At 71.5% G+C, this 57129-nt stretch carries 49 protein-coding genes, 1 pseudogene and 1 riboswitch (2 of these 51 only partly in view); of the genes and pseudogenes, 13 read left to right on the top strand and 37 right to left on the bottom strand.

Going from position 1 to position 57129, the window contains the following annotated elements; translation table 11 throughout:
- Positions 1-786 carry the 3' portion of a LuxR C-terminal-related transcriptional regulator gene (locus Q8A52_RS34190; protein WP_316758561.1) on the top strand. The gene continues 255 nt to the left of window position 1, outside the view, so only the last 786 of its 1041 coding nucleotides appear in the window; the start codon falls outside the window, past its left edge; it ends in the stop codon at positions 784-786.
- 3 nt (positions 787-789) lie between these two features.
- On the opposite strand, the gene Q8A52_RS34185 is transcribed toward Q8A52_RS34190, so the two are convergent.
- The 10 genes from Q8A52_RS34185 to Q8A52_RS34140 all read right to left on the bottom strand — a co-directional run bounded on the left by Q8A52_RS34185 (position 790) and on the right by Q8A52_RS34140 (position 16109).
- Positions 790-1635: a 4'-phosphopantetheinyl transferase family protein gene (locus Q8A52_RS34185; RefSeq protein ID WP_316758560.1), complete on the bottom strand. Its 846-nt coding sequence runs from the start codon at positions 1633-1635 to the stop codon at positions 790-792.
- Entirely contained in the window at positions 1632-1901 is a 270-nt protein-coding gene (locus Q8A52_RS34180) for an acyl carrier protein (RefSeq protein ID WP_316758559.1), read from the bottom strand. The genes Q8A52_RS34185 and Q8A52_RS34180 overlap by 4 nt, the downstream gene beginning before the upstream one ends.
- Positions 1898-3832, bottom strand: coding sequence for an HAD-IIIC family phosphatase (locus tag Q8A52_RS34175; protein WP_316758558.1), 1935 nt, complete (start codon positions 3830-3832; stop codon positions 1898-1900). The genes Q8A52_RS34180 and Q8A52_RS34175 overlap by 4 nt, the downstream gene beginning before the upstream one ends.
- Positions 3833-3835: 3 nt before the next feature.
- Positions 3836-4852 (bottom strand): 3-oxoacyl-ACP synthase III family protein, encoded by a 1017-nt coding sequence (locus tag Q8A52_RS34170; RefSeq protein ID WP_316758556.1) that lies wholly within the window; start codon positions 4850-4852, stop codon positions 3836-3838.
- 115 nt (positions 4853-4967) lie between these two features.
- On the bottom strand, positions 4968-8018 hold the full coding sequence (locus Q8A52_RS34165) for a type I polyketide synthase (protein ID WP_316758554.1): 3051 nt from the start codon (positions 8016-8018) through the stop codon (positions 4968-4970).
- Positions 8018-8329, bottom strand: a complete 312-nt coding sequence (locus Q8A52_RS34160) for an acyl carrier protein (RefSeq protein ID WP_316758552.1) — start codon at positions 8327-8329, stop codon at positions 8018-8020. Before Q8A52_RS34160 ends, Q8A52_RS34165 begins: the two co-directional genes overlap by 1 nt.
- A 56-nt stretch (positions 8330-8385) precedes the next feature.
- Positions 8386-10116 (bottom strand): acyl-CoA dehydrogenase, encoded by a 1731-nt coding sequence (locus Q8A52_RS34155; RefSeq protein ID WP_316758550.1) that lies wholly within the window; start codon positions 10114-10116, stop codon positions 8386-8388.
- Entirely contained in the window at positions 10110-11918 is a 1809-nt protein-coding gene (locus tag Q8A52_RS34150) for a fatty acyl-AMP ligase (protein ID WP_316758548.1), read from the bottom strand. Before Q8A52_RS34150 ends, Q8A52_RS34155 begins: the two co-directional genes overlap by 7 nt.
- Positions 11919-12654: 736 nt before the next feature.
- Positions 12655-13995 carry a class I SAM-dependent RNA methyltransferase gene (locus Q8A52_RS34145; protein ID WP_316758546.1) on the bottom strand — a complete coding sequence of 447 codons (1341 nt, stop codon included), beginning with the start codon at positions 13993-13995 and terminating at the stop codon, positions 12655-12657.
- Positions 13996-14060: 65 nt separating this feature from the next.
- Complete coding sequence (locus Q8A52_RS34140; protein ID WP_316758544.1) at positions 14061-16109, bottom strand: APC family permease; 2049 nt, start codon at positions 16107-16109, stop codon at positions 14061-14063.
- 599 nt (positions 16110-16708) lie between these two features.
- Here Q8A52_RS34140 and Q8A52_RS34135 point away from each other — a divergent pair.
- On the top strand, positions 16709-17380 hold the full coding sequence (locus tag Q8A52_RS34135; RefSeq protein WP_316758542.1) for a potassium channel family protein: 672 nt from the start codon (positions 16709-16711) through the stop codon (positions 17378-17380).
- Positions 17380-18051 carry a potassium channel family protein gene (locus tag Q8A52_RS34130; protein WP_316758540.1) on the top strand — a complete coding sequence of 224 codons (672 nt, stop codon included), beginning with the start codon at positions 17380-17382 and terminating at the stop codon, positions 18049-18051. Before Q8A52_RS34135 ends, Q8A52_RS34130 begins: the two co-directional genes overlap by 1 nt.
- Positions 18052-18131: 80 nt before the next feature.
- Here Q8A52_RS34130 and Q8A52_RS34125 read toward each other — a convergent pair whose 3' ends face one another.
- The 8 genes and pseudogenes from Q8A52_RS34125 to Q8A52_RS34090 all read right to left on the bottom strand — a co-directional run bounded on the left by Q8A52_RS34125 (position 18132) and on the right by Q8A52_RS34090 (position 25371).
- A complete protein-coding gene (locus Q8A52_RS34125; protein ID WP_316758539.1) occupies positions 18132-18893 on the bottom strand; it encodes a DUF3159 domain-containing protein in 762 nt (253 codons plus the stop codon).
- 3 nt (positions 18894-18896) lie between these two features.
- The gene (locus tag Q8A52_RS34120) at positions 18897-19295 is read right to left on the bottom strand and encodes an OB-fold nucleic acid binding domain-containing protein (RefSeq protein ID WP_316758537.1); all 399 of its coding nucleotides are present in this window, start codon (positions 19293-19295) and stop codon (positions 18897-18899) included.
- A gap of 248 nt (positions 19296-19543) precedes the next feature.
- Positions 19544-20230 (bottom strand): response regulator, encoded by a 687-nt coding sequence (locus Q8A52_RS34115; protein ID WP_316758535.1) that lies wholly within the window; start codon positions 20228-20230, stop codon positions 19544-19546.
- The gene (locus tag Q8A52_RS34110) at positions 20227-22770 is read right to left on the bottom strand and encodes a sensor histidine kinase (protein ID WP_316758533.1); all 2544 of its coding nucleotides are present in this window, start codon (positions 22768-22770) and stop codon (positions 20227-20229) included. Before Q8A52_RS34110 ends, Q8A52_RS34115 begins: the two co-directional genes overlap by 4 nt.
- A gap of 154 nt (positions 22771-22924) precedes the next feature.
- Positions 22925-23221: pseudogene (locus tag Q8A52_RS34105) on the bottom strand (ATP-binding cassette domain-containing protein); the annotation flags it as partial.
- A gap of 254 nt (positions 23222-23475) precedes the next feature.
- Positions 23476-24237, bottom strand: a complete 762-nt coding sequence (locus Q8A52_RS34100) for a DUF3710 domain-containing protein (RefSeq protein WP_316758531.1) — start codon at positions 24235-24237, stop codon at positions 23476-23478.
- Between the two features lies 1 nt (position 24238).
- The gene (dut, locus tag Q8A52_RS34095) at positions 24239-24790 is read right to left on the bottom strand and encodes a dUTP diphosphatase (RefSeq protein WP_316758529.1); all 552 of its coding nucleotides are present in this window, start codon (positions 24788-24790) and stop codon (positions 24239-24241) included.
- Positions 24787-25371: a PaaI family thioesterase gene (locus Q8A52_RS34090; RefSeq protein WP_316758528.1), complete on the bottom strand. Its 585-nt coding sequence runs from the start codon at positions 25369-25371 to the stop codon at positions 24787-24789. Before Q8A52_RS34090 ends, dut begins: the two co-directional genes overlap by 4 nt.
- Before the next feature lie 58 nt (positions 25372-25429).
- Between Q8A52_RS34090 and Q8A52_RS34085 the strand changes: the two genes are divergently transcribed.
- Positions 25430-25897 (top strand): DUF3093 domain-containing protein, encoded by a 468-nt coding sequence (locus Q8A52_RS34085; protein ID WP_316758526.1) that lies wholly within the window; start codon positions 25430-25432, stop codon positions 25895-25897.
- 65 nt (positions 25898-25962) lie between these two features.
- Here Q8A52_RS34085 and Q8A52_RS34080 read toward each other — a convergent pair whose 3' ends face one another.
- The 4 genes from Q8A52_RS34080 to Q8A52_RS34065 form a co-directional block, all read right to left on the bottom strand.
- Positions 25963-26883, bottom strand: a complete 921-nt coding sequence (locus tag Q8A52_RS34080; protein WP_316758524.1) for a hypothetical protein — start codon at positions 26881-26883, stop codon at positions 25963-25965.
- A 13-nt stretch (positions 26884-26896) separates the two neighbouring features.
- A complete protein-coding gene (locus Q8A52_RS34075) occupies positions 26897-27193 on the bottom strand; it encodes a DUF4193 domain-containing protein (protein ID WP_005481602.1) in 297 nt (98 codons plus the stop codon).
- 402 nt (positions 27194-27595) lie between these two features.
- Positions 27596-28843 carry a sensor histidine kinase gene (locus Q8A52_RS34070; RefSeq protein WP_316758522.1) on the bottom strand — a complete coding sequence of 416 codons (1248 nt, stop codon included), beginning with the start codon at positions 28841-28843 and terminating at the stop codon, positions 27596-27598.
- A gap of 6 nt (positions 28844-28849) precedes the next feature.
- Positions 28850-29503 carry a response regulator transcription factor gene (locus tag Q8A52_RS34065; RefSeq protein ID WP_055494404.1) on the bottom strand — a complete coding sequence of 218 codons (654 nt, stop codon included), beginning with the start codon at positions 29501-29503 and terminating at the stop codon, positions 28850-28852.
- 415 nt (positions 29504-29918) lie between these two features.
- On the opposite strand from Q8A52_RS34065, the gene Q8A52_RS34060 reads away from it, so the two are divergent.
- On the top strand, positions 29919-30083 hold the full coding sequence (locus Q8A52_RS34060; RefSeq protein ID WP_316758518.1) for a hypothetical protein: 165 nt from the start codon (positions 29919-29921) through the stop codon (positions 30081-30083).
- Positions 30084-30311: 228 nt separating this feature from the next.
- On the opposite strand, the gene Q8A52_RS34055 is transcribed toward Q8A52_RS34060, so the two are convergent.
- Complete coding sequence (locus Q8A52_RS34055; protein ID WP_316758516.1) at positions 30312-31127, bottom strand: inositol monophosphatase family protein; 816 nt, start codon at positions 31125-31127, stop codon at positions 30312-30314.
- Between the two features lie 8 nt (positions 31128-31135).
- Complete coding sequence (locus Q8A52_RS34050) at positions 31136-32263, bottom strand: ferrochelatase (protein WP_316758514.1); 1128 nt, start codon at positions 32261-32263, stop codon at positions 31136-31138.
- A 130-nt stretch (positions 32264-32393) separates the two neighbouring features.
- On the opposite strand from Q8A52_RS34050, the gene Q8A52_RS34045 reads away from it, so the two are divergent.
- From Q8A52_RS34045 to sepH, 3 genes are all read left to right on the top strand, one after another.
- Complete coding sequence (locus Q8A52_RS34045; RefSeq protein WP_316758512.1) at positions 32394-33632, top strand: MFS transporter; 1239 nt, start codon at positions 32394-32396, stop codon at positions 33630-33632.
- On the top strand, positions 33592-34920 hold the full coding sequence (locus tag Q8A52_RS34040) for a D-arabinono-1,4-lactone oxidase (protein ID WP_316758510.1): 1329 nt from the start codon (positions 33592-33594) through the stop codon (positions 34918-34920). Before Q8A52_RS34045 ends, Q8A52_RS34040 begins: the two co-directional genes overlap by 41 nt.
- A gap of 430 nt (positions 34921-35350) precedes the next feature.
- Entirely contained in the window at positions 35351-36385 is a 1035-nt protein-coding gene (sepH, locus tag Q8A52_RS34035) for a septation protein SepH (protein WP_316758508.1), read from the top strand.
- A gap of 105 nt (positions 36386-36490) precedes the next feature.
- Here sepH and Q8A52_RS34030 read toward each other — a convergent pair whose 3' ends face one another.
- A complete protein-coding gene (locus Q8A52_RS34030; RefSeq protein WP_316758506.1) occupies positions 36491-37342 on the bottom strand; it encodes a sulfurtransferase in 852 nt (283 codons plus the stop codon).
- A 320-nt stretch (positions 37343-37662) separates the two neighbouring features.
- On the opposite strand from Q8A52_RS34030, the gene Q8A52_RS34025 reads away from it, so the two are divergent.
- A complete protein-coding gene (locus tag Q8A52_RS34025; protein WP_316758504.1) occupies positions 37663-38463 on the top strand; it encodes a VOC family protein in 801 nt (266 codons plus the stop codon).
- 16 nt (positions 38464-38479) lie between these two features.
- Here Q8A52_RS34025 and Q8A52_RS34020 read toward each other — a convergent pair whose 3' ends face one another.
- The 5 genes from Q8A52_RS34020 to Q8A52_RS34000 form a co-directional block, all read right to left on the bottom strand.
- Entirely contained in the window at positions 38480-39130 is a 651-nt protein-coding gene (locus Q8A52_RS34020) for a thymidine kinase (RefSeq protein WP_316758502.1), read from the bottom strand.
- A 70-nt stretch (positions 39131-39200) separates the two neighbouring features.
- A complete protein-coding gene (locus Q8A52_RS34015) occupies positions 39201-40391 on the bottom strand; it encodes an alkaline phosphatase family protein (protein WP_316758500.1) in 1191 nt (396 codons plus the stop codon).
- Positions 40391-40987 (bottom strand): DUF5998 family protein, encoded by a 597-nt coding sequence (locus tag Q8A52_RS34010; protein WP_316758498.1) that lies wholly within the window; start codon positions 40985-40987, stop codon positions 40391-40393. The genes Q8A52_RS34015 and Q8A52_RS34010 overlap by 1 nt, the downstream gene beginning before the upstream one ends.
- A 1-nt stretch (position 40988) precedes the next feature.
- Positions 40989-41402 (bottom strand): hypothetical protein, encoded by a 414-nt coding sequence (locus Q8A52_RS34005; protein WP_316758496.1) that lies wholly within the window; start codon positions 41400-41402, stop codon positions 40989-40991.
- A gap of 18 nt (positions 41403-41420) precedes the next feature.
- A complete protein-coding gene (locus Q8A52_RS34000; RefSeq protein WP_316758494.1) occupies positions 41421-44249 on the bottom strand; it encodes a bifunctional acetate--CoA ligase family protein/GNAT family N-acetyltransferase in 2829 nt (942 codons plus the stop codon).
- 179 nt (positions 44250-44428) lie between these two features.
- Between Q8A52_RS34000 and Q8A52_RS33995 the strand changes: the two genes are divergently transcribed.
- Entirely contained in the window at positions 44429-44710 is a 282-nt protein-coding gene (locus tag Q8A52_RS33995; RefSeq protein ID WP_079309245.1) for an HPr family phosphocarrier protein, read from the top strand.
- Between the two features lie 146 nt (positions 44711-44856).
- Here the strand turns inward: Q8A52_RS33995 and Q8A52_RS33990 are convergent, their stop codons facing one another.
- From Q8A52_RS33990 to Q8A52_RS33975, 4 genes are all read right to left on the bottom strand, one after another.
- Positions 44857-45552, bottom strand: coding sequence for a GntR family transcriptional regulator (locus Q8A52_RS33990; RefSeq protein ID WP_316758489.1), 696 nt, complete (start codon positions 45550-45552; stop codon positions 44857-44859).
- A 188-nt stretch (positions 45553-45740) separates the two neighbouring features.
- On the bottom strand, positions 45741-46496 hold the full coding sequence (locus tag Q8A52_RS33985) for a M23 family metallopeptidase (RefSeq protein ID WP_316758487.1): 756 nt from the start codon (positions 46494-46496) through the stop codon (positions 45741-45743).
- Between the two features lie 12 nt (positions 46497-46508).
- Positions 46509-46673, bottom strand: a riboswitch (cyclic di-AMP (ydaO/yuaA leader).
- A 202-nt stretch (positions 46674-46875) separates the two neighbouring features.
- Entirely contained in the window at positions 46876-48264 is a 1389-nt protein-coding gene (locus tag Q8A52_RS33980) for a M16 family metallopeptidase (RefSeq protein ID WP_316758485.1), read from the bottom strand.
- On the bottom strand, positions 48261-49676 hold the full coding sequence (locus tag Q8A52_RS33975; RefSeq protein ID WP_316758483.1) for a M16 family metallopeptidase: 1416 nt from the start codon (positions 49674-49676) through the stop codon (positions 48261-48263). Before Q8A52_RS33975 ends, Q8A52_RS33980 begins: the two co-directional genes overlap by 4 nt.
- Positions 49677-50017: 341 nt before the next feature.
- Between Q8A52_RS33975 and Q8A52_RS33970 the strand changes: the two genes are divergently transcribed.
- The gene (locus Q8A52_RS33970) at positions 50018-52477 is read left to right on the top strand and encodes a DNA gyrase/topoisomerase IV subunit A (RefSeq protein ID WP_316758481.1); all 2460 of its coding nucleotides are present in this window, start codon (positions 50018-50020) and stop codon (positions 52475-52477) included.
- 21 nt (positions 52478-52498) lie between these two features.
- Here the strand turns inward: Q8A52_RS33970 and Q8A52_RS33965 are convergent, their stop codons facing one another.
- Complete coding sequence (locus Q8A52_RS33965) at positions 52499-53554, bottom strand: CobW family GTP-binding protein (protein ID WP_316758479.1); 1056 nt, start codon at positions 53552-53554, stop codon at positions 52499-52501.
- On the opposite strand from Q8A52_RS33965, the gene Q8A52_RS33960 reads away from it, so the two are divergent.
- Positions 53468-54382, top strand: a complete 915-nt coding sequence (locus Q8A52_RS33960) for a DUF6082 family protein (RefSeq protein WP_316758477.1) — start codon at positions 53468-53470, stop codon at positions 54380-54382. The genes Q8A52_RS33965 and Q8A52_RS33960 overlap by 87 nt on opposite strands.
- A 50-nt stretch (positions 54383-54432) precedes the next feature.
- Here Q8A52_RS33960 and Q8A52_RS33955 read toward each other — a convergent pair whose 3' ends face one another.
- Positions 54433-54669, bottom strand: a complete 237-nt coding sequence (locus Q8A52_RS33955) for a hypothetical protein (RefSeq protein ID WP_316758475.1) — start codon at positions 54667-54669, stop codon at positions 54433-54435.
- 259 nt (positions 54670-54928) lie between these two features.
- Positions 54929-56095: a citrate synthase/methylcitrate synthase gene (locus tag Q8A52_RS33950; RefSeq protein ID WP_316758473.1), complete on the bottom strand. Its 1167-nt coding sequence runs from the start codon at positions 56093-56095 to the stop codon at positions 54929-54931.
- A gap of 99 nt (positions 56096-56194) precedes the next feature.
- Here Q8A52_RS33950 and Q8A52_RS33945 point away from each other — a divergent pair, with 99 nt between their 5' ends.
- Positions 56195-57129: the 5' portion of a citrate synthase gene (locus tag Q8A52_RS33945; protein WP_316758471.1), read on the top strand. The gene runs 325 nt beyond the window's last position; only the first 935 of its 1260 coding nucleotides appear in the window; it begins with the start codon at positions 56195-56197; its stop codon lies beyond the right edge, outside the window.

The raw sequence follows: 57129 nt of genomic DNA, 5'->3' as shown, positions 1-57129 counted from the left end.
CAGATCCGCGACCTCCAGCAGGCCGTCACCGACGTGCGCAGCCGCCTGATGTCGCTGACCCCCGTCTACTTCGAGGGCCGTCGGCTGCGCAACCGGCTGGAGGCCTTCGACGTCATCACCGACCAGACCACCGTGCAGTCCATGCTCGACCACCTCAGCGCGCACTGCCGCCACGAGGTGGCGTCCGTCGCCCCGGGTGGCGCCCGCCCCGGCCCGCAGCTGCAGGCGGCCCGCAAGTCCTCCCTGGGCATGCGTGAGCGCGGCGTCGACGTCCGCACCATCTACCAGCACACCGCGCGCAGCGACCTCGCCACGCGCGCGTACGTGCGCGACGTGACGGCGGCCGGCGTGGAGGTGCGCACCGCCGATCAGGTCATCGACCGGATCCTCATCTACGACCGGGAGACGGTCTTCCTGCCCACGCACGAGCAGCAGGACGAAGAGTCGACCGGTGGCGCCATCGTCGTACGGGAGCCCACGCTGGTGGCCTTCGTCTGCAGCGTCTTCGAGCACCTGTGGGACGGCGCGACACCGTTCGTCCCGGACACCTCGCGCGCGCCGTCCATCGCCGACGACCTCAAGCAGTCGATCCTGCGCCTGATGGCCAAGGGCTACAAGGACGAGATGGTCGCGCGGCGGCTGGGCATGTCGGTGCGCACCTGCCGTCGTCACATCTCGGAGATCACCGAGGAGCTGGAGGCCACCAGCCGCTTCCAGGCCGGGTACAACGTGGCCATGTCCGGCATGCTGGGGCAGCGCGCCGGACGTGAGACGGACTCCGGCTGACGCTCATGTCTCGCCCAGCGCCTCCTCGATGGTCTCCACGCAGTCCTCGTCGAGCATGGTCGTGATGTCCGTGCCGCCCGGCGGCCCGAACCCGGCGTCGTACACGGCGGCGCTGACGCAGTAGCCGCTGGCCAGTGGGAACGTACGGAAGGCCCATTCGGCCCCGGTGCCCGCGCTGCCGTCAGGCCGCTGGACCCGCACCGGCTTGCCGTCGGGTCCGAAGCCGAACTCGGTGAACCGGAACTGCATGCCCTGCCCGATCGCCTTGCTGTACGCCTCCTTCAGCGTCCACAGCCGCACCAGGGACGGGTTGCGCTGCTCCTCCGGCAGCGCGGCCAGCGTCACCATCTCGTACGGGGTGCACACATGCCGCCCGAGACCGCCGCCGTACATCTGCCGGTCGGCGCGCTCGGCGTCCACGCCGATCAGGCCCCGTGTGGTCAGCCCGACGACCAGCAGGTCGTCGGTGTGGCTCAGGCTGATGTCGATCTGGTCGCAACCGCGCAGATACGGCCGTCCGGTGGGCCCGTACGCCAGCTCCAGGGCGTCCGGGTCACCGCGCAGCGCGGCGGCCGCGGCGGACTTGAGCAGCACCCGGGAGGCCGCGTACCGGTCGCGCACATCGGCGTGGGCGAGACCGAGATAGCGCGACCAGTCGCGGCCGAGCAGCCGGCGCAGCCCGTCGCCACTGGGCAACCGGGGCTGCAGAACGGAGCGGTGGGCGTAGAGCAGGGCGGTCCCGCACGCCTTCAGGTCCTCCCGGACCCGGTCCCACGCGGCGTCGTCGACCCCCACCTCGACGGGTGCGCCGAGCGGCGGCCCGAGCGTGGAATTGCCGGGGACGGTCATGCCTGTGCCTCCACACTGTTCTGTTGCTGCACTTGCCGTACGACGACGGCGTGGATCTCGGCGAGCGTGCGGGCCTGCAGAACGGGGGACAACGACAGCCGCCGGCCGGTCTCCTCCTCCACCAGCGTGACCAGCCTCAGCAAGTACAGCGAGTCCCAGCGGGGAAGATCCACCAGGCTCAGGCGAGCCTCGTCCACGCCTGTATCGAGACCCAGTTCGTCCCGGAGCAGTGCGAGGAACCCGTCGAGGGTGTCGACCGCGCTCATGTGTGCTTCCTCCCGTCGGGGCCGGTGGTCAGCGGCCCGGTGATCCGCACGTGCTCCGGTGGCGCCGGCAGCCGTCGCAGGTCGTGCCGGAACTGCAGCGCCCCGTCCCGCTCTCCGGCGGGCGTGAAGCCGAGTGAGGGGTAGAAGTCCCGGGCCCGGTGGTTCTTCGGGGTGGGCCGGAACGCGGCGAGCACGGCGCGGTGCCCCAGGTCGCGGGCGTGCGCCAGCACGGCGGCCAGCAGGGCCTGTTCGACCCCGCGGGCCAGCACCCGGCAGCTGAGCCAGGCGTTGTCCACGCGCAGCGCGTCCCCCTCACGGGTAGCCAGGAGCGCGCCGGTCAGACCGTTCTCCCCGAACCGGTCGGCGGTGCGCGCCGCCAGCACCAGCTGGTCCGGATCCGCTACGGCCGCGGCCACCCCGGACGGGGTGAGGCGCACGCCGGTGAGGTTGAACTGGTTGGTGCGCTGGGTGAGTTGGGCAAGTCGTTCGAGCTCGTGGGCCCATGGCACCGAGAGGTCGACGGTGACGTCGAGCCCGCGCAGGAAGTCCTCGTGCGAGCCGGACTCGGCGCGCAGCGCGGCGCGGGCGCCCGCGGCACGGTAGTGCCCGGCGCGGGCCCCGTCCTCGGCGGTCACGGCGAGCGTGTCGAACCAACCGTCGGCGAGCAGCCGTTGCAGATGCAGCGCGGGCTCGTCGTCGAGCGGCACCACGGCGGCGCGCACCCCGGAATGGCGCACCTCGGCGCGCTCGGCGGGCGAGTCGTCGGCGAACACGAGCGCGTCGTCGCCGATACCGAAGGCCTCCGCCACGGCGACGAGGTGCCCGCTCTTGGGCTCCCAGTCGGCGTGCACGGCCATGAAATCCCGTTCGCGCAGCACGAGATCGGGGTGTGTACGCAGCGCGTCCAGCACGGCGCCGCGCTCGTTCTTGCTGCTCACGGCCAGCAGCACACCTTGCGCGGCGAGCTGTCGCACGGCCCGCTGGAACGCGCCGAACGCCTCGCCGCGCAGGGTCCCCGCGGCGGCGATGCCGTCGGCCCCGTCGTCACCGAGCACCCCGTCCCACAGTGTGTGATCGAGATCGAGCACCAGGCATTTGCGCGTACGGCCCGTCAACGCCCGGGTCAGATGGGCCACTTCACGCGCGTAGGCGTCGAGCAGCCCGGCGCCGATGCGGGCTCCGGCGTACTGCGCCAGGCGCGCGTCGGCGACCGGACCCGAGGCGGCGAGCAGCGGGTCGAGGTCGACCACGACGACGCCCCGCTCCTCGGCCCCGAGCCGCAGCACTCGGACGTTGAACTCCCGCCACACCATCCCGAGCCGGGCCCGGGACCGGTGGTCGACGAGCTGATGGGTGCGCTCGCGCGGCAGCGGCAGGGTGTTGAGCACGAGGGTCGCCGCGCCGGTCCCCGCCCGGTGCCGCACGAGGCCCTCCAGGCGCGCCGCCACCTCGTCCGCGGCCCGTTCGACGTCGTCGGGGCCCCACACTGCGGGCACCTCGGCGAAGACGGTGGTGTCGTCGAGCAGGCAGAGCGCGAGATCGGCGTCGAGGCCCTGGAAGGCGCCCATCGGGTCGGTGAGGTCCCGCAGATAGGCGCCGTGGTCGCCGACGACCGGGTGCAACAGGAGCCCGTGCCGGGCAAGTTCGCCGGTCAGCGGCTCGACGACGTCCGCGACCGTGGACTGGCCCGTGACCGCCACGGTCACCTGCGCAAGATGTGGGTGCCGGGCGAGGACGGCGTCCCGGTCGGCCCGGCCGAGCAGCCGTCCGGCCCGCCGCGCCCAGCCCGGCGGCGGCTCCGGGTCGTCGGCCAGCTCGGCGAGGAGCGGCGCTATCTGGTCGTACGCCGTCTCCAGCCGTCCCCGCGCGGCGAGGTCCCGCAGCCGTTCCAGCGGCTCGCCCCGCGTCGTCGTGCGCACCGGTACCGCCATCTCCTACACCTTCTCCAGGCCGAGCCCGGTTTTGATCCACTTACTGGACTCCACGGCGATCGCGAGCGCACGGCCGCCGGTGGGCAGGTCCGGGAGGAGCCGCGCGAGCTGCAGCAGGACCAGGGCGTTGCCGGTGTTGCCGGTCTCGGCGACGCAGGACACCTCCGTGGCACCGGGCACACCGAGATGCTCGGCGATCCGCTCGGTCATCCGGCCCGACAGCTGGGGCGGCAGCAGGAAGTCCAGGTCGTCGGGGGTCCATTCGAGCTGGTCGAGGAGTTCCCAGAGGATCTCCCGGGCCATGGTCGGCACGGACTCCTCGATGGCCTTGTAGTCCTCGACGACCATGGGGCGCTCGCTGTGCCGGTCGCTGATCCCGTACCAGTCGACGGTCTGGCCCGGCGGGCGGCCCAGCCCCGTGAAGCGGTTGAGGACGCCCTTGATCTCGACCCGCTCGGCCACCGGCTCGGCGGTCAGCACCGCCGCGCCCGCGCCGTCACCGAACAGCACGTAGTTGACGAGCTCCTCGGTGGGCATGCGGGCCACTTCGCGGTGCACGTCGAGGTGGCGGTGCGTGACGTCGCCGCCGATCACGAGCCCGGCCCGGGCGCCGCCGGCGATCAGAGTGCGGCCCAGGTCGAGCGCCTGCACGGCGCCCGCGCAGCCGGACTGGATCTGGAAGGCGGGTAGATACATCAGGCCGAGCCGGTCGGCGACCTCGCTCGCCGTGGTCGGCAGCAGCGTGTCGGGGGTGGCGGTGGCCAGCAGGACGAACTCGATGTCGACCGGGTCGAGGCCGGCGGCGTCGATGGCCGCTCCGCCGGCCTGTGCGCACAGGTCGGCGAGGGTGTGCCGGACCCGTCCCGTCTCCAGGTCCCAGCCGAAGTGCCGAGTGCGCGTGCCGACGAAGATGTCGACCCACTCCTCGCTGACCCCGAGGGCCCTGCCGAGCCTCGCGTTGTCGACGGGCGGGCCGGGCAGTGCGCTTCCAGCCGCCGCGAGATAGGCCGTGGCGCTCACGCGCACGCTCCTTCCGGGTGACGGCCGAGAGAAACGGCCTCGTCGAGTTCAGCGCCGCGGGGGGCCTCGGATGTCACGCTCGCGCGCTCCCGGGCACGCCGGGCCGCGGTGGTGCTCACGCTCGCACCCCTTCCGTCAGGTGCCCGCCGAGGAACTGGGCAAGGGTGCCCACCGACCGCAGGGCGGGCAGGAGTTGCTGTACGGAGACCTCGCCGAGGTGCGGCAGCCGGGCCTCGATACGGTCCTTGAGCTGCATGATCATCACCGAGTCGAAGCCGAGGTCCTCGTAGAAGCGGGCCGTGTGCACGACCTGTTCCAGGGGGTACGAACCGACCTCGGCGACGGCGTCGACGACCGCGGCGAGGACCGGGTCCCGGTCCCGGGACACCGGGTCGCTCGTCGCGGGCCCGGCCGGTGCCGAGGTGGGCCGCGGCGGAGTCGACGTGGACCGCCCCGGGCCCGTCTCGTTCGCCCCCGGCCTGGTCGGGGACGGCGGCGCGGTCCAGTAGCGGTGCGCGGTGGAGAAGCAGTAGCCGCGCAGCTTCTCGCCGGAGCCGGACGTGACGTCGGTGTCGTAGAGCCGCTCCCATTCCGGGTCGAGCCCGGCACGGTACAACTGGGCGACGAGCTCGGCGAGTTCGGTGCCACCGGCCTCGGGTCCCGGGGCCGGGTGGAGGAACTCCACGCTCGACGAGAGACCGGCGCGTCCGGCCAGCGGCAGCAGCTGCGGGCGCGGTCCGATCTCCACGAGATGGGTGGGCGCGCAGACCGTCTCCAGGTCGGCGACGGCGTCCGCGAACAGCACCGGCGACTCGGCCTGGGCCGCCCAGTAGTCGGCGTCCAGGCGTTCGGTCGGGGCGAGGAGTCTGCCGTACCGGGTGGAGAACACGGGGACGTCGGGGGCCTGGGGTTCGGTGGTGCCTGCGGCCGCCCTGAGCCGGTCCAGCACCGGCCGCACCAGCGGCGAGTGGAAGGCGGTGGGCGCCCGGAGGTCACGGGCGCGCACCTGCGCCTCCTCCAGGGTCTCGGCGATCCGGGCGAGCGCCTCGGCGGTGCCGGACAGTACGGTGTCGCGAGGCCCGTTGACGGCAGCGATGTGCGCCTGCGGCTCCTCGGCGAGGAGCTGCCGCAGCGCGCCTGGGGCGGCCTGCACGGAGAGCATGGCGCCGCCGTCCGGCAGCGCGTGCATGAGCCGGCCGCGGGTGGCGACCAGGTGTGCGGCCTCGTCGAGGGTGAGCGCCCCGGCGGTGACGGCCGCCGCGAACTCGCCGACGCTGTGCCCGAGGACGGCCGCGGGCCGGACGCCGAGCGCGGTGAGCGTGGCGGCGAGGGCGTACTCGACGGCGAACAGGGCCGGTTGGGTGAGTTCACCGGAGACGCCGTGCTGGTCGCGCTGCTCGTCGCCCTGCTGGTCGCCCTGCGACTCGCCCGCAAGGAGCAGGTCGCGTACGGACGTGTCGACGTACGGCAGCAGCGCCGCGTCCGCCGCGTCGAGGTACTGCCGGTACACGGCCGACTCGCGGTACAGGCCCGCGGTCATGCCGGGGTACTGGGCGCCCTGCCCGGTGAACAGGAACGCCACGGACGGCACGCTCCACGGCCGGTGCGCGATCTGCTCGGGCAGCCCGCCCTCGGCCGCCTCGCGCAGCGCGGCCGCCAGTTGCTCGGTGTCCCCCGCGGTGACGGCGAAACGGTACGGCAGCCCGGTCTTGACGCGGTTGCTGTGCCGGCACAGCGCGGCCGCGGCGGCACGCGGGCGCCGGGCGACGGCGTCGGCCTGCTCGGTGAGGTTGCGGATGAGGGCGCCCGGTGTGTCGGCGGTGAGCGTGAAGACACCCACGCCGGGCCGGGAGCGCTTGGCGGTGGTACGCGGTGCGGGGCGCGGCGCGGAGGCGAGGACGGCGTGCGCGTTGGTGCCGCCCATGCCGAAGCTGGACACCCCGGCGACGGTGGGTCCGGGCGGCAGTCGCAGCGGCGACCGGAGCAGCCGCAACCCGCGCTGGGCGAGCCGTAGTTGGGGGTTCTCGCGGTCGGCGAACCGGCTGGCGGGCACGATCCGGTGGTGCAGGGCGAGGGCGACCTTGATGAGCCCGGCGATTCCGGCGGCCCCCTCGGTGTGCCCGAGGTTGCCCTTGACCGAACCGATCGCGCAGGGCTCGGCGCGGTCCTCACCGTGCAGGCTGCCGAGCTCGGCGCACTCGATGGTGTCGCCGAGCGCGGTACCGGTGCCGTGCGCCTCGATGAAGGCGACCTCGCGGGGCTCGACGCCGGCGCGTTTGCAGGCGGTGGCCACGACCTGCTCCTGGGACCAGCGGTTGGGCGCGGTGATGCCGTTGCTGCGGCCGTCCTGGTTGACGGCGGTGCCGCGGATGACGGCGTAGATCCGCTGTCCGTCGGCGACGGCGTCGGTGAGGCGGCGCAGCACGACGAGACCGACACCCTCGCTGCGCCCGATCCCGTCGGCGAGCGCGCTGAACGGCTTGCAGCGCCCGTCGGCCGCGGCGAGCCCGAGCTGGTGGTAGACGAGCCCGAGCGCGGGTGACATGACGAGGTTGACGCCGCCCGCGAGCACGGTGTCGCACTCCCCCGACAGCAGCGCCCCGACCGCGAGGTGCACGGCGACGAGGGACGAGGAGCAAGCGGTGTCGACGGCCATGCTCGGTCCGGTGAAGCCGAGTTGGTAGGAGATCCGGTTCGCGGTCATGCCCGCGCTGCTGCCCGCGCCGAGCTGGGGCGTCACCCGGTCGTAGTCGCCCAGGTGCAGCCGCCCCCACTCGCCGCCCATCACGCCGATGTAGACGCCCGTGCCGCTGCCGGCCAGCGAGCCCGGTGCCACCCCGGAGTCCTCGACGGCCCGCCATGCGCAGTGCAGCAGGAGCCGCTGCTGCGGGTCCATGGCGGCCGCCTCGCGCGGCGGCACCGAGAAGAAGTCGTTGTCGAACACGTCGGCGTCGTCGAGGAATCCGCCGCGCGCGAGCCCGGCACGGGCGGCGCCGTCGGCGGCCGGGAAAGCGGCCGGGTCCCACCGCTGCGGCGGTACCTCCCCGATCGCGTCGCCGCCGCGCAGCAGCAGCTCCCAGTAGGCGTCGGTGTCCCGCGCGAGCGGAAAGGCGCAGTCGATCCCGACGATCGCCACGCCGTCACCGAACGCCGATGCGTCCGCCATCACCGCTCCCCGCGCGCGTCGGCTACCGTCAGCTCGGCCGCCAGGAAGCCCAGCAGGCTCTGCACGGTGGGGTGGTCCCACAGCAGGGTCGGCTCCACCACGAGCCCGAACTCGTCCTCCAGGTCGCCGCACAGGCTCAGCGCGCACACCGAGTCCATGCCGTACTCGGCCAGCGGCACGGTGGGGTCGATGGTGTCCGCGTCCCTGCCCAGGTAGAGCGCGACCCGGTCGAGCAGCCAGCCGCGCGGCGGTACGTCGTGCTGACCGCCGGGCGCGGGGAACCCGGACTGCCGGGTGGACGATACGTTCATGGCCGGACGCCTTTCGATGGGATTCGCCGGACCGGAATGCGGGGCGGGTGCCGCGCTCATCCCGGCAGCGGGGTGTCGTAGAGGTCGTAGCTGCGCCGGTCGCTGAAGCGCAGCTGCACTTCGTGGCTCACGCGCAGCTCGCACTCGGCCGGCAGGTCGGGCGCGGGCGCGCCGAGCCGGCGCGCGATGCGGTGCAGTGCGGCCGCCGCCCAGGCGGGGTCGGCGAGGAACGGGTCGGAGCCGTCCTGGTTGTGGCGCCAGACGCCGAGCACCGCTGAGGCGGCGAGCAGATGGGCGTAGCGGTCCATCAGCGGGAACGGCGCCGCGCCCGGTTCCGGGCCGAGGGCGAGCACGCGGGCGCGCAGGTCGCGGAACTCGTCGACGAGACCGAGCGCGAGCTCGCGCAGCACCCGCTCGACGGCGCCGCGCCCCGGCGTCTCGGCGGCCACCGCGAGCAGGGTGGCGCTGAGGCTGTCCTGGCCGCAGGCCAGACTGAGGCGCGCCAGGTCGTACGGGGGCAGCGGGTCGCGCGGCCGGAACAGCGTGGCAGGCGCCTCGTCCGCCACGAACCACGAACGGCGTGCCAGCCGGGGCAGTTGCGGGATGACGGTGCTCTGGCAGGCGACGGACCCGGCGTGCCCGAGGGTGACGACGGGCACGTCCCGTACGTGCTTCTGGAAGATGCCGAGGGTGCCCTCGCGAGTGTAGAACCCGGCGCCGAGCACGATCGACAGGTCGTACATCGTCTCGGTGAGGACGCGTGGCAGCAGGTACTTCACGGCCGCGGAGTACACGCTGGTCTGCTCAGGCAGGACGTGGATGGCCCGGGTGGCGACCGTGGCGAGCGCGTCGTACAGCAGCAGGTTGACGAACGCACCGGTGATCGCGCTGGTGGTGCGCTGCGAGTCGGAACCGCCGGTGGACCAGCCGCCGCCGCGGTGCTCGTGGTCGAAGCGGACGGCGGTGCGCAGGCTGGTGTCGACGGCCGCGAGCACCATGGACGAGATGACCGTACGGCTGATCTGGAAGGAGCGCAGCGCGATCGGCACCCCGTCGCCGACGGGCCCGAGCAGGGCGCTCTCCGGCACCGGGCAGTCGTCGAAGTCGACACCGCCGAACACACAGCCGCGCAGTCCCAGGGAGGTGTGCCGGCGCAGCAGTTCGGCCCGCCCCTCGGGGAACCGGGCCGGGTCGAGCAGCAGTGCGGTGTGGCTGCGGCGGCCGGGGGACGGATCGGTCCTGGCGAACAGCACCAGCGCGTCGGCCCGGTCGAGGTTGTTGATGACGGGCTTGCGGCCGCTGAGCAGCAGCCCGCCGTCCGCCCCGCGCCGGGCGGCCACCTGGCTGCGGACGTAGTCGTTGCTGTGCGCGGTCTCCAGCTGGGCGATGGCGGCACGCGAGCCGCCCAGCATCTGCCGGGCGAGGTCCGCCTGTTGCCCCTCCGTCCCCGCCATCCACACATCGGCGGCGGCCATGAAGGACATGGCTCCGTATCCCATGCCGAGCCCGACGTCCCGCCGGAAGACGGGCCGCATGACCCGTACCAGGGTGTCCATCGACTCCAGCCGGCCGCCGAGCTCCACGGGCACGTACTCGCGATGCATCCCGAACCGGTCGAGCGCGCCCTCGCCCGCCTCGCTGCGCACCGCGTCGCGGTCGGCCTCCAACAGGGCCGCGTAGCCGCACGGGTTGGCGGTGTCGCCGGGGTCGCCGAGCAGTTCCTCCACGGCGGCCACCCGCCGCTGCGCCTCGGCCTCGCGCACCGGCGCGGCAGCGACGGTCACCATGCGCCACCCCCGGCGGTGGACTGGAGCAGTCCTTCCCCGAGCAGCACGTCCCCGGCCCGCACGAGCGAACGGACGGCCGGATCGAGCACCTCGTACTCCCCGTGCAGCTCACCGGCGAGGAACTCCCGCCGCATGAGGGTGCGCTGCACCTTCCCGCTCGTGGTGCGGCGCACGGTACCCCGCCGCACGAGCAGCACGTTGCCCGCGGGCACATGGAAGTCCTTGCCCACCAACGCCTGGATCCGCTGGGCCAGTTCACGCAGCTGCGGTCCTTCGAGCTGCTCGCACCTGACCTCCTGCACGAGGACGAGCTGCTCGCGCCCGGCCTCCACGGAGAACGCGGCCCCGGTACCGGCGGCAAGCGCGGGATGCAGCGCCTTGACGGCGTACTCCACGTCCTGCGGGTACACGTTCCGGCCGTTCAGGATGACGACCTCCTTCAGCCGCCCGGTGACGTACAGCTGACCGTCGTCGAGCACCCCGAGGTCCCCGGTGCGCAGGAACCCTCCCTCGCCGTCCTGCAGTACGGCCCGGAAGGCGGCCTCGCTCTCCTCGGGCTTCCCGTAGTACCCGGCGGCGACGCTCTCGCCGCGCAGCCAGATCTCCCCGACGGCCCCCTCCGGCAGTTCCCGGTAGCCGACGGGGTCGACGATCCGTACGTCGAAGTCGACTACGCGCCCGCTGCTGACGAGCGTCCGGCTCTCCTGGCCCGCCTCGGCGGGCGCCAGGACGTCACGCGCGAGGGCGGTGGCGTCGACGTCGCACCGCCGGTACGCCTCCCCGCCGACGCCCCCCGAGACGACGAGGGTCGCCTCGGCGAGCCCGTAGCACGGGTACATGGCCTCGGCCCGCAGACCGGCGGCCGCGAACCGGCGGGCGAACGCGTCCAGCGTGTCGGCGCGCACCGGCTCGGCGCCGTTGAGCGCGAGCCGCCAGCGGGACAGGTCGAGCCGGCCGAGCTGTTCGTCGGTGACCCGCCGCAGCGCGAGGTCGTAACAGAAGTTGGGCCCGCCGCCGATGGTGACCCCGTGCTCACCGATGGCCTGCAGCCAGCGCACCGGACGCTTGATGAACGAGGTCGGCGCGAGCATCACCGACGAACTGCCCAGCCAGATGGGATGCAGCAGATGCGCGATGAGCCCCATGTCGTGATACAGCGGCAGCCACCCGCCGAAGCGATCCCCGGCCGTGGTCCCCAGCACCCGTTGCAGCGCGGCCTGGTTGGCCATCAGATTCCGGTGGGTGACCATCACACCGCGCGGCTCGGACACGGACCCGGAGGTGTACTGCAGGAAGGCGAGGTCGTCGGCCCGGGTGGCGGGCGCCTGCCACACGTCCGCCGGCCCCTCCGCCAGGGCATCGCTCGCCACGCACACGACGTCGTCCCGGCCCTCGGTGGCCAGCCAGAGCGCGACGTCCGGGGCGCTCGCCCGGTCCGTGAGCACGACGGGCGCCTTGCAGTCGCGCAGCATCGCCGAACTCCGCCCGAGCCGCCCCTTCGCGCTCCCCTCGGGAAGCGGCGCGGGCACGGCAACGGCCCCGGCGTACAGACACCCGACGAACGCCTTGAGGAACTCCAGACTGCCCGGATACATCAACAGCACGGGCCGCCCCTCGACCCCGTGCGCCCGCAGCGCCCCCGCGATACGGCGGGCTGCGCGGTCGAGTTCCCCGTACGTCAGCCGCTCGGCGTCCGGTCCGTCCTTCGCGTCACGGAGTTGGATGTGTACGTCATCGCCCGCGGACTCGGCGCACCGCGCCCGGACGAGATCGGTGAAAGTGGCGAAGCGTGACAACTGCATCCCCCTCGCATGTCTCGCATGGCCCGCATGGTTCGCGAACCCAGGTCAGAGGGATCTTCCGGCGACGGGCTAAAGGGGCGCTTGCAGCGGGGGCGGTCGCCCTGAGATCCGATCTTGTGGATACGTCCGCAGCGCAGCCGAAGAGGACCTCTTCCCCATGACCGGGGCGCGACAGTCGTACGACGTCACCGGGAGGATCACTGCGCTGCGCGTCGACGACTGCGCGGGATCCATCGAGGCGGTGCCGACCACCGGCGACAGCGTCAAGGTCGTCGAGAAGTACCAGTACAGCGACGGCAAGCCGCGGACCGAACACCCCGTGCACGACGGCCAGTTGCTGCTGAAGAGCTCCGGATGCGGCTCCGGCGCCGACAAGTGCGCGGTGACGTACCACGTGGAGGTTTCCGCGACGACCCCCGCGCATCTGACTCTCGGCGGCGGTGACATCGCGGCACGGGGCCTGTCGGGCACCACGTACGCCAAGTCCGGAGGCGGCTCCGTCGACATCGCGGATTCTTCCGCCAAGTCCCTGACACACATACACCGCCCGGCGTGCCGCAGTGGACGTCAGTCACGGGACGAGTCCGGCCGCGGCAGCCTCCGGAGACAGCCGCTGGAGGACGTCGCCGCCGTGGTGACGGCCCTCCCACGGTCATCGGAGGGGTCGCGTGAGCGCTGTACTGGGGCTCGAAGCCACAGGTCGGGCCCACCGTGCCGAACCACAAGAACCAGCCGGTCAGACGCCCTTCGCGTCGGGCTCCAGGATCGCCACGCACTCCACGTGATGCGTCATCGGAAACAGATCGAACGCCCGCAGCGTCCGCACCCGGTACCCGCTCTCCCTGAAGTACCCCAGGTCTCGGGCCAGCGCTGCCGGGTCGCAAGCGACGTAGGCGATGCGGCGGGCGCCCAGCGAGGAGAGGTGGGCGACCGTCTGGCGGCCGGCGCCGGCGCGGGGCGGGTCGAGGACGATCAGGTCGACCTCGGTGATGCCGGTGCGCGGCAGGACCGACTCGACCTTGCCCTGTTCGATGCGGACCCGGGGGAAGTCGGCGAGGTTGTGGCGGGCGTCCTCGACGGCGCGCTTGCCGGACTCGATGCCGAGGACCGCGCCCTTCTCGCCGAGGCGATCCGCGAGGGCCCCGGCGAAGAGGCCGACGCCGCAGTAGAGGTCGAGGGCCATCTCGCCCTTGCGCGGGAGCAGGCCCTGCATGACCGCCGTCACCAGGGTGTCCGCCGCCTTGGGGTGGACCTGCCAGAAGCCGCCGCTGCCGACGCGGTGGGTGCGGCCGTCCGCGCGCTCGCGGACGAAGGGGCGGCCGTGGACGCGGTGCACGCCGCCGTCCTTCTCGCCGATCCGCATGACCGACACGGGCTTGTCGAGCTCGACGATCGGCAGGCGGGCGCCGGGCCGCGGCGTCAGGATCACCTGGCGGTCCTGCGAGCCCGTCGCGGCGATCGCCTCGACCGACTCCATGCCGGTCCAGTCGCGCTTCTCGATGCCCAGCTCGGTCACACCGGCCGCGGCGATCATGCAGTGGTCGATGCGCTCCACCTCGTGCGAGCGGTGGCGGCGCAGGCCCGCGTGGCCCTCGGCGTCGACCGCGTACTGCACTCGGGTGCGCCACTGGGGCACCTCGCCCGCCGGCAGCTTGTCGCCCTCGGCGGGCATCACCGTGCCGTCCCAGCCGGCCTCCTCGGGCGTGAGGCCCGCGAGCCGCTGCAGCTGCTCGGCGATGACCTCGCCCTTGAGGCGGCGCTGGGCGCCGGGCTTGGCGTGCTGCCAGTCGCAGCCGCCGCAGCGGCCGGGACCGGCGTAGGGGCAGGGGGCCTCGATACGGTCCTTCGAGGCCTCCAGCACCTCGACCGCGTCCGCCCGCAGATACCGGGCGCCCTCCTCGCCCTCCGTCACCCGGGCCACGACCCGCTCGCCCGGCAGCGCGTGCCGGACGAACAGCACCTGGCCCTCGGAGGTACGGGCGATGCAGTGGCCGCCGTGGGCGACGGCGCCGACCTCGACCTCGTACTCCGCCCCCACGAGCGAACCCACCGGCGACTTCTTCGGTTCTGCCTGCATGGTGGGGTGACTCCAGATCGAGTGGCGGTACAACAGCCCACCAGTCTACGTCGTCACCGCACCGCTCAGTTCCCGGCGGTCGGCTCCTTCGGCCGCTGCTGGGCGGGACCGCGTCGTACCGCACCCGGCGCGTTCCACTCCTGCCGCTTGCGGGCCCGGATCTTGGCGGCCTCGGAGGACTCCAGCTGGTACGGCACCGAGGTAACCATGACGCCCGGGGTGAACAGCAGACGGCCCTTGAGCCGCAGGGCGCTCTGGTTGTGCAGCAGGTGCTCGTACCAGTGGCCGACCACGTACTCCGGGATGATCACCGAGACCGCGTCGCGCGGGGACTCCGCGCGCAGGCCCTTGACGTACTCGATGATCGGGCGCGTGATCTCGCGGTACGGCGAGTCGAGCACCTTCAGGGGCACGTCGATGCCGCGCCGCTCCCACTCCTCGCGCAGCGCCTTCGTCTCCGCCGGGTCGACGTTGACGGTGAGCGCCTCCAGGGTGTCCGAGCGCATCAGCTTGGCGTAGGCCAGGGCGCGCAGGGTGGGGCGGTGGATCTTGGAGATGAGGACGACGGAGTGGACGCGGGACGGTCGCACGCTGTCGTCGCTCGGGCCCTCGGGAGCGGCGATCTCCTCGGACACACGGTCGTAGTGGCGGCGGATCGCGGTCATCGTCGCGTAGAAGATGACCATGCCCAGCAGGGCCACCCAGGCGCCGTGCGTGAACTTGGTGACCAGGACGACGACCAGGACCAGGCCGGTGAAGAAGGCACCGAAGGCGTTGATCGCACGGGAGCGGACCATGTGGCGGCGCTTCGCCTGGTCCTTCTCGGCGGCGAGGTGGCGGTTCCAGTGCCGGACCATGCCGGTCTGGCTGAGCGTGAAGGACACGAACACGCCGACGATGTACAGCTGGATCAGCCGCGTCGAGTCGGCGCCGTAGATCACGGTCAGCAGGGCCGCCGCGCCCGCGAGCAGCACGATGCCGTTCGAGAAGGCGAGGCGGTCGCCGCGGGTGTGCAGCTGGCGCGGGAGGTAGCGGTCCTGGGCGAGGATCGAGCCGAGCAGCGGGAAGCCGTTGTACGCGGTGTTCGCCGCGAGGAACAGGACCAGGGCGGTGGCGGCGGCCAGCACGATGAACAGGAAGCTGCCCTTGCCGAAGACGGCCTCGGCGACCTGGGAGATCACCGGGTTCTGGACATAGCCGGAACCGATCGGGACGCCGTTGTGGATCAGGTCGGTGGCCGGGTTCTCGGCCATGCGGACCTTGGTCGACATGGCGAGGGCGATGATGCCGCAGAACATGGTCACGGCCAGCAGGCCCATCATCGCGAGCGTGGTCGCCGCGTTCTTCGACTTGGGCTTGCGGAAGGCCGGGACGCCGTTGGAGATCGCCTCGACGCCGGTGAGCGCGGCACAGCCTGACGAGAAGGCGCGCAGCAGCAGGAAGACGAGGGCGAAGCCCGCCAGGCCCTGGTGTTCCGCCTTGATGTGGTAGTCGGCGGTCGGCGCGCGCATGGTGTCGCCGAGGACCAGGCCGCGGAACGCGCCCCACGCGATCATGACGAAGACGCCGGCGACGAACACATACGTCGGGATCGCGAAGAGCTTGCCCGACTCCTTCACGCCGCGCAGGTTCATCAGCGTCAGCAGCACGATCACCGCGCTCGCGCAGAGCACCTTGTGCTCGACGACGAAGGGGACCGCGGAGCCGAGGTTCTCGATGCCGGAGGCGATGGAGACGGCGACGGTGAGGACATAGTCGACGAGCAGCGCGCTGGCGACGGTGAGCCCGGCCTTGGGCCCGAGGTTGGTGGTGGCCACCTCGTAGTCGCCGCCGCCGCTCGGGTAGGCATGGACGTTCTGCCGGTACGAGGCGACCACGGTGAACATCAGCACGACGACCGCGACGGCGATCCAGGGGCTGAAGTGGTACGCCGACACGCCCGCGATGGACAGGACCAGCAGCACCTCTCCCGGAGCGTAGGCCACGGAGGACAGCGGGTCGGAGGCGAAGACGGGGAGTGCGATGCGCTTCGGCAGGAGGGTTTCTCCCAGCCGGTCACTGCGCAGAGCGCGCCCGATCAGGATCCGTTTGGGCACGTCGGTCAGTTTGGACACGACAGAGCATGGTAGGCCTTCGAACAGGCAGTCGCCCACCCGCGTCTCACGATCTGCCTCATGAGTGAAATCACGTACGACTGGAACTGCGGATTCCGTGGGCGGCGGACTCCCCGTGCCTAGATGGCAAACCCCGCCTGTCGCCGATCCCCGGAGGTTCCATGCCCGCGACCGCAGAGCTCATCGGCGCAGCGGCCGCCCTCTTCGGCCTCGGAATCCTGACCCTGCTGAGCGTGCGCAGCATCACTCGCAACGCCCACCGTTCCGACACTCCCGGGGGCGTGCCGCCCGGTCCGGGTCCCGGTCGGCGGCGCGGTGCGGGGGCGGCGTGGGCGGGCCGTCCGCGGGGCCGTCACCCGCGCGGTCCAGGCTCCCGGGAGGCACGAGCGGGGCTGTCGGTCCCTGCGGTTACGGTGGACTTGGGCACACACGGGTGGCGATCCGTACCCGCGGGGGATCACACGGGGGATTCCCCGGCATGATGTTGCCTGATGGACCGCTAAACAGGTCCCCCGACCCGTTGCCCCGGCGAGCCGAGAGAAGGATATGAGCACTGCGTTCACGCAAGTCAGCGGCCTGAGGAGTGCGGGGTAAAGACCGTGCACATCGTCATCATGGGCTGCGGAAGAGTGGGCTCCGCTCTTGCCCAGACCCTGGAACAACAGGGCCACACGGTCGCCGTGATCGACCAGGACCCCACGGCCTTCCGCCGGCTGGGCCCGGGATTCGGCGGCCGCCGGGTCACCGGCGTCGGCTTCGACCAGGACACCCTGCGCGAGGCGGGCATCGAGGAGGCCGGCGCCTTCGCCGCGGTCTCCAGCGGTGACAACTCGAACATCATCTCCGCGCGCGTGGCCCGCGAGATGTTCGGCGTGGAGAACGTCGCGGCCCGTATCTACGACCCCCGCCGCGCGGAGGTCTACCAGCGCCTGGGCATCCCCACCGTGGCGACGGTCCGCTGGACCGCCGACCAGATGCTGCGCCGGCTGCTGCCGTCCGGGGCGGAGCCGCTGTGGCGCGACCCCACCGGCGGCGTCCAGCTCGCCGAGGTGCACGCCTCCGCGAAGTGGGTCGGCCACAAGATCAGCAAGCTCCAGGAGGAGACGGGCGTCCGCGTGGCGTTCCTGACCCGCCTCGGCGAGGCGATCCTGCCCACCTCGCAGACGGTGCTGCAGGAGGGCGACCTCGTGCACGTGATGATGCGGCCGGACGACGTCGAGAAGGTCGAGGCGGCATTCGCCGGGGGCCCCGAAGAGGAGGGCGGTCACTGATGAGGGTCGCCATTGCCGGTGCCGGCGCGGTCGGCCGTTCGATCGCCGGCGAACTGCTGGAGAACGGCCACGAGGTCCTGCTCATCGACAAGGCGCCGACCGCCATCTCGGTCGAGCGCGTCCCGCAGGCGGAGTGGCTGCTGGCCGACGCCTGTGAGATCACGTCCCTGGACGAGGCGGCGCTCCAGCGCTGCAACGTGGTGATCGCCGCGACCGGCGACGACAAGGTCAACCTGGTCGTCTCCCTGCTCGCGAAGACGGAGTACGGCGTCCCGCGTGTCGTGGCCCGGGTGAACAACCCCAAGAACGAGTGGCTGTTCAACGAGGCCTGGGGCGTCGATGTCGCCGTCTCCACGCCGCGTCTGATGTCCGCACTGGTCGAGGAGGCGGTGAGCGTCGGCGACCTGGTCCGGCTGCTGCGCTTCAGCCACGGCGACGCCAACCTCGTGGAGCTGACCCTCCCGGAGGAGTCGGCCCTGGCCGGCACCCAGGTGGGCGATGTCGAGTGGCCCGAGGACACCTCGCTGGTCACGATCATCCGCGGCACCCGCGTCCTCACCCCCTCCAAGGACGACTCCCTGGAAGCGGGCGACGAACTCCTCTTCGTGGCCGCACAGGCCCGGGAGGAGCAGCTGGAGGACCTGCTGTCGGTACGGCGGGACAACAGCTGACGTTCGAGGGTTACGAGAACGGGGGCGCCCGGAGATCGGTCTCCGGGCGCCCCCCGTCGTCGTATGCGATGGACGCGAAGCTACCCGTCCCGGCGGTGCCGTCCGCCCGTCGTCTCGCCCCGCTCCGCCGCCAGTGCCGCCTTGCGCTCCTCCTCGGCCTTCTCCTCCGCCTCCATCTCCGCGAAGACGTCGATCGGCGCGGGCGCCTTCGCCAGGAAGACCCAGGTCAGCCAGACCGCGAGGAGGAAGGGCGGGATCTTGAGGGCGACCAGGACCCAGCCGAGCTGAGCGGTGTTCGCCCACCAGTAGAGCGGGAAGAGGATGGCGCACTTGGCGAGCAGGATCAGGCCCCAGGCCCAACTCGCCTTGGCGTAGGCCTTCTTGCGGCCGGGGTTACGGGTGCGCCAGGAGAGGTTCTCCTTGAAGACCGGCCCGAGGATCAGCCCGATCAGGGGAACGCCCGCGAGGGTCGTGATGATGTACGCCAGCGCCAGGCCCAGCGTGTAGAGCATGCCGGGGAGGTAGAAGTCCTTGGCGTTGCCGGTGAACATCGCGAAGACCACACCGAAGGCGACACCGAAGACACCGCTGAAGGCGTGCTTGACGGTGTCCTTCATCGCCAGCCGGACCACGACCAGGACGAGCGACACGGCCAGCGCGGCGATCGCGGACCAGTGCAGGTCCTTGTTGATCGTGAAGATCGTGACGAAGAGCAGGCCGGGCAGGACCGTCTCGACCATGCCCCGGACACCGCCGAACGCCTCGAACAGGGCGGCCTCGGTGACCGCCCGGGCTTCGTCCTGCTGAGTGGTGTCTTCGGTCGGCTTGTCGAGTGACGTCACGGGCTACTCCCGTCCGAGGGGTCTCAGTTCGTACTTGGGGTTGAACAGCACACGGCGGCCCCGGCTCATCGAGATCCGGCCCGACGCGATCAGCTTGCGTCCCGGTTCTATCCCCACGATGGAGCGCCTGCCGAGCCACACCACGTCCAGGGCGGCGGAGCCGTCGAACAGCTCGGCCTCCAGGGCCGGAACTCCGGCGCGCGGTCGCAGTGTGACCGTGCGCAAGGTACCAGTAACCGTGACGATCTGCCGGTCGTGGCAGTCGCCGATCCGGATACAGCCCGCGGTGTCGGCGTCCTCCCGCAGCTCCTCGGACTCCAGGTCCTCCTGGGACGAGGAAAGCCGGTCGAGCATGCGCCGGAACCGGCCCACCGGCTTTTCGGAACGAGGAACAGCACTCATATCTGAAGCGTACCGGGGTGCACTGACGGCTACGTACCCGCGGCCCCACGGCTCGAACCCGCGCCGCCCACAGCTCACCCCTCGAACCGATAACCCATCCCCGGCTCCGTGATACCGCATCCCCCGGGGGCCACCCCCCGGACCCCCGGCCGCCCCACGGCTCACCCCTCGAACCGATAACCCATCCCCGGCTCCGTGATACCGCATCCCCCGGGGGCCACCCCCCGGACCCCCGGCCGCCCCACGGCTCACCCCTCGAACCGATAACCCATCCCCGGCTCCGTGATGAAGTGCTTGGGGTGCGAGGGGTCCGCCTCCAGCTTGCGGCGCAGCTGGGCCATGTACACGCGCAGGTAGTTCGACTCGGTCCCGTACGACGGCCCCCACACCTCCTGCAGCAGCTGCTTCTGGCTGACCAGGCGGCCGGTGTTGTGCACCAGCACCTCCAGCAGATGCCACTCGGTCGGAGTCAGCCGTACGTCCTTGCCGGCCCGGTTGACCTTCTTCGCGGCCAGGTCGACCGTGAACCCCTCGGTCTCCACCAGCACGTCGTCCTCGCCGCCCCCGGCGACCGGCTCGGCCCGGCGCACGGCGGCCCGCAACCGGGCCAGCAGCTCGTCCATGCCGAAGGGCTTGGTCACGTAGTCGTCTGCGCCGGCGTCGAGCGCCTCGACCTTTTCGTCGGAGGTGTGCCGGGCCGACAGGACCAGGATCGGCACCCGGGTCCAGCCGCGCAGGCCCTTGATCACCTCGACGCCGTCCATGTCGGGCAGGCCCAGGTCCAGGACCACCACGTCGGGGTGGCGGGAGGCGGCGAGTTCGAGGGCGGTGCGGCCGTCGGGGGCCGCGTCCACCTCGTACTTGCGTGCCTTGAGGTTGATCACGAGGGCGCGCACGATCTGCGGCTCGTCGTCGACCACGAGCACCCGGGTCATGAGACCTGCCTTTCCGGTTGTACGGGTGTGAGCTGTCCGGTACGCGATCCTGCCGCGCGCAGGCTCAGGACCATGGTGAGACCGCCGCCGGGCGTGTCCTCGGCGTCGAGCGTGCCGCCCATGGCCTCGGCGAAGCCGCGCGCGACCGCCAGGCCGAGGCCGACCCCGGCCCCGCGCGGGGCGTCGCCGTAGCGCTGGAAGGGTTCGAAGATGCGCTCCTTGGCCGAGTCCGGGACGCCCGGCCCCCGGTCCACGATCCGCGCCTCGACCCGGTCGGCGATGGCGCTGGCGGAGACGAGCACGGGCTGGTCCGGCGGGCTGTACTTGACGGCGTTCTCCACCAGGTTGGCCACCGCGCGTTCGAGGAGCCCGGCGTCGACGGCGACCATCGGCAGACTCTCGGGGATGTCCAGGTCCACGCTGCCCTCGGATACGCCGCCCAGCGCCATCGGGACCACCTCGTCGAGGTCTATCTCGCGGATGATCGGGGTGACCGTGCCGGTCTGCAGTCGGGACATGTCGAGCAGGTTGCCCACCAGGTGGTCGAGCCGGTCGGCACCCTCCTCGATGCCCTCGAGGAGCTCCGCCTGGTCCTCCTCGGACCAGGCCACGTCGTCGGACCGCAGCGAGGAGACGGCTGCCTTGATGCCGGCCAGGGGCGTACGGAGGTCGTGGCTGACGGCGGCCAGCAGCGCCGTGCGGATGCGGTTGCCCTCGGCCAGCGCGCGGGCCCGGTCGGCCTCCTCCTGGAGGCGCCTGCGGTCCAGCGCGACCACGGCCTGCGCGGCGAAGGCGGCCAGCACCCGCCGGTCCTCGGCCGGCAGCACGCGGCCCGTCAGCGCGAGCGCCAGGTTGTCGCCGACCGGCATGTCGACGTCGGCGTCCTCCGGCCGCTCCAGCGTGGGCCCGAATCCGGCGCGGCCGACGCAGGTCCACGGCTCGACCTCGCCCGCCCGCTCCAGCAGGGCCGCCGACTCCATCCCGAAGGTCTCCCGGACCCGCTCCAGCAGTTCCTCCAGGCTGGTCTCGCCGCGCAGCACGTTGCCGGCCAGGAAGGAGAGGATCTCCGACTCGGCGCGCAGCCGGGCCGCCTGATGGGTGCGCCGGGCCGCGAGGTCCACCACCGAGGCGACCGACACCGCGACCCCGAAGAAGATCACGATGGCGACGATGTTCTTCGGGTCGGCGATCGTCAGCCGGTGCAGCGGGGGTGTGTAGAAGTAGTTCAGCAGCAGCGACCCGAACGCCGCCGAGGCCAGGGCCGGCAGCAGCCCGCCGAGCAGTGCCGCCGCGACCGTGATGGTCAGGAACAGCAGCATGTCGTTGGCGAGGCCGAGGTTCATGGTGGTCAGCAGCACCGCCAGGACGGCCGGGCCCGCCAGCCCCACGGCCCAGCCCCAGATGATCCGGGCGCGGCCGAGCCGGGCGCCCCGGGCCACGGGCAGTCCGCGGCCCTTGGCCACCTCCCCGTGGGTGACGATGTGGACGTCGAGGTCGGGCCCGGACTCGCGGGCGACCGTGGCACCGACGCCGGGCCCGAAGATGTACTGCCAGGCCTTGCGCCGCGAGGAGCCGAGGACGATCTGGGTGGCGTTGACCCCACGCGCGAAGTCGAGCAGGGCGGTGGGTATGTCGTCGCCGACGACGTGGTGGAAGGTGCCGCCGAGGTCCTCGACCAGCGTGCGCTGGACGGCGAGCTCCTTCGGGGAGGCCGAGGTCAGGCCGTCGCTGCGGGCTATGTAGACGGCGAGCACCTCGCCGCCGGCGCCCTTTTCGGCGAGCCGGGCGGCCCGGCGGATCAGCGTGCGCCCCTCGGGGCCTCCGGTCAGGCCGACGACGATCCGCTCCCGGGAGCCCCAGATCGCCGAGACCTGGTGCTCGCTGCGGTACTGCTTGAGGTACTCGTCGACCCGGTCGGCCACCCACAGCAGCGCCAGCTCGCGCAGCGCGGTCAGGTTGCCCGGCCGGAAGTAGTTGGACAGGGCCGCGTCGACCTTGTCCGGTTTGTAGATGTTGCCGTGCGCCATCCGCCGCCGCAGCGCCTGCGGCGACATGTCGACAAGCTCGATCTGATCCGCCCGCCGTACGACCTCGTCCGGCACGGTCTCCCGCTGCCGTGCACCCGTGATCGACTCCACGACGTCGCCGAGCGATTCCAGGTGCTGGATGTTGACGGTCGAGATCACGTCGATGCCCGCGGCGAGCAGTTCCTCGACGTCCTGCCAGCGCTTGGCGTTGCGCGAGCCCGGGATGTTGGTGTGCGCGAGTTCGTCCACCAGGGCGACGGCGGGCGCGCGGCGCAGGACGGCGTCGACGTCCATCTCGGTGAAGACGGCGCCGCGGTACTCCAGCTCCCTGCGCGGGACCTGCTCCAGGCCGTGCAGCATCACCTCGGTCCGCGGCCGGCCGTAGTACTCCACGAAGGCCACCACGCAGTCGGTGCCCCGCTCGCCCCGCCGGTGCGCCTCCGACAGCATCGCGTAGGTCTTGCCCACGCCCGGTGCCGCGCCGAGGTAGATCCGAAGCTTGCCGCGTGCCATGGCCCCATTGTCTTCCGGTTACTGCTGCATACGCAGCGTCGACCTTACGGCCCACAATCCTGGCCAATGGGGCACGTGGTCCGGCAGCGGGCATCTTTGACGCAACCCTGATGGGCTCCCCGATGTGCTGTGCGCTCGGTGCCCGACCGCATGCTCAGTGCTCGACGATCTCCCCGTCGCCCAGCTCCGGCACCCGGTCGGCCAGGTCGAGCAGGGTCGCGTCGTGCGTGGCGACCAGCGCCGTGACCCGCTCGCTGTGCACGACGGCCCGCAGCAGCTCGCGTGACCGATCTCGGCGTCCACCTGGCCCGTCGGTCGGCTCGTCGGCCACGAGGAGCGCGGGACGGTCGGCGAGGGCGCGGGCGATGGCGACGCGCTGCTGCTGGCCGCCGGACAGCTCGCCGGGCCGCTGGGCCGCGTGGTCGGCCAGGCCGACGAGGGAGGGCAGCAGCGCCCTTGGAGACGGTGACTCCGGGATGGACGAAGGCGGTGGGGGCGGAGTGGGCGGCGGGTGCCGCCAGGGCGCCCAGCAGCAGGGAGGCCACGAGGGCGGGCAGTGAACTCAGAGCGCCTCTGTGAACACAGGCGTTGGCCGGGACCGTAGGTACAGACCATTCGCCCGTCAAGGGGTCACGCATGCGAAAGGGCCGCACCCCGACATCGGGGTACGGCCCTTGAACCACTCGGCCCGGCCGGGCGCGACGCCTAGCGGACCTCGGTGATCTCCGGTCCGCGCTGCAGCTGGCCCATGCCGCCGGAGAAGCGCGAGGACTCCTCCTGCTGGACGCCTTCGGGAACCATCTGGGCGTCGTTCGGCAGCTTCAGGACGATCGGGTCGCGGGGCGCCATCGGGCCCTCGCCGCGGACCACGACCGTGTCCCGGAAGATCTGCTCGAGCAGACCGGCCGCCTGCGGCTGCACCGCGCCCTGGCCGGAGATCACACCGCGCAGGAACCAGCGCGGGCCGTCCACACCCACGAACCGCACGACCTGGAAGCCACTCGTGCCGTCCGGCAGCTGCACCGGAACCTGGGCGCGCAGCTCCCAGCCCAGCGGACCCTCGACCTCGTCCACGATGCCGCCCTGCTGGGTGATGCCGGTCGCGATCTCCTCGCGGACCTCGCCCCAGATGCCCTCGCGCTTGGGCGCGGCGAAGGCCTGCAGCTGGACGGCGCTGTCGCGCAGCACGACCGTCGCCGCGACGATCGCGTCGCCCGCGACCTCGACCCGCAGCTCCATGCCGTCGACACCGGGCACGAACAGACCACCGAGGTCCACCCGGCCCTCGCTCGGGTCGCGTACCTCGGAGTCGTCCCACGGCCCGTCGGGCCTTGGCTCCGGCTCGAGGCGTACGCGCTCGCGCTCGCCCTCTTCCTCGTCCGCCTCGGTGTCGACGCTGTCGACGACCTGCTCGGCCTCGCCGGCCGCGTCCTCGGCGGCACCCTTCTTCTTGCGACGTCCGAACACGTCACTGTCCTTCCCGGTCGGATACGACCGAAGCGTATCGATTCCCACCCGTCCGACCGCCGTCGGCGGCCTGACCGTTTGTGCCGCTCACGTCGCCCACCGCGGCATGACCGCCGGTGGACCCGAAGCCCCCCTCGGCCCGTACAGAATCGGGCAGCTCCGCGACCTCCTGGAAGCGGACCCGCTCGACCTGCTGGACGACCAGTTGGGCAATCCGGTCGAAGCGCTCGAACCGCACGCACTCGCGCGGGTCGAGATTCACCACGATCACCTTGATCTCCCCACGGTACCCGGCATCCACCGTCCCCGGGGCATTCACGAGGGCGACACCACAGCGGGCTGCGAGACCGGATCGAGGGTGCACGAACGCCGCGTACCCCTCCGGGAGGGCGACAGACACTCCCGTGGGCAGAACGGCCCGCTCCCCCGGCTTCAATTCGCACCCCTGAGTCGTCCGCAGATCGGCTCCCGCGTCACCGGGGTGCTCGTACGCCGGAAGCGGTACATCCGGGTCGACACGGCGGATCAGCACGTTCAGGGGCTCACGGCTCAAGGGTTCACCTCGAACGCACGAGCACGCCGGGTCTGGTCCGGGTCGCTCATGGCCGCCTGGATCTCTTCCTTACGGCCGTTGTTGACGAAGTGATCGACCTTGACCTCGATGAAGAGGGCGTCGGCGCGGACGGCGACGGGCCCGTCGGGGCTGCCGATCCGGCCGGTGGCCCTGGAGTAGATCTTCCGCCCGGCTACGGCGGTCACCTCGGCCTCCAGATGCAGCGTCGTCCCCACCGGGACGGGCCGCACGAAGTCCGTCTCCAGCCGGCCGGTGACGGCGATGGTCCGCAGCAGCCAGTTGAGCGAACCGAGGGTCTCGTCGAGGGCGGTGGCCAGCACTCCGCCGTGCGCGAGGCCGGGGGCGCCCTGGTGGGCGGGCTGCACGGTGAACTCGGCCGTGAGGGACACACCCTCGCCGGCCCGCGCCTCCAGATGGAGTCCGTGCGACTGCTCCTGGCCACAGCCGAAACACTGTTCGTAGTGAGCACCGAGCAGCTCACCGGGCGCGGGGGCATCGGGGTGCCGGACTGGTTTCACGGCATCGGCGGGGGGCTTGAGACCTGAGGAACTACCACTCACAGCCGCAGACCTTACCCGCGCGTCGGCGCTGTCCGGACACCGTGCCAAGCTTGGCCCCATGCAGCTCTCCGCCGGCCCCTACGAAGAACGCCTCACCGCGCCCCGTTCCTGGTGGCTGATCAGCTTCCTGGTCGGGGTCTCGTTCGCCCTGATCCTGCTCCCGTTCGGCCCGTTGCCGGCGCTGGGCGGCCTGGTGGGCGGCACGGCGGCGGCCGCGGTGGTCGCCAGCTCGTACGGCTCGCTGCGCATCCGTGTCGTGGGCGATTCCCTGATCGCCGGCGAGGCCAAGATCCCGGTGTCGGCCCTGGGCAAGTCGGAGATCCTGGACCCGGAGGAGGCCCGCGCCTGGCGCACGTACAAGGCCGACACCCGCGCCTTCCTCCTCCTGCGCGCCTACATCCCCACGGCCCTGCGGGTCGAGGTCACGGACCCGGACGACCCGACGCCGTACCTGTACCTGTCGACGCGGGAGCCGGAACGCCTGGCGGCCGCCATCGAGACGGCCCGCGGGCACACGGCGGCGTAGGCCGTCCCACAGGGGCGTGTGGCAGGACGTGGCGTGGCAGGGCGCACGATGGTGGGACAGAGGGCTCAGCGCCCCAGTTCCTTGGTGATCTCCCCCATCGTCAGCGGATGCTCCGGCGGCTCCAGCGGGGGCAGTTCGGGCAGGGCGTCCCACGGGACCTGGATCGTGCGTAGGTCCGTGCGGATCCGTGCCGCGAGTCTTCTGGTGTCCCGGCGGTTCATGACCGCCCCGACCGCCGCGCCGACCATGAACGGCATCAGATTGGGCAGGTCGCGCACCATCCGCTTCATGATCTGCTGACGCAGCTCGCGCTTCATCTGGCCGCCGAGGGCGCGGTCGTACGTCGACGGCTTCATCACCTGGATCCCGCGCTCCCCCGACCAGGAGGACAGATACGCGGCGCTCCGGTCCTTGAGGCTGCCCGGCGGCCGTACGCCGTACACCTCGTGCAGCTCGGCGATCAGCTTCAGCTCGATCGCCGCGACCCCGGTGATCTCCGCGGCCAGCTCGGTCGGCATGGCTGGCGGCACCGGCAGCATCGCCGCGGCCCCGATCCCGGCCCCGACGGTCGAGGTCCCGTAGGCCGCGCCGGCCACGAGCTTGTCCGCGAGCTCCTCGGGCCCGAGGCCCGGGAACTGTCTGCGCAGTGTGGCGAGGTCACGAACGGGAATCCGCGGGGCGATCTCGATGATCCGGTCCGCGAGGTACCCGAGGCCCGCCTTGGCGCGGCTGCCGCCCTTACGGGCGCCTTCCCGGGCCATGTCCCAGGCCTTGTCCCGGATGACCGCGACCCGCCGCCTCGCGACGGGCGCGGGCACCTCGGCCGACGCCGGGAGGTCACCCCGGTCGGCCACCGGCTCGAGCGAGGCTCCCTTGCCTGATGAGCCCCGCTCGTCGTCACGCGCGCCGATCGGGCCGTCGGACGGCCCCTGGTCCGCTCCCGTCAGACGGAAGCGGCGCTTCCTGGGAGGGGTCGCGCCAGTCACGGCCGACCCGTCCTCAGTCGCAGTCGCGGCAGATCGGCTGACCGTTCTTCTCCCTGGCCAGCTGGCTGCGGTGATGCACCAGGAAGCAGCTCATGCAGGTGAACTCGTCCTGCTGCTTCGGCAGCACCCGGACGGCCAGCTCCTCGTTCGAGAGGTCTGCGCCGGGCAGCTCAAGACCTTCGGCGGCCTCGAACTCGTCGACGTCCACCGCGGAGGTCGACTTGTCGTTCCTCCTGGCCTTCAGCTCTTCGAGACTGTCCGAGTCGACGTCGTCGTCGGTCTTGCGTGGAGTGTCGTAATCGGTTGCCATGTCGCTCTCCCCCTCTGGGTGTCTGCGGTGTCTCCAGCGCACGTAACGCGTGAGAGGCCGGACTTGTGCCCGACCCGAGGCGGAGATTTTGCCTCACATCAAGGTCTGTTACTCAATCGACACCCAACCGGACTCCTCAAGAGTGATCGGCTTGGATGGCGATGGGGACCGTACACGGTCCTAATGCCGCGCCTCAAAGGCATCCCACCGTGTACTTCCCGTGATCGGGACCCCTGAAAACCCGGATTTTCCCGGCTTTCCACCCCCAGTCATGATCACTGAGAGTAGATGGCCGGAAAACCGCGCATGTGATCGATCACACACGGGGAAGCCTGTCAGGTCTCCCAAAAATTCCGCGCAAAGCGAACACCCCGCGTGTGTCGAAACACGATCAGTTGTACGTCACACCGGCAGGGTGACCCGCATCACGAGCCCGCCCCCCTCGCGCGGCTGCGCCGCGATGTGTCCGCCGTGGGCGCGCGCCACGGACCGCGCGATCGACAGGCCGAGGCCGACACCCTTGTCGCTGCCGGTGCGCTCCGTACGGAGCCGTCTGAAGGGCTCGAAGAGGTTGTCGATCTCGTACGCCGGCACGACCGGCCCGGTGTTCGAGACCGTCAGCACCGCCTGCCCGTGGTGGATCTCGGTGGTGACCTCCACCCAGCCGTCCTCGGGGACGTTGTAGCGCACCGCGTTCTGCACCAGGTTCAGGGCGATCCGCTCCAGCAGGACGCCATTGCCCTGGACGACCGCGGGCTTGCGCTCGCCCTCGATCCGCACGCCCTTGGCCTGCGCCTCGGCATGCACCTGGTCGACGGCCTGCGAGGCGACCTCGGCGAGGTCGACGGGCTTTCGCTCGACGATCTGGTTGTCGCTGCGGGCGAGCAGCAGCAGACCCTCCACGAGCTGCTCGCTGCGCTCGTTGGTGGCCAGCAGCGTCTTTCCGAGCTGCTGCAGCTCCACGGGCGCGTGCGGGTCGGACAGGTGCACCTCGAGGAGCGTGCGGTTGATCGCGAGCGGGGTCCGCAGCTCGTGCGAGGCGTTCCCGACGAAGCGCTGCTGCGCGGTGAAGGCCCGCTGCAGGCGCTCCAGCATGTCGTCGAAGGTGTCCGCCAGCTCCTTCAGCTCGTCGTCCGGGCCGTCCAGCTCGATCCGCCGGGACAGGTCGGAACCTGCCACCTGGCGGGCGGTGCGGGTGATCCGGCCGAGCGGGGACAGCACCCGGCCCGCCATCGCGTAGCCGAACGCGAAGGCGATGATGGCGAGGCCCAGCAGGGCCAGCAAGGAGCGGCTGAGCAGGTTGTCCAGGGCGACCTGGCGCTGCTGGTCGACGCAGTGACTGATCGCGTCGTTGAAGTCGGGCAGCTGCAGGCTGGTGTTCCTGATCGCCGGGCAGTCCTCGCTGGAGACCTTGAGCGACTCGAAGTTGACGATCTTGAACAGCGGCTGGTTGCCGGTGTTGATGGCCTGCGCGGCCAGCAGATAGATGATCGACAGCAGGAGGATGCCGGCGATCAGGAACATGCCGCCGTACAGCAGCGTGAGCCGTATGCGGATGGTCGGGCGCAGCCAGGGGAACGGGGGCTGCGGCCGCCGGGGGTCCCAGGTGGGCTTCGGTGGCGCCTGCGGAGGCGCGGGTGCGGCTGCCACGGCGGATCAGATCCGGTAGCCGGAGCCGGGGACGGTGACGATGACGGGCGGCTCGCCCAGCTTGCGGCGCAGGGTCATGACGGTCACGCGCACCACGTTGGTGAACGGGTCGGTGTTCTCGTCCCACGCCTTCTCCAGGAGCTGCTCCGCGGAGACGACCGCGCCCTCGCTGCGCATCAGCACCTCCAGGACGGCGAACTCCTTGGGCGCGAGTTGGACCTCCTTGCCCTCGCGGAAGACCTCGCGGCGATTGGGGTCGAGCTTGATGCCGGCGCGCTCCAGGACGGGCGGCAGCGGAACGCTGGTGCGCCGGCCGAGGGCACGCACGCGCGCGATGAGCTCGCTGAACGCGAAGGGCTTGGGGAGATAGTCGTCGGCGCCGATCTCCAGGCCCTCGACCCGGTCGCTGACGTCGCCGGAGGCGGTGAGCATCAGCACGCGCGTGGGCATGCCCAGCTCGACGATCTTGCGGCAGACGTCGTCGCCGTGCACGAGAGGGAGGTCGCGGTCGAGGACGACCACGTCGTAGTCGTTGACGCCGATGCGCTCCAGAGCGGCCGCACCGTCGTACACGACGTCGACGGCCATGGCCTCCCGGCGTAGTCCGGTGGCCACCGCATCGGCGAGCAGCTGCTCGTCCTCGACGACGAGTACGCGCACGTCGCTTGTCCTTCCTGTGTCCACCCGCGTAGCGCTCCGTGAGCGCGCGCGGGCAGCGGCTTCGTGGGGTGTGACCTCCATCCTGCCCTTTTCGGCCATAAGTCGGCTGTAAGGCGGGGGCGGCACCGGACGGATCGGGCCGGGCGGACGGGAATGCGAGATTTTCTCCTCCGGTTGAGGTTTCCGTGGAAGGGAGTGGGGGGAGGACGGCTTTACACCCCGCGATCACGCTCTGCATGTGCCGCAACACCATGCGGTACATCGCGATCCGCTTTTTCCGCGGAGCGGGCGTGGGTGTCCGGCACCGTCGCCGCCCAGCAGGGCTGCGCTGGGCACCCGCAGGAGACGTGATCGTCCCTTCCGAACGGCACACCCCCGTGCCACCGACCCACGACCCAGGACGAGGGGGCGCAGCATGGACGCATTCACCGCAGGACTTCTGCAGCGCATAAAGGCGACCGAGTCCGACCTCACGCGGGCTCGTGACGAGGGCGACGACTTCCTCGTCGACGTGGAGCAGGCAGAGCTCGACGACCTGCGCCGCCTCGCCGCCGAACACGGTGTGGAGGTCAGCGCCTAGCGTCTGATCGCGCGTACGCAGGAGAACGGGACCCCCGGCGAATCCAGCGCCGGGGGTTCCGCCTTTATTGCGCCTTCGGGGCGCCCGAGCCTATTGCTCTCGCCTTCGGGGCGCCCGAGCCGGCGTCGAGGGTCCGACGCGTCGGGAGAGTGGGCGTTGGTGGACCCTCGCCGTGGGCGCCCCCGTACGCGAACGAGCCGCCCAGGTCCGTCGCGCCGACCCTCCCGCTCAGTCGTGCCAGGCGCCGAAGTCCTCCAGGAGGCGCTGGAGGGGTTCGAAGACGCCGGGGGTGCCCGCGACCGTGAGACCGCGTGCGGGGCGCTCTCCGGGGCGTCCACCCGTCAGCGCGCCCGCCTCCCGGGCGATCAGGTCACCTGCGGCGAAGTCCCAGGCGTTCAGCCCGCGCTCGTAGTAGCCGTCGAGGCGGCCCGCGGCCACGTCGCACAGGTCGACCGCGGCCGAGCCGCTGCGCCGGATGTCACGCAGGAGCGGGATCAGCTTCGCGGCGACCTCGGCCTGGTGGGCGCGGACCTCCGAGACGTAGTTGAAGCCGGTGGACACCAGGGCCTGCTCCAGGGGTGGCGCGGGGCGGCAGGCCAGCCTTCGCTCGCCGTCCCAGGTGCCGGTGGCCCAGGCGCCGCCGCCGCGCAGCGCGTGGTACGTCTCGCCGCGCATCGGGGCGGCGACAACCCCGACGACGGTCTCCCCGTCCTGCTCCGCCGCGATCGACACGGCCCAGGTGGGCAGCCCGTACAGGTAGTTGACCGTGCCGTCGAGCGGGTCGATCACCCAGCGGATGCCGCTCGTGCCCTCGCTGGAGGCACCCTCCTCGCCGAGGAAGCCGTCGTCGGGGCGGTGGCCGGCGATCAGGTCGGTGATCAGCTTCTCCGCCGCGATGTCCATCTCGGTGACGACGTCGATCGGGCTGGACTTGGTGGCGGCGACCGCGAGGTCGGCCGGGCGGCCGTCCCGCAGCAGCGCGCCGGCGCGGCCGGCAGCCTCCTGGGCCAGCCGCAGCAGGTCGGAATGCGGGGCGTCGGTCACGGGGCTCCTCATGCGAAGGGGCTGTCGGCGCCCGCGGCGGCGGGGCGGGGGGTGCGGGCGGGGCAGCAGCCGACCGGGCAGAGGTCGTGGCTCGCGCCGAGCGTGCCCAGGGCGCACGGCGTGACCTCCTGCCCCTTCTCCGCGGCGGCGCGCTCCAGGATCAGCTCGCGGATCGCGGCGGCGAACCGCGGGTCGGCGCCCACGGTGGCCGAACGGCGCACCGGCAGGTCCAGCTCCTCGGCCTTTGCCTTCGCCTCGGTGTCGAGGTCGTACAGGACCTCCATGTGGTCGGAGACGAAGCCGATGGGGGCCATGACGACGGCCGGGGCCCCGGCCTCGTGCTGCGCCTCCAGGTGGTCGCAGATGTCGGGTTCGAGCCACGGGATGTGCGGGGCTCCGGAGCGGGACTGGTAGACGAGCCGCCAGGGGTGGTCGATGCCCGTGCGCTCGTGGACGGCCTCGGCGATCGCCTCTGCCACGTCCAGGTGCTGTTCGACGTACGCGCCGCCCTCTCCGTGGTCCTCGACCCGGCCGGAGGTGTCCGCGGCGGAGGTGGGGATCGAGTGGGTCGTGAACGCGATGTGGGCGCCGTCCCGGACGTCGGCCGGGAGGTCGGCGAGGGACTCGAGCACCCCGTCGATCATGGGCTGCACGAAGCCGGGGTGGTTGAAGTAGTGCCGCAGCTTGTCGACCTTGGGCAGTTCCAGGCCCTCGGACTCCAGGGCGGCCAGCGAGTCGGCGAGGTTCTCGCGGTACTGGCGGCAGCCCGAGTAGGAGGCGTAGGCGCTGGTGGCCAGGACCAGGATGCGGCGGCGGCCGTCGGCGACCATCTCGCGCAGGGTGTCCGTCAGATAGGGGGCCCAGTTGCGGTTGCCCCAGTAGACGGGCAGGTCCAGGCCGTGCTCGGCGAAGTCCTTGCGGAGGGCGTCCAGCAGGGCGCGGTTCTGGTCGTTGATGGGGCTGACCCCGCCGAACAGGAAGTAGTGCTGCCCGACTTCCTTGAGGCGTTCCTTGGGGATGCCGCGCCCGCGCGTCACGTTCTCCAGGAACGGAACCACGTCGTCCGGGCCTTCCGGGCCGCCGAAGGAGAGCAGGAGCAGGGCGTCGTAGGGGGTGGCATCGAGCGCGTCTGGCATGGATCCGATCCTGCCACCCGGCACTGACAGCCGGGAAACAGCGGGGTGACGAGTGCGGTTCCGGGCAGTGCATTAGGGTTGCCTAACCCGTAAGCTGTAACGACTCTCTTCACACCTTACGGAGACCCCTGTGGCCAGCCCTTATCGCGCCCTGTTCGACGCCCCAGGCACCAGGGCCTTCTCCGCCGCGGGCTTCCTCGGCCGGATGCCGCTGTCGATGATGGGCATCGGCGTGGTCACGATGATCTCCCAGCTCACCGGACGGTACGGGCTCGCGGGCGCGCTGTCCGCGACCATCGCGCTGGCCGCCGCGGCGATCGGGCCGCAGATCTCCCGGCTGGTGGACCGGCACGGGCAACGCAGGGTGCTGCGCCCCGCGACCCTCGTCGCCCTGGCCGCCGCGGCCGGGCTGCTGGTGGCCGCGCACTACGCATGGCCGGACTGGGTGCTGTTCGTCTGCGCCGCGGGGATCGGCTCGGTGCCGAGTCTTGGCGCGATGATCCGGGCCCGCTGGGCGGCCCTGTACCGGGGCACCCCGAAGCTGCACACCGCCTACTCGTTCGAGTCCGTGGTGGACGAGGTCTGCTTCATCTTCGGGCCGATCGTCTCCATCGGGCTGTCCACTGCCTGGTTCCCGGAGGCGGGGCCGCTGCTGGCCGGCTGTTTCCTGGCCGCCGGTGTCTTCTGGCTGACGGCCCAGCGCGCCACCGAGCCGGAGCCGCACCCGCGCGAGCACCACGGCGGGGGTTCGGCGCTGAGCTCCCCCGGACTCCAGGTGCTGGTGGCCACTTTCGTGGCCACGGGGGCGATCTTCGGGGCGGTCGACGTGGTCACTGTGGCCTTCGCCGACGAGCACGGCCACAAGGCCGCCGCGAGCGTCGTCCTGGCGCTGTACGCGGCGGGTTCCTGCCTGGCCGGGGTCGTCTTCGGGCTGCTGCGCTTCGCGGGGGCGCCCGAACGCCGGTGGCTGCTGGGCATATGCGCGATGGCCGTGAGTATGATCCCCCTCCTACTGGTCGGAAACTTGCCGCTTCTGGCCGTGGCGCTGTTCGTTGCGGGCCTGTCCATCGCACCGACGATGATCACGACGATGTCCCTCATCGAAGAGCACGTACCTCGCGCGAAGCTCACCGAGGGAATGACCTGGGTGAGCACCGGCCTCGCGGTCGGGGTCGCCGTCGGCTCCTCCGTGGCCGGATGGGTGATCGACGCGGCCGGCGCACGCGCCGGGTATGGGGTTCCGGCCGTGTCCGGAGCCGTCGCGGTCGCGGTCGGTTTCCTCGGGTACCGCCGGCTCAGCAGGCCGGCCGCGGGTCGGGGAGGCACCGTTGAGCACCACAGCGAGCGGGAAGAACGGCACGTGGCGTAACTGGGGAGGCAATGTCGCCGCCCGTCCCACCCGGGAGGTGACGCCCGCCTCCGTGGAAGAGCTGGCCGCGGCCGTGCGCCGGGCCGCCGAGGACGGCCTGACGGTGAAGGCCGTCGGCACCGGGCACTCCTTCACCTCCATCGCGGCCACCGACGGCGTATTGATCCGCCCTCAACTGTTGACCGGCATCCGCACCATCGACCGTGAGGCCATGACCGTCACGGTCGAGGCCGGCACCCCGCTCAAGAGACTCAACATGGCTCTGGCCCGCGAGGGTCTGTCGCTCACCAACATGGGCGACATCATGGAGCAGACCGTCTCCGGGGCCACCAGCACCGGCACCCACGGCACCGGTCGCGACTCCGCCTCGATCGCCGCCCAGATCAAGGGCCTGGAGCTGGTCACGGCCGACGGCTCGGTCCTCTCCTGTTCCGAGAAGGGGACCGAAGAAGAACGCGCGGTCTTTGCGGCCGCCCGAATAGGCCTGGGCGCCCTGGGCATCGTCACCGCGATCACCTTCGCCGTGGAGCCGCTCTTCCTGCTGACGGCCCGCGAGGAGCCGATGCCGTTCGACAAGGTGCTTGCCGATTTCGACGAACTCTGGGCCGAGAACGAGCACTTCGAGTTCTACTGGTTCCCGCACACCGGCAACACCAACACGAAGCGCAACAACCGCAGCGCGGGCCCGGAGAAGCCGGTGGGGCAGCTGGCCGGGTGGTTCGAGGACGAGTTCCTCTCCAACGGCGTGTTCCAGGTGGCCCAGTGGGTCGGCCGGGCCGCGCCCACCGCGATCCCGACGATCGCCCAGGTCTCCAGCAAGGCCCTGTCCGCCCGCACTTACACGGACATCCCCTACAAGGTCTTCACATCGCCACGCCGGGTGCGGTTCGTGGAGATGGAGTTCGCCGTCCCGCGCGAGGCGCTGGTGGACGCGCTGCGGGAACTCAGGGCGATGGTCGACCGTTCGCCCCTCAGGATCAGCTTCCCGGTGGAGGTCCGCACCGCGCCTGCCGACGACATCACTTTGTCCACCGCCTCCGGCCGGGACAGCGCCTACATCGCCGTCCACATGTTCAAGGGCACGCCCTATCAGGCGTACTTCACCGCCGCCGAGCGCATCTTCACCGCGCACGAGGGGCGGCCGCACTGGGGCAAGGTGCACACCCGGGACGCGGAGTACTTCGCGGAGGTCTACCCGCGCTTCGGCGAGTTCACCGCCCTCAGGGACCGGCTCGACCCGGAGCGGCGGTTCCAGAACGACTACTTGCGGCGGGTTTTGGGGGCGTAAGGGGGCTTACGGGGGCATACACCCGGAACGATTGGTTCCCATTGCGGTAATTGTGTGAAGCATGCCCTGTTCATGATCGGGAAAATCCGCTTGCGCACGGCCAAGTCGCATCCCTTGCCAGAAGTTGGGCGGCGTGCCAATCCACGCACGTGGCCCGAATGGAGTACTGTGGCGAGCCTTGGGCCCGGCCTCCCGTCAGGGTGCCCGTGGTCCTGCAGGACCGCCGGGAGGGGGGCTAGTTGCACAGGGTGACGGTGTTGTCACTTAGCGTTGCGAATAGGTAACCGTGCCATAACGGCGGCCCAGGGCCCGCGCCCGACACGCCGGGCAACTCGGCAAGGTTGTGGCAGGCTGCACCCGGGCAGGCCACACTCGACTAGCGGAAGCAGCGACGCACGTGACGTCGGCAGGCACCACCCGGGAGGTCCCCATGCCCGAACTGCGTGTCGTGGCCGTCTCGAATGACGGCACACGGCTGGTGCTCAAGGCTGCCGACTCCACGGAGTACACGCTTCCGATCGACGAGCGGCTGCGTGCCGCCGTGCGCGGTGACCGGCCCCGCCTCGGCCAGATCGAGATCGAGGTCGAGAGCCATCTGCGGCCCCGCGACATCCAGGCGCGTATACGTGCGGGCGCGACCGCGGAAGAGGTCGCGCAGCTCGCCGGCATCCCCGTCGACCGCGTACGGCGGTTCGAGGGCCCGGTGCTCGCAGAGCGCGCCTTCATGGCGGAGCGGGCCCGCAAGACCCCGGTCCGCAGACCCGGCGAGAACTCCGGCCCCCTGCTGGGCGAGGCCGTCCAGGAGCGCCTGCTGTTGCGCGGCGCCGAGAAGGACACCGTGCAGTGGGACTCGTGGCGCCGCGACGACGGCACCTGGGAGGTCCTGCTGGTCTACCGGGTTGCGGGTGAACCCCACTCGGCGAGTTGGACGTACGACCCGCCCCGGCGGCTCGTGCAGGCCGTCGACGACGAGGCGCGCTCGCTGATCGGCGAGTCCGACGACCTCGCCGTACCGGAGCCGAGCTTTCCGTTCGTACCGCGCATCGCCCGGCTGCCCCGCGATCGTGCGCTGGACCGTGCCATGGACCGCGAGCGGCCGAGTCTGCCGGCGCAGGCGTCCGAGCCCGCCGAGGAGAACACGAGCGAACGGGACTCGCTGACCAGCCTGTTGGAGGCGGTGCCGAGCTTCCGGGGCGACATGGTGGTCCCGGAGCGCCCGGCGGAGGTGGTGCCGGAGGAGCCCGTCGCCGAGCCCGAGGCGGAGGAGCCTCCCGCCCCGGCGGCCTCGGCCGGATCCGCCTACGCGGACGTCCTCATGCCGCGCTCCGTCGGCAGCCACCGTGACCGTCTGATCGGCGCCACCGACCGCCAGGCCGAGGCCGACGGCGTCCGCCCCGGCCGCCGGGCGGCCGTCCCCAGCTGGGACGAGATCGTCTTCGGGACGCGCCGCAAGAAGCAGGAGTAGCCGGTCTCGTACGACCACACGGAGAAGGGGCCCCGCTCGCGAGCGGGGCCCCTTCTCCGGCTGCCACTGGGGCCGGTTCTCCGGCTGGGGTCGGTTCTCCGGCTGCTACTGAGGGTCGGGCCCCACGGCCACCGGCCGGGACGGGTCCGAGGACCACTCCGACCAGGAACCCGCGTACAGCGCCGCCGGAATGCCCGCGACGGCGAGCGCCAGGACCTCGTGCGCCCCCGAGACGCCCGAGCCGCAGTACACGCCGACCTCGGCGTCCTCGGACGCCCCGAGCGACTTGAAGCGGGTCCGCAGCTCCTCCGCGGACAGGAACCGCCCGTCCGCCGCCACGTTCTCGGTCGTCGGCGCGGACACGGCCCCCGGGATGTGCCCGCCGACCGGGTCGATCGGCTCCACGTCGCCCCGGTACCGCTCCCCCGCCCGCGCGTCGAGCAGCACACCGGAGCGGGCCAGCGCGGCGGCACCGTCCGCGTCCAGGAGCCCCACGGCGCCCGGCGCAGGCACGAAGTCGCCCTCGGCGGGCGTGGGTACGTCCGTCGACAGCGGCCCCTCCCAGGCGGGCAGTCCACCGTCCAGGACCCGCACATCCGGGTGACCCGTCCAGCGCAGCAGCCACCAGGCACGGGCCGCGGCCCAGCCCTGACCGCCGTCGTACACAACCACCGGCCGGCCGGTGGTCACACCCGCCCTGCGCATGACGGCGCCGAACCCGGCGGTGTCCGGCAGCGGATGCCGGCCATTCTTGCCCGGGGGCGAGGCGAGTTCCCGGTCCAGGTCGACGAAGACCGCGCCGGGGACATGCCCGGCCTCGTACTCGGCCCGGCCGTCGAAGGCCGGTGCTCCAGCCGCCTTGGCCAGGCTGAGCTGCCAGCGGACGTCGAGCAGCACCGGCGGGTTGTCCCCGGTCAAGTCGTGCGCGAGTCGCGTTGCGGTGATGATGGCTTTCATGGCCTCCATCCTTACGTCAGGGGTGGCCGCATCGTCCAGGTCCGACTACTCTGCTCGGCCGGACAGGCTCGATCACCAGGCGTGCGGGATCGGGCACATGCTGTGCAGCTGATGGACACCCGGCGGCAATCGCCCGGAAACGGGAGAGAAAAGGCAGAACAGGCATCCTCGCGGCGGCGCCGCAGGGCAGCGGCGCGGCCGCGGCGCGCGATGTCACGGAGGGTGCGAGCATCGGCACGGGGCGTGCGCGCGACTGCGGCACACCGATCCGGAGAGCGGAAGCGATTCGGCCACCGCGAGGGGCCGGGGAGAGAGTGACGATGACCGAGGCACGGGGGTCGGCGGGCCCGAACGGCACGCGAACTCGGCGCGAGCCCGGCACGCCCTGCTGGGTGACCCTGATGGCACACGGGCTGGCCGCGACCGAGGAGTTCTACGGAGCGCTGTTCGGCTGGGAGTTCGAGCCCGGTCCCCAGCAGCTCGGCCCCTATGTGCGGGCCCTGCTCGACGGGCAGGAGGTGGCGGGCATCGGTCAGCTGCCGCCGGACCGCCATCTGCCGATCGCCTGGACGCCCTACCTCTCTTCCGACGACGTGGACCAGATGGCCGAGACCGTACGGCTGTGCGGCGGCACCGTGGGCGTGGGCCCGCTGGACATGGCCGAGGCCGGTCGGCTCTTGATCGCCTCCGACCCCTCGGGGGCGGTGTTCGGCATCTGGCAGGCGGCGGAGCACCACGGCATGGCCGTCTCCGGCGTGCCCGGCACGCCCGCCTGGAACGAGCTGCTCACCTTCGAGACGGCGAGCGTCGCCAAGTTCTACAAGGCGGTGTTCGGCTTCGCGGAGGAGGCGGTGGTGTCCGCCGACTTCGACTATCTGACGCTGCACGTCGGTGGCCGCCCGGTGGGCGGCATCCATGGCGTCGGCAACGCGCTGCCCCGCGACCGGGGCCCGCACTGGCTGACGTACTTCGCGGTCGCCGACACCGAAGAGACGCTGCGCCGGGTCGCAGAGCTGGGCGGTCAGGTCCTGAAGCCGGCCCATGACACCGAGCACGGCCGGGTGGCGACGGTGGCGGATCCGGAGGGCGCGGTCTTCTCCGTGGTCCAGAGTCCGCGCTGAGCCCCGGTGGGGCGCCTCAGTCCGCCGGGACCGGCAGGACGTCCGGGGACAGTGCCGCCGCACGCGCCGTCGCGGCCGTCATACGGCGCCGGTGGTGCCGGCGGCACAGCACCTCGTAGCCGACCTCGTCCGCCGACTGGTTGACGTCGCCGACGACCACCTGGGCACCTTCGACGACCATTTCACCGCCGACCGTGCGCGCGTTGTGCGTGGCGCGGGCTCCGCACCAGCACAGGGCCTCGACCTGCAGGACCTCGACCCGGTCGGCGAGTTCCACCAGCCGCTGGGAGCCGGGGAACAGCTTGGAGCGGAAGTCGGTCGTGATGCCGAAGGCGTAGACGTCGACGCCCAGGTCGTCGACGACGCGCGCCAGTTGGTCTATCTGCTCCGGGGCCAGGAACTGCGCCTCGTCGGCGATCACGTAGTCCGCGCGGCCGCCCTGGGAGAGGTGGTCGACGAGGTACGCGTACAGGTCCCGGCCGTCCTCCACCTCCACCGCGTCGGTGACCAGGCCGAGGCGGGAGGACAGCTTGCCCTCGCCGGCCCGGTCGTCGCGCGTGAAGATCATGCCGACGAGACCGCGCGCGGAGCGGTTGTGCTCGATCTGCAGAGCCAGCGTCGACTTCCCGCAGTCCATCGTTCCGGAGAAGAACACCAGCTCGGGCATGGGGAGTTGAGCACCTTTCGGCGAGGCGAAGACGGACCGGGAGAAGACGGGCGGGACGGCGGACGGTGCTTCAGGAGCGTACTTCGAGCAGGGGCACCAACTGCTCGACAGGGGTCATCGAACCGTGGTTGCCGATCAGCGCCGACTCCTTCGGCTCCCGCTCGGAGGCGATGATCAGGACGTCGTCGTGGGCGGCCGCGACCACATCGCCGATCCGTGCGTACACACGGTCGTCGACCCGGGGGCCGAACCACCCCGCCGCGATCGCCTCGTCCCGCGAGGCCACCCAGAACTGCTCGCCGAGCACCTCGCGCCAGCAGGTGAGGACGTCGTTCTCGGCGCCCGGCAGCGCGTAGACATGGCGGGCGCGCCCCTCGCCGCCGAGCAGGGCGACCCCGGCGCGCAGCTCCCAGTCCTCGTCGAAGTCGATGCGGTGCTGCTCGTCGGTGGGCACGTCGACCATGCCGTGGTCGGCGGTGACGTACAGCGCGGTGCGCGGCGGGAGCTGCTCGGCCAGCCGCTGAACGAGGCGGTCGACGTACATGAGCTGGCCGCGCCAGGTGTCGGAGGCGACGCCGTAGCGGTGGCCGGCGCCGTCCAGCTCGGCGTAGTACGTGTACACCAGGGAGCGGTCGGCGGCGGCCAGTTGCCCGGCCGCAATGTCCATGCGGTCCTCGCCGGTCAGCCGTCCGTGGAACGTTCCGCCACTGAGCGCGATCTTGGTCAGCGGGGTGTTCTGGAAGGCGGGGGACGACACCTGGGCGGCGTGCACGCCCGCCTCGTGGGCCAGCTGGAAGACGGTGGGGTACGGCTGCCAGGCACGCGGGTCGGTGTACGGCTGCCAGCGGAGCTGGTTCATCAGCTCACCGGTCTCCGGGTTACGGGCCGAGTATCCGGGCAGACCGTGCGCGCCGGGCGGCAGGCCCGTGCCCACGGAGGCCAGCGAGGTCGCGGTGGTCGCCGGGTAGCCGGCGGTGATCGGGCGTCCCGTGCCCCCGCGCGAACTCGCGAGCAGCGAGGTCATGAAGGGGGCCTCGTCCGGGTGGGCCCTCAACTGCTCCCAGCCGAGGCCGTCGATCAGGAAGACACAGTTGCGGTCGGCCGCGGTCAGTTCCTGGATCCCGGCGGTCATGCCCGGTACGGCCATGCCGGCGGCCAGGGTGGGCAGGAGGTCGGCGAGCGAGCCGCTGCCGTACTCGGGGAGCGGGGCGGTGCCGAGGGCGAGCGGTTCCGGGTGGTCCCAGGCGGCGGGGTACGCCATCAGCTTGTGACGTCCGCTGTCGCCTCGGAGATGGCCTGCGCGAAGGCGAGTGCCTGACGCACCGTCTCCGGGCCGTCCCCGGCCTCGCTGACGCGCAGGCTCAGGTCGTCCGCCGTCGAATTGCCCGTGTAGCCGTGGTCGGCCTCGCAATTGGGGTCGCCGCAGGCGGCGGGCTCCAGGTCGATGCGGGAGACGGCACCCCAGCCGATGGTCAGCACGACCTCGCGGGGCAGCGTGCCCGGCGCGTACTGCTCCGGGTTGGCGACCACACGGCTGACCACGACCGACGAGATCCGGCCGAGCTTCACGGACTCCGTGGACGTCGTGGCGTACGGCGTCGGGGAGGTGCTGTCGGCGGCCTGCTCGTCGGTGTGGCTCACGATGAAGCGGTTGCCGGTGAGGACGAGCACGGTCACATGCCGCCGCACCTCGTTCTGGTCGAACGTCGTCTCCTGGTGGACCAGGTACGACCGGATGGGCTCGCCGCCCACAGCGGCCTCCACCGCCTCGGCCACGAGGGCCGGGTAGTAGCCGCTGCGCTCGATCGCCGCGCGCAGCCCCTGGGTCGTCGTACTGGTCTTGGCCATGACGTCCATCCTAATCCGTGGGCAAGGGGGGTCCGGGCCAGTCGCGTGCGGCCGGGGCGATGTGGGCACCCGCGCGCGGGTGCCGGTGGACGAGCCCGGGCAAGATGTCCAGCCGTTCCGCGGCGATCGGACAGGAGACGGGTTCAGCGCCGCCTGCGTCCGCTTCGAACGCGACCACGAGGGGCGGTGTTTCGCCGAGCGTCCGCGCGAGACGTGCCGTCTCCTCGGCGGTGGGCGGGCGGAAGACGGGGTCCTGGAAGTCGAGCGGGCAGGACACGAAGACCGGGGCGACGAAGACCAGCTCCAGGCCGTGGTGCCAGGTGAGGTCGTGCCCGGCGGCCAGTCGGAGCTGCCCCGCGTCCCGGACGATCACTTCCCGGTCCCACCAGCTGCCGTCGGGCAGCTCCCGTCCGGCGATCTCCATGCGGTCCCCCTCCCACGCTCAGTAGGCCGGCAACGTGCGCGGGCCGAGGTCGTCACGGGCGGGCGGCGGCGCGAGCCGCAGGGTGGCGCCGAGGACGCTCACGCCGTGCGGGGCGACGACGACCGGCTCCAGGGTCACGGCGACGACCTCGGGGTGGTCGTCGACCAGCCGGGACACGCGCAGCAGCAGCTCCTCGAGGGCGGGTGTGTCGACCGGGGTCGACCCGCGCCAGCCGAACAGCAGCGGCGCGGTCCGGATCGACCGCACCAGGGAGGTCGCCTCCCGGTCGGTGACCGGGACCAGCCGGTGCGCCATGTCACCGAGCAGCTGGGAGGCGGCTCCGGCGAGCCCGAAGGACAGCACGGCCCCGGCCGCCGGATCGATCACGGCCCGTACGACGGTGTCGACACCCCGGGGTGCCATCGCCTGCACGACGGGCCGCAGCCCCTCCGGCTTCCCGAACAGCTCGGTCAACTCGGCGTACGCCCTGCGCAGTTGTTCCTCGTCCGCCAGGTCGAGCCGGACCCCGCCCAGGTCGGCGCGGTGGCGCAGATGGGGGGCGGTGGCCTTGAGGGCGACCGGGTAGCCGAGGGCCCGGGCGGCCTCGGCGGCGGTGTCGGGGGTGGGGGCGGGCAGTGCGCGGCGGACGTGGATGCCGTACTTCCCGAGCAGCTCGCAGGTCTCCTCCGACCCGAGCGTGAGTCCCTGCCCGCGCGCGAGGAGCCCGCCGATCAGCTCCGCGGCGCCCTTCTCGTCGATGTCGTCGTACTCGGGCACCCGGCCAGGATCGGCGGCCTCGCGTCGCCACTGCGCGTACTTCACGGCTTCGGCGAGGGCCCGGGCGGCCCGCTCCGCGGCGGGGTAGGCGGGGATGAGGCGGGAGCCGTTCCCGGCGGTGTCCGCGTGAACAGGTACCGGGCTCGGGGACGGCTGTGCCGCTTCCGCGGCGGGCGTGCGTTCCGCGGAGCGGTTCGGTGCCGTGCTGGTCGCGGCCGACAACGCCTCCGCAAGCCCGCCGAGCTCCACGTGCACGACGAGCACCGGTCTGGAAGGAGCGGCAGCGGCGGCGGACCGCAGTGCCTCGGCCAGCGCCGCGTCCCCGGGCGACCCCTCCCCGATGGCCGGTATGGCCGTCACGACCACCGCATCGCACGAGTCGTCGGCCAGCGCCTGGGACAGCGCCCGCCGGAAGTCCTCCGCGGTGGCGGCCGTCGTCAGGTCCAGAGGCCGGTGCGGGCGCAGCCCCTCGGAGAGGCACGCGTCGTACGTCAGCTGCCCCAGGGACTCGGAGTTCCCCAGGATCGCCACCCGCGGCCCGCCGGGCAGTGGCTGCCGGGCGAGCAGCAGACCCGCGTCCACCAGCTCGGTGATCGTGTCGACCCGGATCACCCCGGCCTGCCGCAGCAGCGCGGAGACCGTCGCGTGCGGCAATCGCGTGGCCCGTACCGCGTGGCCCTGTGGAGCGGACCCCGCCCCCTGCACCACGACCAGCGGCTTGGCGGCGGCGGTCCGCCGGGCGAGGCGGGTGAACTTGCGCGGATTGCCGAGGGATTCCAGGTACATGAGGACGACGTCGGTGTCGGGGTCGTCGTACCAGTACTGGATGACGTCGTTGCCGGAGACGTCCGCGCGGTTGCCGGACGAGACGAAGGTGGACACGCCCGTGACCCCGGTGACCCCGCCGCCGCGCCGGTGCAGCCGGGACAGCAGCGCGATGCCGATCGCCCCGGACTGGGCGAAGAGCCCGATCCGGCCGGGGCGGGGCAGCTCCGGCGCCAGGGACGCGTTGAGCCGCACTTCCTCCGAAGTGTTGATGATCCCGAACGCGTTGGGCCCGATGATCCGCATGCCGTACGCGCGCGCGTGCCGGACGAGTTCACGCTGCCGCTCGCGGCCCTCGGGCCCGCTCTCCGCGTATCCGGCGGAGAGTACGACGAGCCCCTGCACGCCGTGTTCCCCGCACTCGGCGACCACCTCGGGCACCCGTTCGGCCGGTACGGCGACGACCGCGAGGTCGACGGGGCCGTCGATGTCCCGCACCGAGCGGTGGGCGGGCACGCCGTCGATCTCCTTCAACTCGCCCGCAAAGGCCTTGTTCACGGCGTGCAGGCGGCCGGTGAACCCGGCGTCCCGGATGTTGCCGAGAACGCCGCGGCCCACTCCGCCGGGTGTGCGGCCGACGCCGACGACCGCGACGGAGCCGGGCGCGAGGAGCCGCCGTACGGACCGCGCCTCCGCGCGCTGCTCCCGCGCGCGCTGCACGGCGAGCGAGCGGTCGGTGGGTTCGAGGTCGAACTCCAGGCGTACGACGCCGTCCTCGAAGCTGCGTTTCTGGGTGTAGCCGGCGTCCGTGAACACCTTGATCATCTTGGTGTTGGCGGGCAGCACCTCGGCGGCGAACCGGCGGATGCCTCGCTCGCGCGCGACGGCCGCGATGTGTTCGAGGAGGGCGGAGGCGACGCCGCGCCCCTGGTGCGCGTCCTGCACGAGGAAGGCGACCTCGGCCTCGTCGGCGGGGGCGGAGGCGGGCATGCCGTCGGCGCCAATGCGGTCATAGCGTACGGTTGCGATGAATTCGCCGCCGATGGTGGCCGCGAGTCCCACCCTGTCCACAAAGTCGTGGTGCGTGAAGCGGTGGACGTCCTTGGCGGACAGTCGTGGATACGGGGCGAAGAAGCGGTAGTACTTCGACTCGTCCGAGACCTGCTCGTAGAAGCTGACCAGGCGGTCTGCGTCATCAACGGCGATGGGCCTGATGCGCGCGGTACCCCCGTCGCGCAGCACTACGTCCGCCTCCCAGTGAGCGGGGTACTCGTGCCGGTCCTGCCGGCCCGCCGAGGTCTGCATGGGCCCCAGAGTACGGCTCGCGTCGGACAACGGGGCGAGGCAGTCTGTGGAGGACGGAAGTCGGATCGAGGCCGAGGTCCGACGTCACCTCCGGAGCGGAACACAGGCCCGCTCCGGGCATGCTTCACGATGTGGGAAACTGGTCTAGACAACCCTGAAACAGTGAAGGGCAGCATCACATGGCTGAGCGCCGCGTCAACGTCGGCTGGGCCGAGGGCCTCCACGCCCGCCCCGCCTCCATCTTCGTCCGGGCCGCCACGGCCTCCGGCATCCCCGTGACGATCGCCAAGGCCGACGGCAACCCCGTCAACGCGGCCTCCATGCTGGCCGTCCTCGGGCTGGGCGCCCAGGGCGGCGAGGAGATCGTCCTCGCTTCCGACGCCGAGGGTGCGGACGCCGCCCTCGACCGTCTCGCCAAGCTGGTCTCCGAGGGTCTCGAGGAATTGCCCGAGACCGTCTGAGTCACCGCGCCGAGCGCCGGAGCCGCGTCAGCCCTTTCGGGCGGCGCGGCTTCGCCGTATTCTCATGGAAATAGCGGGCGCCCGGAAATCAGGGCAGCGGAAATAGACCGCCGACGAATATCTCCTCTTTGTATACGGCGCTCGTGTTAATGCCGCAGGCCCGACATGTTTACGGCATGTTGCGAAGTCCTCACACGGTCCGAGCGGTCCGCGCCGCCGGAAAAGCGCAATCGGTGTGCGGACGTCGCGCGCTCGGTGTGCAGTGCCGTGATCGCCCGCGCGCGCTCGCCGTCGCCGCGCGCCACCGCGTCCACGATGGCGCCGTGCTCCGTCCAGGACTCCACCGGGTTGGCAGGCGCCTGCACCGTGTACATCCAGGCGATCTTGTGCCGCAGCTGGGTCAGCATCGAGGTCAGGGCGTGACTGCCGGAGGCCTGCGCGAGCGTCTCGTGGAACCAGCCGCCCAGGGAGCGCAGATCCTCGCTGTTGCCCCGCCTGGCCCGCTCCTGGCCCAGCCTGACCAGGCCGCGCAGCACCTTGAGATGAGCCTCGGTGCGCCGCTGCGCGGCCCGGGAGGCTCCGAGCGGCTCCAGCAGCATGCGCATCTCCAGCAGATCGGCGGCCTCCTGCTCGGTCGGTTCGGCGACGCACGCGCCCGCGTGCCGCCGGGTCACCACGAAGCCCTCGGCCTCCAGGGTGCGCAGTGCCTCGCGGACGGGGACGCGCGAGACGCCGTAGCGGCGTGCGAGGAGTTCCTCGGTGAGGCGGCCGCCGCGCTCGTAGACACCGGCGACGATGTCGTCCCTGATCGCCGTGCATACCGAGCTCGCCGGAATACGCATGACCGACCTCCGCTTTAATCCCCGTGAAACGTCGCCGATTGACGTGTGTTCCGTGACTCTATTGCAATGAGCGGGAATTTCCGATGGCGTGCAGGAATCCATGGATATTTTTTGGACAGCGGCGCGGCCGAAACGGCGAAAGCCCCGGCTCGAGGAGCCGGGGCTTCGGGAAGCGGTGCGCCGTGCCGTCAGACGTTCACGCCGTGCTTGCGGAGGTAGGCGACGGGGTCGACGTCCGAGCCGTACTCCGGGGTCGTCCGGGCCTCGAAGTGGAGGTGCGGCCCGGTGACGTTGCCGGTCGCGCCGGACAGGCCTATCTGCTGACCGGGGACGACCTTCTGGCCCACGGAGACGCCGATGGACGACAGATGGCCGTACTGGGTGTACATGCCGTCCGCCATCCTGATCACGATCTGGTTGCCGTACGCCCCGCCCCAGCCGGTCGACACGACCGTGCCGGAGCCGACCGCGTGGACGGCGGTGCCGCTGGAGGCGTGGAAGTCGATGCCGGTGTGCGAGCCGGAGGACCACAGGGACCCGCCGGTCTTGTAGCCGGTGGAGACGTAGGAGTTCGCGATCGGCGTCACGAAGGCGTTGAGCCGCTTGCGCTCGGCCTCGCGGGCGGCGCGCGCCTTGGCCTCGCGCTCCTTCTCCGCCAGCGCGACGGCCTTCTTGCGTGCGGCCTCCTCGGCCGCCTTCTGCTCGGCGGCCTGCTCCTGGGCCGCGGCCTGGGCGTCGATCTGCTCGGCGACCGAGTCGCCCATGGTGATGACGGGCGTGAGGCCGGTGTCCGCGGGGGCGGGCTCGGCGGCGAGCGCCGGAGAGGCCGCGAGGCTGCCGATGGCGCCCGTGGTGGCGAGGGCCGCGACGCCCGCGGCGCGGGCGGTGGTGCGGTGCATCCGGCCGGGACGGCGGTGCTTCCCGGTGGCGCGAGTGAACGCCATGTAGTGGCTGGTCCTTTCCTTCCCTCTCGCCTACCGGGTTAGCTGACGGGTTCGGAGCAGGAAGGTCTCCTACGGACCCCCTCGCTGCACGCGCGGGCGTCCGATTCACCCCAGGGACTGCTATGGGTCCCCGGCTCCCCTGGCTCGCGCCGTACGGGGACTCGGCGATGGCTGTCCGGTGCCGCGGGTGCGGCGCACTGCCCGACGAACAGCCTGGACGACGCTATGCGGGCGGCCTTTCAATCCCCAACCCGAACCCGGATTTTGTAGCGCATCCCACAGGGCAGACAGGCAACCTCCGCACCAATTCGGACATCCTGGAGAAACGTGCGTGGGTCCTGACGACCCGTCGGCCGTCAGAACCCACGCGCGTGTGCCCCTACTCGGCGGAGACGACGGTGACTTCGCCGATGCCGAGCGCCTCGACCGGCTCCTTGATCTGGTCGGCGTCGCCCACCAGGACCGTCACCAGACGGTCCACCGGGAACGCGTTGACCACCGCGGCGGTGGCCTCCACGGTGCCGGTGGCGGCGAGCTGCCGGTACAGCGTCGCCTGGTAGTCGTCCGGCAGATACTGCTCGACCTGGTCGGCCAGCGTGCTCGCCACGGCCGCCGCCGTCTCGTACTTCAGCGGCGCGACCCCCACGAGGTTCTGCACCGCGACGTCGCGCTCGGCATCGGTGAGGCCCTCCTCGGCGAGCTTGCGCAGCACCGCCCACAGGTCCTGCAGCGCGGGACCGGTGTTCGGGGTGTCCACGGAGCCGCTGATGGCGAGCATCGAGGCACCCGTGCCGTCCGGGGCGGACCTGAGGACCTGCCCGAACGAGCGCACACCGTAGGTGTAGCCCTTCTCCTCGCGCAGGACGCGGTCCAGGCGGGAGGTGAGGGTGCCGCCGAGGCAGTACGTGCCGAGCACCTGGGCGGCCCACACACGGTCATGCCGGTCCGCGCCGACCCGGCCGATGAGCAGCTGCGTCTGGACGGCTCCGGGGCGGTCCACGATGACGACCCGGCCGGTGTCGTCGGCGGTCACCGGCGGCACGGGCCGCGGCTGCGCCGTCGAGCCGTTCCAGGCGCCCAGGGTCTCGCCGAGCAGTGCGTCCAGGTCGATGCCGGTGAGGTCGCCGACGACCACGGCGGTGGCCGTGGCGGGCCGGACGTGCCGGTCGTAGAAGCCGCGGACGGCCGCCGCGTCGATCTTCTCGACCGTCTCCTCGGTGCCCTGGCGCGGGCGCGACATGCGCGCGGTCGCCGGGAACAGCTCCTTCGAGAGCTCCTTGGCGGCACGGCGGGACGGGTTCGCCAGCTCGTGCGGGATCTCGTCGAGGCGGTTGCGCACCAGCCGCTCCACCTCGCTCTCGTCGAACGCGGGTGCCCTGAGGGCGTCGGCGAGCAGGCCGAGGGCCTTGCCGAGGCGGGAGGCGGGGACCTCCAGGCTCAGTCGGACGCCCGGGTGGTCTGCGTGCGCGTCCAGGGTCGCGCCGCAGCGCTCCAGCTCGGCGGCGAACTCCTCGGCGGAGTGCCTGTCGGTGCCTTCGGAGAAGGCCCGCGCCATGATCGTGGCGACGCCGTCGAAGCCGGCCGGCTCGGCGTCCAGCGGCGCGTCCAGGAGCACCTCGACGGCGACGACCTGCTGGCCGGGGCGGTGGCACCGCAGCACGGTCAGACCGTTGTCCAGCGTGCCGCGCTCGGGGGCCGGGAAGGCCCACGGCTTCGCCTCGCCCGCACGGGGCTGGGGGTGGAACTCCATCGCGGCGAGCTCGGTCACTTGGCCGCCTCCTCGTCGTCGTTCTGGTCGGCGGTGGACGCTTCCACGGTGGCTTCCGACTCCGGGTCCTCGGGGAAGTCCTCGTCCTGGGTGTGCTCCGCGGACTCGGCGGACAGCGGCTCGTAGACGAGCACCGCGCGGTTGTCCGGGCGCAGGCGGGCCTTGGCCACCTCCTGCACCTCCTCCGGCGTCACCTCGAGGACACGCTGGACGGCGGTCAGGGCGAGCTGCGGGTCGCCGAACAGGACCGCGAACCGGCACAGCTCGTCGGCGCGGCCCGCGACCGTGCCGAGCCGGTCCAGCCACTCGCGCTCCAACTGGGCCTGGGCGCGCTCCATTTCCTCGGGAGTGGGGCCCTGCTCCGCGAAGCGGGCGAGCTCCTCGTCGATGGCGGTCTCGATGACCGGCACCTCGACGTCGCCGGAGGTCTTCACGTCCAGCCAGCCCAGGGAGGGCGCCCCGGCCAGCCGCAGCAGGCCGAACCCGGCCGCAACGGCCGTACGGTCGCGGCGCACGAGCCGGTTGTACAGGCGGGAGGACTCGCCGCCGCCCAGGACGGTGAGCGCCAGGTCGGCGGCGTCGGCCGCGCGCGTGCCGTCCTGCGGGAGCCGGTAGGCGGCCATCAGCGCGCGGGCCGGAACCTCCTCCACGACGACCTCGCGCAGCTGCTCGCCGATCACCTCCGGCAGCGAGCCGTCGCGGGGCTCGGGCTTGCCGTCGTGGGAGGGGATCGAGCCGAAGTACTTCTCGATCCAGGCGAGGGTCTGCTGCGGGTCGATGTCGCCGACCACGGAGAGCACGGCGTTGTTCGGCGCGTAGTACGTCCGGAAGAACCGCCGCGCGTCCTCCAGCGTGGCCGCGTCCAGGTCGGCCATCGAGCCGATCGGCGTGTGGTGGTACGGGTGGCCCTCCGGGTAGGCGAGGGCGGTCAGCTTCTCGAAGGCGGTGCCGTACGGAACGTTGTCGTAGCGCTGCCGGCGCTCGTTCTTGACGACGTCCCGCTGGTTCTCCATGGACTCGTCGTCCAGGGCGGCCAGCAGCGAACCCATGCGGTCGGCCTCCAGCCAGAGGGCGAGCTCCAGCTGATGGGCGGGCATGGTCTCGAAGTAGTTGGTGCGCTCGAAGCTGGTGGTGCCGTTGAGCGAGCCGCCGGCGCCCTGCACGAGCTCGAAGTGACCGTTGCCCTTCACCTGTGAAGAGCCCTGGAACATCAGGTGCTCGAAAAGGTGAGCCAGGCCGGTACGGCCCTTGACTTCGTGGCGGGAGCCGACGTCGTACCACAGGCACACCGCCGCGACCGGGGTCAGGTGGTCCTCGGAGAGCACCACGCGCAAACCGTTGGCCAGGCGGTGCTCGGTCGCTGCCAGGCCCCCGGAGCCTGCCTCGGCTTTGGTCGTGTGACCCATGGGCATGTACGTCCCTTCGATCGCGGAAGCGGTCGTGAAACCGCGGTGTTCCTGCCGGTCCTGCCACTGTATGCAAGCGGCCGGAGCCTCGGTGAAGTTCCCGCCGGACGTACGCCCACAGCGGATCGCGTAGCCTGCGGGAGTCGTGCCGCGGGGCGGCTCCTCCGGCGCCCCGTGCCACCGGGAAGGGCCGCGGGCACCGGGTCCTGGCCCGGCTTGTCAGTACCGCGGTCCACAATGGTCCGATCAGACCCGTTCACGCTTCGGAAAGAGTGAGCCGAAGGGGTGCGTCGACACCGACGTGACCGACCCGTAGGCGAGCGACCAGAAAAGAGGAGCCGGCAGCGATGGCCCGCCGCAGCACGAAGACCCCGCCGCCCGACGACTCGTACGAGGAGAAGATCCTCGACATCGACGTCGTGGACGAGATGCAGGGCTCCTACCTCGAATACGCGTATTCGGTCATCTACTCGCGTGCCCTGCCGGATGCCCGTGACGGCCTCAAGCCGGTGCACCGCCGGATCGTCTACCAGATGAACGAGATGGGCCTGCGCCCCGACCGCGGCTACGTGAAGTGCGCGCGTGTCGTCGGCGACGTGATGGGCAAGCTCCATCCGCACGGCGACGCGTCGATCTACGACGCCCTGGTGCGCATGGCCCAGCCGTTCTCCATGCGCGTCCCGCTGGTCGACGGACACGGCAACTTCGGCTCGCTGGGCAACGACGACCCGCCGGCCGCCATGCGGTACACCGAATGCCGGATGGCCGAGGCCACGAGCCTGATGACCGAGTCGATCGACGAGGACACGGTCGACTTCGCCCCCAACTACGACGGCCAGGAGCAGGAGCCGGTCGCCCTGCCCGCCGCGTTCCCGAACCTGCTGGTGAACGGCGCTTCGGGCATCGCGGTCGGCATGGCCACGAACATGCCGCCGCACAACCTCGCCGAGGTCGTCGCGGCCGCCCGGCATCTGATCCGCCACCCGAACGCGGACCTGGACACGCTGATGAAGTACGTTCCGGGGCCCGACCTGCCCACCGGCGGCCGGATCGTCGGCCTTTCCGGGGTCCGGGACGCGTACGAGACGGGCCGCGGCACGTTCAAGATCCGCGCCACGGTGGCGGTGGAGAGCGTGACGGCGCGCCGCATGGGCCTCGTCGTCACCGAGCTGCCCTTCACGGTCGGCCCGGAGAAGGTCATCACCAAGATCAAGGACCTGGTCAACGCGAAGAAGCTGCAGGGCATCGCGGACGTCAAGGACCTCACGGACCGCGCGCACGGCCTGCGTCTGGTCATCGAGATCAAGAACGGCTTCGTGCCGGAGGCGGTCCTGGAGCAGCTCTACAAGCTGACGCCGATGGAGGAGTCCTTCGGCATCAACAATGTGGCCCTGGTGGACGGCCAGCCGCTCACGCTGGGCCTCAAGGAGCTCCTCGAGGTCTACCTCGACCACCGCTTCGAGGTCGTGCGCCGCCGCTCGGAGTACCGCCGCGGCAAGCGCCGCGACCGGCTGCACCTGGTGGAGGGCCTGCTCACCGCCCTCGTGGACATCGACGAGGTCATCCGTCTGATCCGCTCCAGCGAGAACAGCGCGCAGGCGAAGGAGCGCCTGATGCAGCGCTTCTCGCTGTCGGAGATCCAGACCCAGTACATCCTCGACACGCCGCTGCGCCGCCTCACCAAGTACGACCGCATCGAGCTGGAGTCGGAGAAGGACCGGCTCAACGCGGAGATCGCCGAGCTGACCCGGATCCTGGAGTCGGACGCCGAGCTGCGCAAGCTGGTCTCCGCCGAACTGGCCCAAGTGGCCAAGAAGTTCGGCACCGAGCGGCGTACGGTCCTGCTGGAGTCGTCGGGCGCCCCGGCGACGGCCGTGCCGCTGCAGGTGGCGGACGACCCGTGCCGGGTGCTCCTGTCGTCGACGGGTCTGCTGGCCCGCACCGTGAACGGCGAGCCCTTCGTGCAGGACGCCGAGGCCAAGCGCGCCAAGCACGACGTGATCGTCTCGGCGGTGCCGGCCACGGCGCGCGGCGAGGTGGGCGTGGTGACGTCGGCGGGCCGCCTGCTGCGGGTGAACGTGGTCGATCTCCCGCAGCTGCCGGAGACGGCGGCGGCGCCGAACCTCGCCGGAGGGGCGCCCATCGCGGAGTTCGTCACCCTGGAGGACGACGAGACGGTGGTCTGCCTGACCACGCTCGACGAGTCGTCCCCGGGCCTCGCGCTCGGCACGGCACAGGGCGTCGTCAAGCGTGTGGTGCCCGACTACCCCTCCAACAAGGACGAGTTGGAGGTCATCACGCTCAAGGAGGGCGACCGGATCGTCGGCGCGGTGGAGCTGCGCACCGGCGAGGAGGACCTGGTGTTCATCACGGACGACGCGCAGCTGCTGCGCTACCAGGCGTCCCAGGTCCGTCCCCAGGGCCGGCCGGCGGGCGGTATGACGGGCATCAAACTCGCCGATGGCGTGAAGGTGATCTCCTTCACGGCGGTCGACCCGGCGGTGGACGCGGTGGTCTTCACCGTCGCGGGCTCGCGCGGCACGCTGGACGACTCGGTCCAGACGACCGCCAAGCTGACCCCGTTCGACCAGTACCCGCGCAAGGGCCGTGCCACGGGTGGTGTGCGCTGCCAGCGGTTCCTGAAGGGCGAGGACTGCCTGTCCCTGGCCTGGGCGGGCGCGGCCCCGGCACGGGCGGCGCAGAAGAACGGCACCCCGGTCGAGCTCCCGGAACTCGACCCGCGCCGGGACGGCTCGGGCACCTCGCTGGCGAAGACCGTGTCGGTGGTGGCGGGCCCGGTCTTCTAGCCGACCGGTCCGCTCTTCCGGCTAGACCGACGGGACCTCTTCATCGGGGTCCCGTACGTAGCGCAGGACGCCCCACATGCCGTGCTCGTCGGCGTGTGGGGCGTCGTTCCTGCACGCCTCCAGTTCCTTGGCGAGGGTGGCGGTGTCGATGCCGGAGCCGATCAGGACGAGCTGCGTGAGGCGTGCTTCGGCGGGCGTCCAGGGCTGCGGGTAGAAGCGCAGGAAACGCCCGACGGCGTGGACGGCGTAGCGGTTCAGGGCGTCGTGGGGCCCGAAGTCGACGTATCCCTTGATGCGGTAGAGCCCCTCGGGCCGGCTGTCGAGGAACTCCATCAGCCGGCGGGGGTCGAGGGGGACATCGGAGACGAAGGACAGGCTGTCGTACGCCGTGTGCAGATGCCCGGCGTGCTCGTCCTCGCTGTCGTGGTCGTGCAGGTCGTCGAAGGAGAGCTGGCCGACGCGCTCCTCGCTCGGCCTGCAGTCGAAGAGGAATTCCGGGTCGATGCGCCCATAGGTGGCGGGGGCGACGGCGGCGCGGTCGGTGAGCGAGCCGACGATCCCGAGCACACGCTCGGCATCGGCCACCCGGTCGAGCTTGTTGACCACGACCAGGTCGGCGAGGGCGAGGTGCCGGTCGATCTCGGGGTGCTGCTGCCGGGTGGTGCCGAACTCGGCGGCGTCGACGACCTCGACGAGTCCGCCGTACACGATCCGGGGATGCTCGCTGGCGAGCACCATCCGCACGAGCTCCTGGGGTTCGGCGAGTCCGCTGGCCTCGACGACGATGACGTCGATGCCGGCGGACGGGTTGGCGAGCCGCTCCAGATACAGATCCAGTTCGCTCGCGTCGACGGCACAGCACAGGCACCCGTTGCCCAGGGAGACCGTCGAGTCGCCGAGTGCACCGGCCACGGCCATCGCGTCGATCTCGATGGCGCCGAAGTCGTTGACGATCGCCCCGATGCGGCTGCCTCCACTGCGGTGCAGCAGATGATTGAGGAGCGTGGTCTTCCCCGAGCCCAGGAATCCGGCCAGTACGACGACCGGGATCTGCTGCGGACCTCGGCTGTGCCCCACTCTGCGACCTCTCTCACGCGGACGCGTGCACCGGCTCTCGGTCCGGCGCACGAACGACGATTGAATGCCGACTCAGGATACGAGCGGGAAGAAACACCGCGAAGTGAACGATTGTTAGCACCTCTTGCGGGGCAGACGATGGGCAGGCGCCGGAGCGTGCGACCCTCGCTTCCCTCCGTGCGCCGCCTCTCCGCCTCCCCGCCGATCAGAGCCGCTCGGCACACTCTGGGAGACGGCAAGCGCCGCCCACCGCTCGCCGGTCCCCTCCAGTCGACCCGCACCCCGACGACCGGCGGACGGCCGCCTGATCCGGGGGTTGACATGGCCACACAGAGTTCAGGGATAGGGAGGATCGTTTCGGCTGCCAAAGCAAAGCTTGCAGCCGTCACCGACTCCATCAGCACACGGAGCGCACGTCACCGCAGAAGGGCTGTCCTCGCCCAGCAGCACCGGCTCCATTTCGACCTGATCTGCAAGGCTATGGACGATCCCGCCCTGGCCGCCGTGCTGGACACCTACGAAACCGCCGTGCCGCTGGAGAAGCAGCGCCAGTTCCTCTTCGCCAATGCGCTCTACATCAACGCCCTGTACTTCCACCGGATCGGGGCAATGACCCGGGCGGAGCTCTACGGCCATCTCCGGGTCATGTGCCAGAACAAGGTGTTCCGCGAGTACTGGGAGGCGACCCGCCACCATCGCAAGAGCCTGCCCGAGACGTCGGAGGAGTTCGCCCTGGGCCGGATGATGGACGACTTGGTGCAGGAACTCGTCGATGCCGACACGGACGAGTGGTGGGTCGTGGGCGAGCCCCCTGAGGAATCCTCATGACCCCAGGGGACTTCGTGACCCAAGGGGGCTTCGTCCGCCACCGCAGGGGGTCAGGAGTCGGGAATGTCCCGCTTGGCTCTGACGAGGGTCTCGCGGGTGATGATCACGATCCGCTCATAGTCGGCTCGTACGGCGTCCGACGGGAGCTCCGGATCGAGTTGCGCGGTCGCTTCGCGCCCGATCACGGCGAAATCGCCATTGCTCAGCTCGAAGATGTCGGGGCACGTCTGCCCTGTGGCACTGCCGCGCTCCCGAGGAGAAGCCCCTACACGTCGCACGATCTTCACGGAAAGCTACCGCCTTATGGCTCAGAGGGATGGGTGTGTCCTCCGAGCTGACTTTCCGAAGTGGTTCCGTCGGAGCGCGCTCTCCGAGCGCAAGGGTGTTCGCCGGAGCGCCCGGAGAGGGGCCAGCGACAAGATATCGATTCCGGTGCGCTTGAGGTGCCTGTTATCCCTCGGCAAGCGGGTTAATTTTTCCGGCTCCGCTTGACCTCGGGACGCTGTGGGCGGATGCTCCGCCGCCCACAGCACAGCCGGACTTGCGTCATCCTGCGGCCGGCACCGCAGCCGGCGGCTCCGGCCCCACATAGCGGGCCGTCGGGCGGATGATCTTCGAGTCCTGGGACTGCTCCAGGATGTTGGCGCTCCAGCCCACCACGCGGGCCGCGGCGAAGGTGGGGGTGAACATCTCGCGTGGCAGGCCGCACAGTTCCATGACCACGCCCGCGTAGAACTCGACGTTCGTGTGAAGTTCGCGCCCGGGCTTCAGCTCGGCGAGGATCGCCTCGACATGGTGCTCGACCTCGACGGCGAAGTCGACGCGCGGGCCGCCGAACCCCCGGGCGATGTCCCGGAGCATCCGCGAACGGGGGTCCTCCGTACGGTAGACGGCATGCCCGAAGCCCATGATGCGGTCACCGGCGAGAACGCGGCCCCTGATCCAGGAGTCGATCCGGTCCGGGGTCCCTATCTCGTCCAGGGTGTCCAGCGCGCGGCTGGGCGCACCCCCGTGCAGCGGCCCGGACAGCGCACCCACCGCTCCCACGAGACACGCCGCCACATCCGCGCCCGTCGAGGCGACGACCCGGGCCGTGAAGGTTGACGCGTTGAAGCCGTGATCAATGGTCGAGATCAAGTACTGCTCGATCGCCCGGGCCCGCCGGGGATCCGGTTCCACGCCCGTGAGCATGTAGAGGTAGTTGGCCGCGTACGACAGGTCTTCGCGCGGCTCCACCGGGTCGAGCCCCTGCCCGAGCCGGTACAGCGCGGTGAGCAGGGTCGGTACGGCCGCGCAGGCGGCGAGGGCGTGCGCGCGGCGCCGGTCCGCGTCGATGTCGTACACCGGCCGGAATCCCTTCGCCGCGCCCACCAACGACAGTGCCGTGCGCAGCGCGGCCAGCGGGCCGGACGTGCGGCTCGCCGTGGCGACGGCGGGCAGGGCTGCCCGGACCTCGTCCGGCAGGCGCCGCAGCGCCGCGGTCCGGGCGGTGAAGGCGGTGCGCCGCTCGGCGTCCGGCAGTTCGCCGTGTACCAGCAGATGCCAGACGTCCTCGAAGCCCCGGGTCCGCGCGAGTTCGACGGCCGAGTACTGGCGGTAGTGGTAGAAGCCCTCGAGCCCCCGGACGTCACCGAGTTCGGTGTCGGTGACAACGACGCCCGCGAGTCCGCGTGGCACGTCGACAAGGGTGGCCGCGGCCCTGTTGATGGACATGGTTCTCCTCCCTGGACTTGATTCCACTGTCAATGCTTGACTGTTCTTCTGTCAATGTTGATCCAGTCAATATGCCGGGAGGCGACTACGGTGACCCCCATGCGCGATCAAGAACCGGCTTCCGGCCGTCCCGGGCAGAGGCTGAGCACCAAGGAGACCGCCGAAGCGCTCGGCGTGAAGCCGGAGACCGTGTACGCGTATGTGAGCCGCGGTCAGCTCACCAGCAGGCGCGAGCCCGGCGGCCGCGGCAGCACCTTCGACGCCAAGGAGGTGGAGGCCCTCGCCCGGCGCAACAGGCGGGAGAGCAGCGTGAGTTCGGGCTCCGGCGGCGAACTGTCCGTACGCACCCGCATCACGCTGATCGACAAGGACCGGTACTTCTTCCGGGGCGTGGACGCCACCCGGCTCGCCGCCGAGCACTCCTACGAGGAGGTCGCCGAGTGGCTGTGGACCGGGCGGATGCGCCCCGGCGTCACCTTCACCGCGCCGGAGGCCGTCGCCGCCGTCGTCCGCCGCGCCGTGGACGCCCTGCCCGAACACACCGCGCCCACCGACCGGCTGCGGGTCGCGGCGATCGCCGCGGCGGCGGAGGACCCGCTGCGCTTCGACCTGTCCGAGGAGGCCGTGCTCGGCACCGCGCGCGTCCTGATCCCCACACTGGTCGCCGCCCTGCCGCCCCAGCCGTACGCCCACCACCACGACGAGGGCCCGCTGGCCCACCGTCTGTGGGGCCGGCTGACCGGGCGCGAGGCCGACGAGGCGTCACTGCGCACCCTGGACACGGCACTCGCCCTCCTCGTCGACCACGACCTGGCCGCCTCGACGCTCGCGGTGCGAGTCGCCGCCTCGGCCCGCGCCCACGCGTATGCGGCCGTCTCGGCCGGACTCGGCGTGATCGAGGGCCCGTTGCACGGCGCGGCCAGCGGGCTCGCCCACCGGATGCTGCTGGACGTGCTCGAGCGGGGCACCGCGGTACCGGTGATCGCGGACGAACTCCGCGCGGGCCGCCGCATCCCCGGCCTCGGCCACCGGCT

This window comes from Streptomyces herbicida (genome assembly GCF_032656585.1).
In the GTDB taxonomy this organism is placed as follows: Bacteria; Actinomycetota; Actinomycetes; order Streptomycetales; family Streptomycetaceae; genus Streptomyces; species Streptomyces herbicida.
This window is presented reverse-complemented; position numbering and strand designations above follow the sequence as displayed.

Coding starts and splice junctions, on each gene's coding strand:
- Q8A52_RS34030 (WP_316758506.1), bottom strand. CDS start 37,342: ATGAAAGCCATCATCACCGCAACGCGACTCGCGCACGACTTGACCGGG.
- Q8A52_RS34075 (WP_005481602.1), bottom strand. CDS start 27,193: ATGGCAACCGATTACGACACTCCACGCAAGACCGACGACGACGTCGAC.
- Q8A52_RS34025 (WP_316758504.1), top strand. CDS start 37,663: ATGACCGAGGCACGGGGGTCGGCGGGCCCGAACGGCACGCGAACTCGG.
- Q8A52_RS33995 (WP_079309245.1), top strand. CDS start 44,429: ATGGCTGAGCGCCGCGTCAACGTCGGCTGGGCCGAGGGCCTCCACGCC.
- Q8A52_RS34005 (WP_316758496.1), bottom strand. CDS start 41,402: ATGGAGATCGCCGGACGGGAGCTGCCCGACGGCAGCTGGTGGGACCGG.
- Q8A52_RS33975 (WP_316758483.1), bottom strand. CDS start 49,676: ATGCCCATGGGTCACACGACCAAAGCCGAGGCAGGCTCCGGGGGCCTG.
- Q8A52_RS33960 (WP_316758477.1), top strand. CDS start 53,468: ATGATTGAGGAGCGTGGTCTTCCCCGAGCCCAGGAATCCGGCCAGTAC.
- Q8A52_RS34110 (WP_316758533.1), bottom strand. CDS start 22,770: ATGGCACGCGGCAAGCTTCGGATCTACCTCGGCGCGGCACCGGGCGTG.
- Q8A52_RS34185 (WP_316758560.1), bottom strand. CDS start 1,635: ATGACCGTCCCCGGCAATTCCACGCTCGGGCCGCCGCTCGGCGCACCC.
- Q8A52_RS34050 (WP_316758514.1), bottom strand. CDS start 32,263: ATGCCAGACGCGCTCGATGCCACCCCCTACGACGCCCTGCTCCTGCTC.
- Q8A52_RS34010 (WP_316758498.1), bottom strand. CDS start 40,987: ATGGACGTCATGGCCAAGACCAGTACGACGACCCAGGGGCTGCGCGCG.
- Q8A52_RS33950 (WP_316758473.1), bottom strand. CDS start 56,095: ATGTCCATCAACAGGGCCGCGGCCACCCTTGTCGACGTGCCACGCGGA.
- Q8A52_RS33985 (WP_316758487.1), bottom strand. CDS start 46,496: ATGGCGTTCACTCGCGCCACCGGGAAGCACCGCCGTCCCGGCCGGATG.
- Q8A52_RS34060 (WP_316758518.1), top strand. CDS start 29,919: ATGGACGCATTCACCGCAGGACTTCTGCAGCGCATAAAGGCGACCGAG.
- Q8A52_RS34020 (WP_316758502.1), bottom strand. CDS start 39,130: ATGCCCGAGCTGGTGTTCTTCTCCGGAACGATGGACTGCGGGAAGTCG.
- Q8A52_RS34160 (WP_316758552.1), bottom strand. CDS start 8,329: ATGAACGTATCGTCCACCCGGCAGTCCGGGTTCCCCGCGCCCGGCGGT.
- Q8A52_RS34180 (WP_316758559.1), bottom strand. CDS start 1,901: ATGAGCGCGGTCGACACCCTCGACGGGTTCCTCGCACTGCTCCGGGAC.
- Q8A52_RS33970 (WP_316758481.1), top strand. CDS start 50,018: ATGGCCCGCCGCAGCACGAAGACCCCGCCGCCCGACGACTCGTACGAG.
- Q8A52_RS34130 (WP_316758540.1), top strand. CDS start 17,380: ATGAGGGTCGCCATTGCCGGTGCCGGCGCGGTCGGCCGTTCGATCGCC.
- sepH (WP_316758508.1), top strand. CDS start 35,351: ATGCCCGAACTGCGTGTCGTGGCCGTCTCGAATGACGGCACACGGCTG.
- Q8A52_RS34015 (WP_316758500.1), bottom strand. CDS start 40,391: ATGGCGTACCCCGCCGCCTGGGACCACCCGGAACCGCTCGCCCTCGGC.
- Q8A52_RS34175 (WP_316758558.1), bottom strand. CDS start 3,832: ATGGCGGTACCGGTGCGCACGACGACGCGGGGCGAGCCGCTGGAACGG.
- Q8A52_RS34145 (WP_316758546.1), bottom strand. CDS start 13,995: ATGCAGGCAGAACCGAAGAAGTCGCCGGTGGGTTCGCTCGTGGGGGCG.
- Q8A52_RS34115 (WP_316758535.1), bottom strand. CDS start 20,230: ATGACCCGGGTGCTCGTGGTCGACGACGAGCCGCAGATCGTGCGCGCC.
- Q8A52_RS34000 (WP_316758494.1), bottom strand. CDS start 44,249: ATGCAGACCTCGGCGGGCCGGCAGGACCGGCACGAGTACCCCGCTCAC.
- Q8A52_RS34120 (WP_316758537.1), bottom strand. CDS start 19,295: ATGAGTGCTGTTCCTCGTTCCGAAAAGCCGGTGGGCCGGTTCCGGCGC.
- Q8A52_RS34150 (WP_316758548.1), bottom strand. CDS start 11,918: ATGCAGTTGTCACGCTTCGCCACTTTCACCGATCTCGTCCGGGCGCGG.
- Q8A52_RS34085 (WP_316758526.1), top strand. CDS start 25,430: ATGCAGCTCTCCGCCGGCCCCTACGAAGAACGCCTCACCGCGCCCCGT.
- Q8A52_RS34165 (WP_316758554.1), bottom strand. CDS start 8,018: ATGGCGGACGCATCGGCGTTCGGTGACGGCGTGGCGATCGTCGGGATC.
- Q8A52_RS34155 (WP_316758550.1), bottom strand. CDS start 10,116: ATGGTGACCGTCGCTGCCGCGCCGGTGCGCGAGGCCGAGGCGCAGCGG.
- Q8A52_RS33990 (WP_316758489.1), bottom strand. CDS start 45,552: ATGCGTATTCCGGCGAGCTCGGTATGCACGGCGATCAGGGACGACATC.